This is a genomic window from Brevibacillus sp., assembly GCF_003521185.1.
GTDB classification, from domain to species: domain Bacteria; phylum Bacillota; class Bacilli; order Brevibacillales; family Brevibacillaceae; genus Brevibacillus; species Brevibacillus parabrevis.
In genome coordinates this window covers 1-44255 of the sequence record NZ_DOTK01000003.1, presented here as the reverse complement: position 1 = coordinate 44255, position 44255 = coordinate 1, and the positions used below count along the sequence as shown (strand labels likewise).

The window sequence follows — 44255 nt, the reverse complement described above, 5'->3', positions numbered from 1 at the left end:
CCATGCGTGGCGCACCAAAAAAACAGGCAAACATTTGTTTACCTGTTTTTTCTGTACGCTATTTGCTTATTTTTCGTGAACGCTGGGCAAAGTAAGAAGCTTTTGAGCGCGGCTCGCCAAAGATGAGCGCCCACTTCATCCCTTCCCGCGGATCGAGAGGAGCAGCAGACTGCGGCTTGACGCGCTGCGCCGCCGACATTTGTCTGGTCGCGCTCGATGTACGGATCGTAGAACCTGTCGAAGCGCGTACAGGCTCGGAAAATGCCCACTCCTGCTCCACTCCGACGCCTTCCATCGACTCCGCTCTCGATTCCAGCGGCTCGTATTTGGCCGTGGCCCGTACCGTTTTTCGCTCTTGCTGCGCATCTGGCGCAGGCTCGGCTGTCCAAGGTGTATCCACAGGTGTCAGGGGCTTGTTTGGCAATCCTTGCGACATCCGCTTTCCTTTGGCTTTTTCTTTTCCCAGCAGCTTGTAGCCGATGTAACCCAAAATAACGAACCAGAACTTTCCTAGCAGAGGCAGAATCCAGTCAATCAGGTCAAGGAAAAGATCAAAGAGATCTTCCATGGCAATCGCCCTTATTCTTTCTGATCAGGCGAAGCAGGGTCCTGTTTGTCACCTGAGTGCCCGAACGATTCGCGCATTTGTGTATCGGCTGCGATGTTCTGCAGGTTGTAGTAATCCATGACGCCCATTTTGCCGCTGGTCAACGCTTCTGCCAATGCAAGTGGAACTTGTGCTTCCGCCTCGACTACTTTTGCTTTCATTTCTTGTACGCGGGCGATCATTTCTTGTTCCTGGGCAACCGCCATCGCACGACGCTCCTCGGCTTTTGCCTGCGCAATGCGCTTGTCGGCTTCCGCTTGGTCCGTTTGCAGCTGTGCCCCGATGTTTTTACCGACATCTACGTCCGCGATATCAATGGAGAGAATTTCAAACGCTGTACCAGCGTCCAGACCTTTGTTCAAAACGGTTTTGGAGATGAGATCCGGGTTTTCCAATACGTCTTTGTGGCTGTTGGAAGAACCGATCGTGGAGACTATCCCTTCACCGACACGGGCGATGATCGTTTCTTCACCAGCACCACCGACCAGACGGTCAATATTGGCGCGAACGGTTACTTTCGCTTTCGTGCGCAGCTCGATACCGTCTTTTGCCATTGCTGCTACGACAGGAGTTTCAATCACTTTCGGGTTAACGCTCATTTGCACGGCTTCCAATACATCGCGCCCTGCCAAGTCAATCGCTGCGGCGCGTTCAAAGCCGAGCGGAATATCTGCACGTTGCGCTGCTACGAGGGCGTCGACAACGCGGTCAACGTTACCGCCTGCAAGATAGTGGCTTTCCAGCTGGTTTGTGTCCAACTGCAAGCCTGCTTTGCGAGCTTTAATCAACGGGTTCACGATGCGGGATGGAACGACCCGGCGCAAACGCATCGCCACAAGTGTAATAATCCCGATGTTCACGCCCGACGCGAGGGCGGAAATCCAGAGCATGACTGGTACAAACGAGAAGAAAATCGAAAGGGCCACGATGGCTACAGCCACCATAAAAATTAGGGGAATCAATCCGCTTTCCAACATAATGCTGTCACTCCTTTATTCTTGTTCAGACACGACGACACGCGTCCCTTCTACTTGCACGACGACAATCGCCGTTCCGGCTGCGATGAAGCCTCCGGCAGATACCGCATCGACACGCTTGCCTTCCACTTTTACGACACCAGCAGGGCGCAAAGGCGTCAGGGCAATGCCGGACTTGCCCGTGAGATCACGCTGATCTTTCGGGGCCACATAGCCTTCCTCGTTGTGCTGTGCGTCACCGAGGACGAACTTGCCAAAAAGTCCTTTGATGCCGTAACGCTTGACGAGCAGAAACGTTACAACAAGTGTAACTACAGCCGCAATTCCCAGCGAGGCGAGTCCTTGCTGCGTATCGTAGGCAGCCATCACCAGGCCAGTCACGATACTGATAAAGCCGATAGCTCCGACGATGCCGCCTGGCAGGAAAATTTCTAGAATCATGAGTAAAATTCCGATGACAAACAGACCGATGTGCAGCCAGTTTGCAAAGCCTGCGACATAATGCCCGAAGAAATACAAGCCGAACGAAACTAGCGAAATCGTTCCGGCGACGCCAAAGCCTGGTGCAAACAGTTCAACGACAATCCCGACCAAACCGATGACCAGAAGCAAGCTCATGACGTACGGGCTGGTTACCCAGCGCGCAACCTTTTCCCCGCCAGTCGGCTCGATCACATGCAGAGAGTCGCTGGAAATTCCCAGGCTGGCAAGCAGCTCCTCTTTTCCAGAAACGACGTGATCTGCGTAGCCGAGCGTTTTCGCTTGCTGCGCGTCGAGCGAAAGCACGGTTCCTTTTGGCTTCAGTCCCGGAAACTCCGTATCGATTTCGACCATTGCTCGCGCCACGTCCGGATTGCGTTGGTTCAGACTGGCGGCAGCGGTCATTTTTTTGCTCCATCCCGAGATGAACTTGATGTCTGCTGCATTGCCCGCCAGATCAATCGGTGTAGCCGCTCCCATGCTGCTTCCTGGCGTCATAATGATTTCGTTGGCGTTCAAAGCGATGTATGTTCCCGCTGAGAAAGCCTGGTTATCAATATAGGCGATGGTATGCATGGGTGATTGGCGAATCAACTGGCCAATCTGATCAGCAGCGTCCACTTCGCCACCCGGCGTATTAATATGCAAAATGACAAGGTCTGCTTTTTCTTCCTGTGCATCTGCGAAAGCCCTTGCAAGGAAACTCTCCAAGCCACGCTCGATTGTGTTGTCTACCGGAATCCAGACCGCTTTCTGATAAGACTGGGCCTGAATGCCTGGCGTAAACAAAAACATCGAGAAGCCCGTGATCAGGCAAAGAAGAGACAGTAGCAATCGCATCCGCCGCAACGCTAACCTCGTTGCAGTCATGACATTTACCTCCTTCCTCGTATCAGCTTCAACTTATGCCCAATAAGGTATACGAACAAAGGAGGAGATTGTTTCAGATTTTTGTCAGCTTTTGGGGAAACAAAGAAAAAACCCAACCGTCATCCGGCTGGGCTTTTCCATTCGTATCTATATGAGGTGTTGCTTATCTACGATGGTAGTTCCTCAGATACAATCTTTTGCACGAGGTTTCCGTCTGCTCTGCCTTTCACTTTCGGCATAAGTGCTCCCATCACTTTGCCCATCTCCTTCTTGGAGGTGGCATTGGTGGCAGCAATAGCTTCCCGAACGATATCGCGAATCTCATCTTCGCTGAGCTGAGCGGGTAAGTAAGCGGAGAGCACATCGATCTCTTCGCGCGATTTTAAGGCAAGTTCTTCACGGCCTGCCTTCTCAAATTCGTGGAGGGATTCACGGCGTTGTTTTAACTCACGAGTCAAGATGGTCAGCACTTCGTCTTCAGACAAAGTTCTGCCTTTGTTAATCTCTTCATTCTTTAAAGCGGCTTTCACCATGCGAATAACAGAGAGTTTTAGAGCAGCTTTGTCTCTCATTGCTTGCTTCATATCTTGATCGAGTCGCTCCATTACACTCATGATGGGCCCTCCGTCCATTAAAACTTACGCTTACGAGCTGCTTCGGATTTCTTTTTACGCTTAATGCTAGGCTTCTCAAAGTGGCGACGTTTACGCAGTTCCGCCATCACCCCGGATTTGGCGCTCTCACGCTTGAAGCGGCGAAGTGCGCTATCCAAAGACTCGTTTTTCTTGACTCGAATTTCTGCCATTTGTCTTCCCTCCCTCCGCTAAAACCGTGGGACGCCTGAATCGTCGTACGAACAGACTGTCACACTTCATTATAGGATAGATGACTAATGAAGGTCAACCTTTAGTTCATTTTTATTCGTGAAATCCTGCCAAGAGGTGGTAATGAATATGGAAAACTTCTTGTCCGCCTTCTTTTCCGCAGTTATTAATCAGGCGAAATCCTGGCAGCTCCAGCTTTTTCGCCAATGTCTGCGCTACTTGATGAATATGGCCGATCAGCGGCAAATCTTCCGCTGTTACATCCATTAATGTCGCAATCGGCTTGCGCGGGATGATCAGCAGGTGGACGCGTGCCTTTGGCGCGATGTCGTGAATCACGATGACGTGTTCGTCTTCATATTCTACGCGGGCTGGAATTTCGCCCTCCATAATCCGGGTAAAAATGCTTTTCTCCATGTGGGAAACCCCTTTCAGCTATATAGATGGCTTCGATGTTTTGCAAAGCACAGATAGTTTCATGATAGCGGACAGCACGAAGCAAATGCAACGGCTTGTCCCGCACTTTTGTCTTGCGGCCTTCCCGGGCGCATGGTAGCATGACTTCGAGGATTCACGAGTTCGTGACCGGATGACTTCGCGATTTCACGTGCGCGTGGTCAGCTTCGAGGTTGGAGATGGATCATATAGAAAAAAGGAGTTCGTGCACATGAAACCACTTGCACTGGAACAGGCGACAATCAATGCAGAAGGACTCTTGCTGGCAGGCTCCCCGCACCTTGTCTTGTCATCGGTTCACTTTGATACCCGCCAACTGAAAGCGGGTTCTTTATTCGTGGCGCTGACAGGCGGCGCTCGCGATGGGCACGATTTTTTGCTGCAAGCAGCCGAACAAGGAGCGGTAGCCGCACTCGTATCCAATCAGGAAAAAATTCCGGCTGGCTTGCCCGAGGAGTTCGGGCTGATTCTCGTCAACGATACGCTGCGCGGTTTTCAAAAGCTGGCAGCTGCCTATCGGAAAGACTTTGCGATCCCGCATATCGCGATTACGGGCAGCATCGGGAAAACGACGGTGAAGGACATCGTAGCTCACGTATTGGAAGCGCGATCCCCTGTCTACAAGACATATAAAAACTTGAACAATCATTTGGGCGTGCCGCTTTCCTTGCTGCAAATGGAGCCGCAACACCAGGCTGCCGTGCTGGAGCTGGGGATGAATCACGCCGGAGAGATCGACTTATTGGCTTCGCTCGTCAAGCCGGAGATCAGCGTCATTACGTATATCGGCGAGTCGCATCTGGAGTTTTTCGGCACGCGGGAAAAGCTTGCGCTCGCCAAAGCCGAGCTGCTCCCCCACACCGCCCCTGACGGCCTGGTTCTTCTCAACAAGGACTCGGAGTATTTGCCGCGAGTGGCCCATCTGTATGCCGGGGAGATCATGTACTATTCCGTGCTGGAGCCTTGTGACATCTGGGCGGAACATATTCAGCCGAATGATAATGGAACACAGTTTGACGTCTGCTTCGCGAATGGCGAACGCTTCTCCGCCTTTCTCCCGCTTCACGGCAAGCATAGCGTGCTGAACGCGCTTCCTGCGATTGCGATTGCGAAAAGACTGGGGATGGACACAGAACAAATCGTGCAAGCGCTCTCCACGGTCAAGCTCTCTGCCATGCGGTTTGAACAGGTGCATTCCAGACACGGCTCCCTGTATATCAGCGATGCATACAACGCCAGTCCGTCTTCCATGGAAGCTGCTGCCCGGACGTTCGCCGAGCTGTTTCCTGGCCGCAAAAAAGTGCTCGTCTTGGGCGACATGTACGAGATGGGCGAGCAAAGCGCTCACATGCACGCAGGAGTCGGCGAAGCGCTCAACGATATTGTCGAGCACATCGAGCTGCTCGTCACCGTTGGCGAGGATACGCAACATCTTCATCGCGCCTATAACGGCAACAAGCTGCATGTGGCAAGCAAACCGGAGGCGCTCGCCGCCCTTCTGCCATTGCGCGATGCCAGCCATGCCTTTTTGTTCAAAGCGTCGCGCGGGATGGAGCTGTGGACGCTTTTGACTGATCTGGAACAGCACGAATAGAAAAAAAGAAAGCCGCCTCTCGGATCAGTTGAGAGACGGCTTTTTTGCGTTTGCTTGTAGGTCGTAAAATTCAGATTGCTATTCCAGCCCTTCGGCTTCCACGATGTTGCGCTGCTTATCGGCATGGCGCTCTATCGCCAGCTGCACCAGGCGGTCGATCAGTTCGCTGTAGCCCACACCCGCTGCCTGGAAAAGCATCGGGTACATGCTGAACGGGGTAAAGCCTGGCATCGTGTTTACTTCGTTAATGTACAGTTGGTCGTTTTTCTCATCCCAGAAAAAGTCGACGCGGGAAAGCCCTGAGCCGTCCAGCGCCTGAAATGCCTTTTTCGCGATATCGGAGATGCCTTCTGCGACATGCGCAGGAACGACCGCAGGAATGGACAGCTCTGTGCCCGCTCCCTTGTACTTGGCTTCGTAGTCATAAAATTCTTTGGCCGCGATAATTTCGCCGACGACAGACGTGACCAGCTCCTCGTTGCCAAGCACGCCGATCTCCAGCTCGCGCACCGAAACAAACTCCTCCACGATCAGCCTGCGGTCAAAACGGGCAGCCAGATTGATCGCGGTCACCAGTTCTGCGCGGTTCTTCGCCTTGCTGATTCCGACGCTGGAGCCCATGTTCGCTGGCTTGACAAAGCATGGGTAGCCAAGTTCACGCTCGATTGTTTCCGCCACTTCCTCGGGACCTTTTTCCCACTGGGAGCGCAAAAACCCTACGTACTTAACCTGCGGCAAGCCCGCTTGGGCAAAAACCGTCTTCATCATCCACTTGTCCATCCCGACAGCGGAAGCCATCACGCCTGTTCCCACATATGGCAGGTTGACCAGCTCCAGCAGTCCTTGAATCGTGCCATCTTCCCCGTTCGGCCCATGCACGACAGGAAAAATCACATCGACTTGCTGCGCGATATCGAACAAGGAGTCAGATTTTTTTGCCGGATCGCCGGAAGCGAGGCGCAGTGTGTCGATGTTTTGCGGCACCTGCTCAGCGAAAGCGTCTCCTTTTACCCAAGTTCCGTCCAACTGAACGTAAATGGGCGTTACCTCGTATTTATTTGCATCGACAGCCTTCATGATCGACAAGGCCGTACGCAATGAAACCTCGTGCTCCGAGGATTTTCCTCCATAAATAATTCCTAGACGGATCTTATCGTTTCCCATCCGTGCCATGCTCCTTTCCTCTGTGGCAGGCAAAGAGTCTACCCTTGAGTTTCATCTCTCTCCTATGCTATGCAAGCGCCCAGCATCTGCTCTTTGTACCGGGCAAAGCCCGTCATTTAGCATACACAAACCGACTGCCAAATACAAGAGAAGCAAGTATCACCCACGCATGAACTTTGTCATATCATGGGTAGTAAAAACACTGTCATGGAGCTATTTTGCTGGAGGGATGTCCATGAGAGACTACTTGCTTTATTGTACGTATTGCTCCACGTACACGTTGTTGCACAGCTTCGATAAAGACGCCGGAACTTTTTTGGGGGAATACTCGCTCCTGCACAATGATTACACGCGCGACAACATCGTTTTGAACAAATTTTTGCTCGCTCACCTCGGCCACACCATCCGGCCTATTCCCTCCCAGACGGATGACTATCGCCAAATTATTGGCAACGCCTCGCATTTTCTCGAAGACGACATCGATAAATACGTGGAGGAAAGCCAGCAACGGGCGAAGTTTCGGGAGCGGGATCGCAAAAGCGAGCGGGAAATCGGCCAGGTCCAGCTCTATCTCATCGAGCATTTGCTTGTTCACGAGTTGCATACGCTCAGCCAGGCGCGCGCCGCTACCCCCGCAGAAGGACAAGTCTTGCTGGGAAAAGAGCTTGGCTTCAAAAAGGCTCTCGACCTCGTCCGGCAGGTGAAAAACGACAAGCAGTTTGCGCAGTAAGCCTGACTTCGCCTAGCGGACGGGACGCTTGAATATCTGCCAGCTTGTTTGGGCAGCGGACTGGTCGCTCGAATGTCTGCCAGCTTGCCCGGGCAGCAGCTTAGCCCTGTGCGTCCCATCCTTTTCACGAAAACGCAAAAACAGCGCCAGATACGCTCCGGCGCTGTTCTCTTTTTCTACTTGCGATCGCGCACTTCAAAGATCGCGAATTTCAGGTAATGCGCTTCGTCAGCGCCGCTGATTTGCGGGTGGTCTTTGCCTGCCCCGCGCCACTCGATCAGGCGCAATATTTTTTTCGCGTCCACAGCCGCTTCCTGGATCGTTTCCAGGAACAGTTCCGGAGACATGTGGTACGAGCATGAGGCGGTGACCAAAAAACCGCCAGGACGAACGAGCTTCATCCCGTTCAGGTTGATATCTTTGTAGCCGCGGCATGCGCCTTTGACCGCGCCGCGCGATTTGGCGAAGGCGGGCGGATCGAGAATGACGACATCCCAGCTCTTTCCTGCCTCGACATTTTCCCGCAAGTAATCAAACGCGTTTGCCACGACAAAATCGACGCGATGCAAAAAGCCGTTCAAGGTGATGTTGCGCTTTGCGGTTTCGATCGCATGCTCGGAAATGTCGAGCGCGGTTACTTTTTTCGCGCCGTGCTTGCAAGCGTTCAGCGTGAAGGAGCCGGTATGGGTGAAGCATTCCAGCACTTCTGCTCCGTCCCAGAACGGATTTTTGATCGCTTTTCCCCGCTTGTCGACTGGCATGAGCTTTTGCTCGCCGTCCACCTCGATGGTTTGCAGCGTAATGCCGTGCTTCTCGCCCCAGCCTTTCATCAATGGCGCAATCGAAGCGCGGTTCTCACGCTGGTCGTAGAAAAATCCTGTCTTTTGTCCTTCGACGATATCCACGTAATACTTCAAGCCGTTTTCCTCAATCAACACCTCGCGCGGACACTCTCCGTACAGCACTTCTTTACCTTCCGCCAAGCCTTCCAGCTTGCGCACGGGAACGTCGTTGCGCAAGTAGATGCCAGCAGGCGCAAACACTTCCACAAGCGCATCGCGAATCCACTCCATCCGCTTTTCCATGCCCAAAGACAATACCTGCACGACCAGGATGTCCTCGTAGCGATCCACGATCAGGCCAGGCAAAAAGTCTGCTTCGCCGTAAATGACGCGGCATGCGCGCGGATTGTCCACAAACCGAGTGCGAAACTCCGCCGCCTGCCTGATTTTGCGCAGGAAGAACGAATAGTCGATGTCTTCTTTTGGATCGTAGCTCAAAATGCGCACGATCATTTGCGATGCCGGATTGATGTAGCCTTTTGCCAAAAAGTGTCCTTTGTGATTCGTCACCTCAACGATTTCACCCGGTACAACCTCGCCCTGGATTTCCAATACTTCCGATTGGAAAATCCACGGATGCCCCGCTTCCAGTCGCTTTTTCCGATGCTGATTCAGTAAGACTTTTGCCATGCGGTTGATTCTCTCCTTGTCATGCTTGCCCTCGTACAGGCATAGCGTTATAGTAACTTCCTTTACGGTTGGCCCGGCGTTCTACGGCCAGCCTCGCTTGCCATTGTAACCAAGAAGGAGGAACCCAACTTGTGATTGTCTCCATCCTCGCCCCGTTTACGATCGGGCTCTGTTTTTTTCTGTTCGGTATGTACGCCATGCGGACCGGATTTCAAAATTTGGCGGGCAAAAAAATGGAACAATGGATGGCCCGCTTTACACGCACGCCATACCACAGCTTCTGGATCGGGTTGATTGCGACTTTCGTCCTGCAAAGCTCCAGTGCCGTCACCGTCTTGACGATCGGCTTGACCAATGCGGGGATTATCCAGTTCGCGCAAACCGTCGGGATCATTCTCGGCACCAACCTGGGAACGACCGTCACGACGGAGCTGGTCGCACTCAAACTGGAGTCGTTCGCCATCCCGATGTTGCTCGTCGGCGTCGCCCTCTGGCTGATGCCGCGGCCAACTGTTCGCTGCACCGGACTGGTCATCGCCGGATTCGGGCTGATTTTCCTCGGGATTGATACACTCAAGCTGATGGCCAAGCCGCTGGAACAATCCGAAACGTTTCGGTCGCTTTTTCTGGAGAGCAGTCATTCCATCTGGATCGGGCTGATCACAGGCGTCATTTTCACTGCGCTCATCCATAGCGGCTCTGCAACGACCGTCATCACGATGGGGTTGCTCAGCCATCAAATCCTGTCCATGGAGACGGCGCTTGCCATCGTCCTCGGCGCCAATGTCGGCACATGCTTCACCGCTGTCATAGCCGCCATCGGCACGAATACGGCCTCCAAGCAGGTCGCCTGGTGCCATACGCTCTTTAATGTAGCAGGGGCTGTCGTGTTTTTGCCTTTTCTTTCCCAGCTTGCCCTGGTAAGCGCCTTTTTAACGAGCAGCCCCTCCATGCAAATCGCCCATTCGCAAACGATTTTCAATCTGATTTGCTCCATGGTCGCCCTGCCATTCGTTCCGCAGATCGCCCGGTTTATCCAATGGCTCATTCCAGACAAGCGCAAACCGCCTACACCGACTGCTGTATGGATTAAAAAGAAAACGGGATGAGGTACAGCGAGGTGACGACCCCGGCCACGATCATCGCCACACTCGATGCAGCCGTCTGCACGGGCGAGATGCGGTTCAAACTGGCTGTCCCGATCGCATGCGCACTCGTCCCTACGGCAATCCCGATCGCCCAGTCGTCCGTAATTCGCCCCCATTTGAGCACAGGGCGCGCGATCAGCACCCCAACCATTCCTGTGAGGGCGGTAAAAAAGGCTGCCAAAGCAGGCACTCCGCCTATCGAGGCAGTCAGTTCCAAAGCGATTGGCGTCGTCACCGATTTGCTCAGCATGCTTCTGAGCAAGATGTCATCCGATCCGAAGCACCAATGAATCGCGTACACCGACACGATAGCCACGGCGCACCCTGCACTGACGCCGAGCAAAACGCCGCGCCAGATGTGGGCGAATTGCCTGATCTGTTTGGCCAAAGGAACAGCCAATGCCACTGTCGCCGGACCGAGCCAGAACGAAATCCACTGTCCTCCCGCAGAAAAAGCTTCCCAATCATCGCTCACCGCCCACCAGATCACCCAGACGAGCACGACCGCCACAAGCAGCGGCTGCACGCGGGGAAAGCGGGCGTTGACCGTCGTTGCTCCTTTGTAGCCGACAAGCGTAACGAGGATCGCCAGCCATTGACTAAGCATCGAGCGTCCTCCTCTCTGGTGCGGCAGAAGCGGGTGTCTCTTGCTTCTTCTGTCTGTTCAAGTAAGCTTGTACCACGCGGCCTGTCACGAACATGACCAGCATCGGAGCCACAATCATCGACAGCGCGATCGGCCATGGCGCTTGGGCAAACCATTTGAAGTAGGAGACGACGCCCACAATAATCGGCACGAAAAACAGCATCATGTGCCGGATGAGAAACGAACTCGCCCGGTCTACCCACTCCATCCGAATCCAGCCAGTCACAAGCCCCAGTGTCAGCAAAAGCATCCCGACCAGGTTGCCGGGCAAAGGGATGTGCAGCCATGTACTCGCAAGCACTCCCACTCCGTAAAAAGCCAGAAGAATAGCCACTCCCGTGATCATTTTCACCTGCCACACCCCTCTCCCGCTTTCTCTTTGCCTAATCTCTATCGAAAATGCTTGAAAAAGAAGGAAAAGCCCGGCCTTCCCTTGGCCAGGCTTTCTTTCGTTCCAGTCGTTCTAGTATCCGCTGCCTGTCGTTTTCGCTCCAGTCACAATCGAGATGCCAGAGCTTGTACCGATCCGGCTCGCTCCCGCCTCGATCATGGCGAGTGCTGCTTCACCGCCGCGCACGCCGCCAGATGCCTTCACCCCAATGTCAGGACCAACTGTTTTACGCATCAAAGCGATATCTTCTACCGTCGCGCCGCCCGGGCCGAAGCCAGTGGACGTTTTTACGTAATCGGCACCTGCTTCCACGCAGAGCTTGCACGCGATTTCTTTTTCCTGATCAGTCAAAAGACCTGTTTCAAGAATGACTTTCAAAAGAATGTCTCCAGCTGCATCCTTCACAGCTGCCACGTCTTGCTTCACGGTTTCCAGATCGCCGGATTTCAGGGCACCTACGTTCAGCACCATGTCGACTTCTGTTGCGCCGTTTGCAATCGCATCGCGAGTTTCTGCCACTTTTGCCGCTGTCGTATTCGCTCCCAGAGGGAAGCCGATTACGGTGCACACTTTCACATCTGTACCCGCCAACAGCTCAGCAGAACGCTTCACCCAGTAAGGGTTGACGCACACAGACATAAAATCGTGTTCTTTCGCTTCCGCGCAGAGCTTGTCGATCATCTCTTGCGTCGCTTCTGGCTTCAACAGGGTATGGTCAATAAATTTGTTCAATTGCATAAACTACACCTCAATCCCGAGTTTTTGGAAGGCCAGACGAAAAATCTCATCGTTGTTTCGGTAGCCTCTCTGGAGTTGCAGCTCCCAAGCCTCTTTTGCCGGATGCCAATGAACGTCATTGATTTCTTCCAGCTGTACCGTTATTTCTGTGTTGTAAGCCTCGACCAGATAGTAGTGGACTTCTTTGTCGACCGACTCGCCCGTCACCGGATGCGTGTAGACGTAAGTGATCCGGTCAAGCTTGGCGCCGAGACGCCCCGCCACTCCCGTCTCTTCAAGCACTTCACGCAAAGCGGTTTCTTCGATAGTCTCGCCGATCTCCTGCTTGCCTTTTGCCAAAGTCACTTTGCCATAACGGTCTTCGATCAAGAGAAGCATGTACTCTCCGTCTTGCAGCTGATAGACTACGCCTCCTGCCGAAATCTCCTTCATATGGCTCGCTCCTTCAAATAAGGCAGCATCTCAGTCTCCACAACGCGGACAAAAGTTCCCTGGCAATATTCGGAGCCTGGTTGTTCCAGCTTCACCTTGCAAATTTTCCCGATCATGCTTTCGTCTCCCGGGAAAACAACGTTCAGGTAGTTATCGGAATATCCCATCAACAGGCCGCTTTCCGGCGCATCCTTGAACGGACGCTCTGGAATGACTTCCAGCACGTCGCCGACAAACTGCTTGGAGTAAGCCATGGTCAGCTCCCGATTCAGCTCCAACAATTTCGTCACGCGCTCGTGTTTTTCCTCTTCGGGAATCTGGTCGGTCATCCGCGCAGCCGGTGTGCCTGTGCGCATCGAGTACGGGAAAACGTGCAGCTCGGCGAAGCCGATTTCTTTGATGAAGTTGTAGCCGTTCATGAATTGCTCCTCGGTTTCACCCGGGAAGCCGACAATGACGTCCGTCGTGATCGCCGCGCCTGGCAGCGCTTTGCGTACTTTCACCATTTTTTCATAAAACTCGGCTGTCGTGTATTTGCGGCGCATGCGCTTCAACACTTCATCATCGCCCGCCTGGAGCGGTACGTGCAGGTGGCGTACGACACGGTCGGAGTTGTTGATGACCTCGATGACTTCATCCGTGATCTGGCTCGCTTCGATGGAGCTGATGCGAATGCGTTTCAGTCCATCTACTTCGTGCAAATCAAGCAGCAGCTTCGCCAGGTTGTAATCTTCCAGGTCTTCTCCGTATCCTCCGGTGTGAATCCCCGTCAGAACGATTTCCAGATAGCCTGCTTCCACCAGCTTTTTCGCCTGTTCCACGACGCTTTCCGGCTTGCGCGAGCGCATGAGACCACGCGCCCACGGAATGATGCAGAACGTGCAGAAGTTGTTGCAGCCTTCCTGAATTTTCAGGGAAGCGCGGGTTCTGTCTGTAAAGTTGGGAACATCCAGCTCCTCGAAATCACGGGCTTTCATGATGTTTCCGACCGCATTGATCGGTTGGCGCTCAGCGCGGATTTGCTTGACGTAATCGGTCAGCTTCTCGCGGCCTTGCGTGCCCACTACGATATCCACCCCAGGAATTTGTGCAATCTCGCTTGGAGAAGTTTGCGCATAGCAGCCTGTCACAGCGACGATCGCTTCCGGGTTGCGGCGAATCGCCCGGCGGATGACCTGGCGGCTCTTTTTATCACCTGTATTCGTAACGGTACAAGTATTGATCACGTAAACATCGGCGTCGTCCTGTTCAAAGTCGACTCGCTCGTAGCCATCTGCCTTGAACAATTGCCAAATCGCCTCAGTCTCATAACTGTTCACTTTGCAGCCTAATGTATGAAAAGCAACGGTAGACATTGCCATTCCTCCTTTCGCTTGCGCTTATCCTTTGCGATGTATGGAAGCTTTTCGTTCAAACTGATAGGAAGCCGCGGCAAGTACATACTGGCTGGCCGTTTCGGTGCGCAAAATACGCGGCCCGAGCGAAACAGGCAAAAATCCCTTGCTCTCTGCTTGCGCCACTTCTTCCGGGGTGAAGCCCCCTTCAGGCCCAATCAGAACGAGCAGGGAGTCTCCACTTGCCATCTGTTCCAGCACTTCATGAACAGTCGTGCTTCCTTCCTTTTCATAGGCGATAGCCAGCTGCGTATAGGCTTGACCTGCCGCAAGCGCCTCGCGAAACGAGACAGGGGCAAGCAGCTCAGGCAAAACGGCCCGGTGCGACTGCTCGGCAGCCTCCTTGACGATTTTGCGCCAGCGCTCCAGCTTTTTCGCCTCTTTCTTAGCGTCCAGTTTGACGATGGTTCTCTCGGAAGAAAACGGAAAAAAGGAGTACGCTCCGAGTTCCGTCCCCTTTTGCAAGATCCACTCCATCTTTTCGCCTTTTGGCATTCCTTGCCCAATGGTCACGCGGATCGGCAGCTCACGCTCTTCCTGGAGCATCTCGATCACCTCTGCCTGGACTTCCTTGGCAGAAAGGCTGACGAGCTTGGCTCGCGCCGATCTCCCTGCTCCGTCCGAGACGAGAATTTCATCGCCTGCCCGCGCTCGCATCACGTTTACGATATGATGAACATCGTCTCCGATAATCGTTAGCTCATGCTCATGAAAGAGATGTGGCTCGACAAAATATCGTTGCATCTCGCCAACCTCACTATTCTATCGTTTTTTTGCGGTAATTGCTACCCAGTCATCGATGAAAATCGTTTCCACGATCTCAAGCCCGGAAGCGACCAGAGCGGCTTTCACATCCGCTTCCCGCGCCGCAATAATGCCGGATGCGATGAAGGTGCCGCCTGGCAGAAGCAAGCGGAACACATCGTCTGTAAAGCGCAAAATGACTTCCGCCAAAATATTGGCGACGATCACTTCGACTTGCTCCTCGATGCCATCCAGCAAGTTGTTTTGTCTGACGACGATATGCTCATGCACGCCGTTCAGCTCGGTGTTCGCCTGTGCGGAGCGGACTGCCACCTCGTCCAAATCCATCGCGAGCACTTCTTTTGCGCCCAGCTTGATGGCGGCAATGCTCAAAATCGCCGTGCCTGTTCCCACATCGTACACGCGATCGCCTTTGGCCAAATGCTTCTCCAGCGCGCGCAGACAGAGAATCGTGGTCGGATGCGTTCCCGTGCCAAAAGCCATTCCCGGGTCCATCTCGATGATGATCTCTCCCGGATGACGCGGCTCATACTCTTCCCAAACCGGCTTGATCGTCATGTTGTCGGAGACGTGAACCGGCTTGTAATACTTTTTCCAGGCGTGGGCCCATTCGTCTTCGTGAACATCGTTTACGGCAATCGCAGCCTTGCCGATGTCCAGACCGTACTCGGTCAACTGCGCCAGCTGTTCTTTCAATTCTTCTACGACATCGATCAGCTCGCTGCTGTCAACAGGCAGGTACGCTTTGACGAATACGCCCTCGGCCGGAAAATCGTCAGGAGAGAGCTGGTAGATTTCGCCAAAGGGGGTATCCCACTCGCGATAGAGCACCTCCGGGTCTTCGATGACGACGCCGTTGGCACCCATTTCATAGAGAAGGCTGGACACCGCCTCCGTAGCCTCCGCTGTTGTATGGATACTGATTTCTGACCATTTCACGAATCTACCACTCCCCACTTTTGCTTTCCTGATGGACTTGTCAACCTGCAAGCGGACAAAACCGCGACCGATTACTCGCCGCGGAATGCCCGTTTCATTTTTTCAAAAAAGCCTTCGTCTTCCGTTCCGTGCTGGCCCGGCTTCTCGCCAGACAGCTCTGCCAGCTCGCGCAGCAGCTCTTTTTGCTTGTCGCTCAGCTTCGTCGGCGTAATGACGCGCACTTTTACATGCTGATCGCCGCGACCGTTGCCGCGCAAGTGCGGCACGCCTTTTCCACGCAAGCGGAAAAACGTCTCGGTCTGTGTGCCTGCCGGAATCTTCAGCTTCACGCGGCCATCGACCGTCGGAACCTCGATTTCATCGCCGAGCGCCGCCTGTGCATACGTAAGCGGTACTTCACAGTAAATGTCGTTGCCTTCGCGCTCGAAAAACTCGTGGCTTTTCACGCGCAGCACAACGTACAGATCGCCTGCTGGTCCGCCGTTGGCACCTGGCTCGCCTTCGCCGGAGACGCGCAATTGCGCACCGTCATCCACACCAGCCGGGATGTTGAGGTGAATTTTGCGGCGTACCTTGACACGTCCGCTGCCTCGGCACGAGGAGCATTTTTCCTTGAACACTTTCCCTTTGCCTTCGCAAGTGGAGCAGACCCGTCGGTTGACGATTCGTCCGAACGGCGTGTTGGCTGCCACTTCCTGCTGACCGGTACCGCTACAAGTTTTGCACGTTTCGACGCCTGTTCCCGGCTTGGCACCAGAGCCGAGGCACGTATCGCACTCTGCCTCTTTCGGGATTTCCACGTCGGTTTCTTTTCCGAAAATCGCGTCGATAAAATCGATGCTCAGGCCAAATTGCAGATCGGCCCCTTTGCGCGGCGCGTTCGGATTCGCGCGTCTGCCGCCACCACCGAAGAACATGTCAAAAATGTCTCCGAAGCCGCCCATGCCCGACGTATCAAAACCGCCGCCGCCAAAGCCCTGATTCGGGTCCTGATGACCGAAACGGTCGTATTGCGCGCGCTTTTGCGGCTCAGACAGGACATCGTAAGCTTCCTTGACTTCCTTGAACTTTTCTTCCGCATCAGCGTCTTTATTTACATCCGGATGGTACTGGCGAGCAAGCTTCCGGTACGCTTTCTTGATTTCGTCCGCGTCGGCTTCCTTGGCTACTCCCAGAACCTCGTAGTAATCGCGTTTCATCTCCTAAATCACTCCCATGACAGTCAACTGTTATCATAGCATGTGACAGACCTGAAAAAAAGTCAAAGTCAGCTTTTGCGTGACTTTGACTTTCATGGGGTCACATCGCGAAAGAGCGAGGGGAGAAAAGCTCTCCCCTGACGCTTTCGTCGTGATTACTTTTTATCGTCTACCACTTCATAGTCAGCATCAACGACATTGTCCTTCTTCGGTTCTTGGCCTTCTGCTGCGCCCCCAGCATTTTGCTGCGCTTGTGCAGCTTGCTCATAGAGCTTCACGGAAATTTGTTGGATGATCTCGGACAGTTCGTCTTTTGCCGCTTTGATTTCCTCGATGTTGCCGCCTTCCAGCGCTTTTTTCACTTTGTCTTTCGCAGCGTTGGCGCGATCGATTTCCGCTTGGTCTACCTTGCCTTCCACTTCTTTCAGTGTTTTCTCGGTAGTGAACACGAGTTGGTCTGCTTCGTTGCGGATTTCTACTTGCTCTTTGCGCTTTTTGTCTTCTTCCGCATTCAGCTCGGCTTCTTTTACCATGCGGTCGATTTCATCGTCAGACAAACCGGAGTTGGACGTGATGGTGATGCGTTGCTCTTTTCCTGTACCCAGGTCTTTTGCACGCACGTTCACGATACCGTTGGCGTCGATGTCGAAGGAAACTTCGATTTGCGGGATACCGCGCGGCGCTGGCGGAATGTCGGACAGCGTAAAGCGGCCCAATGTTTTGTTGTCGCCCGCCATTTGGCGTTCGCCCTGGAGAACGTGGATTTCTACAGAAGTCTGGTTGTCGGCAGCTGTAGAGAACACTTGGGATTTGCTGGTCGGGATTGTCGTGTTGCGGTCGATCAGCTTGGTGAACACGCCGCCCAATGTTTCGATACCGAGCGACAGCGGAGTAACGTCGAGCAGTACGACGTCTTTCACGTCACCAGTCAGTACCCCTGCTTGCACGGCAGCGCCCAGTGCTACTACTTCGTCTGGATTCACGCCTTTGTGCGGCTCTTTTCCAGTAAATTTCTTGATCGCTTCTTGTACAGCCGGAATCCGTGTGGAACCACCCACGAGGATTACGCGGTCGATTTCGCTAGGAGTCAAGCCTGCGTCTTTCAGCGCTTGGCGAGTTGGGCCCATCGTACGCTCAACCAGTTCAGCGGAAAGCTCTTCGAATTTGGCGCGAGTCAGGTTCATCTCCAAGTGTTTTGGACCGGAAGCATCTGCTGTGATAAACGGCAGCGAGATAGTCGTAGTCAGTACGCCGGAGAGGTCTTTTTTCGCTTTTTCAGCCGCGTCTTTCAAACGTTGCTGTGCCATGCGGTCTTTGGACAGGTCAATGCCGTGCTCTTTTTTGAACTCGCTCACGAGGTAGTTCATGATCACATCGTCGAAGTCGTCTCCACCGAGCTTGTTGTCGCCGGAAGTCGCTTTTACTTCGAAGAAACCGTCGGAAAGCTCCAGGATGGAGACGTCAAACGTACCGCCGCCGAGGTCGAATACGAGAACGGTTTGATCTTCTGTCTTTTCCATACCGTATGCAAGTGCTGCTGCGGTTGGTTCGTTCACGATACGCAAAACTTCCAGACCCGCGATTTTACCAGCGTCTTTAGTCGCTTGGCGTTGGGAGTCATTGAAGTAAGCTGGAACGGTAATAACAGCTTGTGTTACTGGCTGGCCCAGGTAAGCTTCTGCATCTGCTTTCAGCTTTTGCAGGATCATGGCAGAGATTTGCTCAGGTGTGTATGGATTTCCTTCCAGTGTTTCCTTGTGGGAAGTACCCATGTGACGCTTGATGGAGATAACCGTGTTGTCAGGGTTGGTGATCGCCTGACGTTTTGCCGCTTCCCCTACGATGCGCTCGCCGTTTTTGAAAGCGACGACGGAAGGAGTGGTGCGGTTTCCTTCTGCGTTGGCAATAACGACTGGCTCGCCGCCTTCCATTACTGCTACGCAAGAGTTGGTTGTTCCAAGGTCAATACCGATTACGCGACTCATACAATATGTCCTCCTAACACTTTCTCATCTGAATGAATGATGGAATCTCGATTTATTCGTTCACTTGCACCATCGCCGGACGAACGACGCGGTCTTTGAACATATATCCTTTTTGCAATTCTGCTACGACGACGCCCGAATCAAATTCAGGGTCTTGCGTCTGCATGACAGCCTGGTGTACATGCGGATCGAACGGAGCGCCTTTTGCCTCGATCGGAGTCAAGCCTTCTTTTTCGAAAACTTGCACCATCTGGCGGTACACCATGTTGACGCCTGTCAAAAGCGACTCGACCGTCATCGATTCCTTGTCAGCAGCCAATGCCCGCTCGAAATTGTCGAGTACCGGCAAAAGCTCTTCCACGATTTTCAGGGAAGCGTACTTCGCCAGGTCTTCCTGCTCCTTGCGCACACGGCGTCTGAGGTTATCCATGTCAGCCATGGCCCGCAGCATGCGGTTTTGATGCTCCTCTGCCTGCGCCTTCCACTGGGCCGCTTCCTGCTCCCAGTTCACTTCGCCCGCGTCTTGCGCGTCGACTGCCTCATTTACTTGCTCGTCTTCCGCAGCCGGGTCTTTGGTCATTTTTTCCTCGCTCAACGTCGATACCTCCTGGGGGCTCTTGCCTGACTTGCCTTCTCGTCAGGGAGCCTTCCTCCATTTATTTCTCAAACTGCGAAGTCAGCATCCGCGATAAGCCTTCTGCCAAATAATTGAGTACGGTAATGACTTTTCCGTATTCCATTCGCGTCGGGCCAAGTATTCCCACCATTCCTACGGGCTTGCCTCCAAGCGAGTAGGATGTCGTAATAATACTGCATTGCTTGATCGCGTCCAGCTGGTTTTCCTGGCCGATGCGCACCGTCAGTCCATCTCCCGGCATCCCGATCAAATGCAGCAGTTGATCGTTTTGCTCCAGCAGTTCCAAAATATCCTTGACCTTGTCGACGTCGCGGAATTCCGGCTGGTTCATGATTTTGGTGGCACCGCGTAAGTATACACGTTCCTCTTCTTGTGTCAGCGACTTGTCGAGAACTTTCAGCATCTCTTCGTACTGCTCCGCATAGCGGCGCATCTCGCCCGATATTTCCTGATAGACCCGCTGTCTCAGTTGCCACAGCGGCACGTCGGTCAGTTTGGCATTCAACAAGTTGACAAGGCGCTCGATTTCGCTTGCGCCGATGCCTTCGGGAAGGTCGATCAGCTTGTTCTCTACTCGTCCGGTATGGGTGACGACAATCGCCACCGCCTGTGTCTCGTTCAGAGGAACGATTTGAATATGTTTTAACCGATGCTCAAAAATTTCCGGTCCCAGGACAATTGCCGTGTAATTCGTCAACTGGGAAAGAATTTGAGCGGTGTATTCCACGACCTGTTCAGAGTGCAGAATACGCTCGGCAAACAACTGCTTCAGTTTGCCCAATTCGGCCTCGTTCAAGAGCTGCGGCTGAATCAGGTTGTCGACGTAAAAACGGTACCCTTTTGTAGAAGGAACTCGCCCGGCCGACGTATGAGGCTGCTCCAAGTATCCCAACTCTTCCAGATCGGACATCTCGTTACGGATGGTTGCCGAAGAAAATCCGATGTCCTCGCGTTTGGAAATGGTTCGGGAACCAACCGGTTCGGCAGAATGAATGTAATTATCGACAATCGCATTCAAAATCAGTTGTTGACGGTCAGATAACATGGATGTCGCTCGCCTCCCCGTTGAGCATAAAAGTGAAAAAAGGTATCGCCCGCAATGTCGGAGCGGTTTTGTTAGCACTCATACCTAACGAGTGCTAAATCTATTTACTAAGGTATCAATAGAAGAAGGATTTGTCAACGGACTTCCACGATATCCGCCGTCAAAATCTCACATATTTCGCCAACTGCTCCCGCTTGTTAGCGGAGAAAACGGGCAAATACCTCATTTCCGAGCGGAAGCCCCCGCTTGGTCAGCTTGAGACAGCCGTTTTGCTCTTCCAGCATGCCTTTGGCAATCTCTTCTTTTATTATCGTCCCAAAAACTTCGTGCGCAGATACGCCAAAGCGCGATGCGAACTGGGCGAGATCGACTCCTTCCCGCAGGCGCAGCCCCAAAATCATCTGTTCTTCCATCGCATCTTCCTGCGGAACGGCAAACTGTTCCACCCGCGGCAAGCCTTCTTTGCATTTTTGCAAATAGATCGCAAGCGGTCCGGCGTTGACATGTCTCTCGCCGCAAACGTAGCCGTGGGCGCCTGCACCCAAACCATAGTATTCACGATTGAGCCAATACGTTTTATTATGTTTGCTCTCAAAGCCCGGCTTGGCGAAATTGCTGATCTCGTACTGCTGATAGCCGCGGCGTTCCATCTCTTCAATCAGCACCATGTACATCGCAAGCTCTGCCTCCTCAGACGGAAGCGGAAGCTGATCCTTTTGATAGAGCGTGTGAAATAACGTATTTTCCTCGACCTTGAGACTGTATGCGGAAAAGTGTTTCGTGCCCAGCTCGAATGCTTTCTCCAGCGTCTGGCGGAAAATCTCCATCGTTTGATCCGGCAAGCCGAACATCAAGTCGATGCTGATGTTAGCGAACCCTGCTGCTTTCGCATTCTCGATGCTGCGGTACACATCGTCGCGGTCGTGAATCCGTCCCAGCCGTTTCAAAAGCGCGTTGTCAAACGACTGCACGCCGAAGCTCAGCCTGTTGACGCCAAGCTCATGCATGATGCGCAGCTTTTCGCTATCTGTCGTACCGGGATTCGCTTCCATGGAAAACTCGATATCCGCTGCCCAATGCTTGCCCAGGTGATTTTGGACCATCTGCAAAAACGCTCGCATTTGGGCATGATCGAGGAACGTAGGGGTGCCGCCGCCGACAAAGATCGTTTTGACCTCCTGCACAGGTCGCTCGCGAAACGTCAGCTCCATTTCTTTATCCAAAGCGTCCAGGTAATCCCAGATCAATTGCGGGTTGTTTGTCACGAACGAGTTGAAATCGCAGTAATAGCATTTATTCGTACAAAAGGGAATGTGGATGTAAACCGATTGCGGCGTCATATCTCTTCCCCTCCTTTTTGTTCAAAATACAGGCGAATGCCTGTCTTCGTTACGCTCCGTTCCAGCGGGCGAATGGAAAAGACCTGACACGAGGTCAGGCCTACTTCTTCTCATCCATGCGTGGTGCAGACATAAACGTTTCTTGCAGACCTAACGTATCCAGTTGTTTTTTGAAACGATGTTTCGCCTTGGACTGTTGGTCTTGCAAGCATTTGTAAGGGCTAAATTATCATAATGTATTTTTTCGACTCTAGTCAAACGTGTTGTGTGTCCCTCAAGAGCGCAGGTACACGGCGGGTAACGAATCTCTTATTCTCTTATTAAGAAGGCAGCCATCCAATAGTAAAAAGCCACGGATGATTGTCTGGGGCTTTTCCACAGCCTGCTCTCCCCTTGGATTTCCTCTTTCCACGGATGAATGCTAGAAACAGTCCGATTGATATTTACAGAAATTAGAAATAAGTTATAATATTTACATAAATCCCTCAAACAAGGAGGTGGATGCTATGAAAAAAGTGATCGCGATTGGCTTTGCTCTGTTTATCGTTCTGTCTCTGTCTACGAGTGCTTTTGCAGGCAATTACGGATGCCCTACCCACTTTTGCTATGATCCACGCTAGTCAAGCGAAGCGCAAACGATCAAGTCGCTCACCCGGGCGGCTTTTTTGTATGTTTTCATGCAAAAGTTTGCTGTAAAGTGAACTGGCACAAGCGGGTTACTAAAAAAAGGGACATAGCAACCATCACAGAAGGTCGCTATGTCCACCTTTTATCGAGAGCATGACCAAAGATGCTGCGAACATCTTTGCTTCATTCGCTCAAGCTCTTACTTCTTCTCATCCATGCGCAATACAGCCATAAACGCTTCTTGTGGAACCTCTACGGAACCGACGGACTTCATGCGCTTCTTTCCTTCTTTTTGCTTTTCGAGCAGCTTGCGTTTCCGCGAGATGTCCCCGCCGTAACATTTGGCAAGAACGTTTTTGCGCAGCGCGCTGATCGTCTCGCGGGCAACGACCTTGTGCCCGATTGTCGCCTGGATCGGCACCTCGAACTGCTGGCGCGGAATCAGTTCCTTCAGCTTTTCGCAAATGACTTTTCCGCGCGCATAAGCGGTATCTTTGTGCACGATAAACGACAGGGCGTCGACCATCTCGCTGTTCAGGAGAATGTCCATCTTCACGAGCTTGGACGGCTTGTAGCCTGCCAGCTCGTAGTCGAAGGACGCATATCCGCGCGTACCCGACTTCAACATGTCGAAAAAGTCGTAGACGATCTCGGAGAGCGGCATGTCGTATTTCAGTTGCACGCGATTTTCGCCCATGTACTGCATGTCGAGAAACTCCCCGCGCTTGCCTTGGCAAAGCTGCATAACGTCCCCGACGTATTCTTTTGGCACCATAATCGTCGCCAGCACGTAAGGCTCCTCGATCATTTCGATCTTTTGCGCTTCCGGCATTTTGGACGGGTTGTCGATCTCGAACACTTCGCCATTCGTCCGCGTGATGCGGTAAATTACGCTCGGTGCAGTCGTGATCAGGTTGATGTTAAATTCGCGCTCGATGCGCTCCTGGATGATCTCCATGTGCAGAAGGCCCAGGAAGCCGCAACGGAACCCGAAGCCGAGCGCTTGCGATGTCTCCGGCTCGAATTGCAGCGATGCGTCGTTCAGCTGGAGCTTTTCGAGTGCTTCGCGCAGATCGTTGTACTCGTTTGTCTCGATCGGGTACAGACCGCAGAAAACCATCGGGTTGATCTTGCGGTAGCCCGGCAACGGTTCAGCAGCAGGACGGGCAGCATCTGTGATCGTATCCCCGACGCTTGTGTCGCCTACTGTTTTGATCGAAGCGGCTACGTATCCTACGTCTCCGACTGTCAATTCTTCCACTTGGGTCTGGCGCGGCGTGGACGTCCCGATTTCCGTTACCTCGAAGGACTTGCCTGTCGCCATCATTTTGATCTTCATGCCTTTTTTCAACGTACCGTTGATGACGCGAATCGAAGCGATAACGCCGCGGTACGCATCAAAGTACGAGTCGAAAATCAAGGCTTGCAGCGGCGCATCCGGATCTCCTTCTGGAGCCGGAACTTTTTGCACGACCGCTTCCAGCACTTCTTTGATCCCGATTCCCGCTTTGGCAGAGGTGAGTACCGCTTCGCTGGCATCCAGCCCGATCACGTCCTCCACCTCTTGCTTCACGCGCTCAGGCTCTGCGCTCGGCAAGTCGATTTTGTTGATAACCGGAATGATCTCCAGATTGCTGTCCAGCGCCAAATAGACGTTGGCAAGCGTCTGGGCTTCGATCCCCTGGGCGGCGTCCACGACGAGAATGGCTCCTTCACAGGCCGCCAAACTGCGGGATACTTCGTACGTAAAGTCTACGTGTCCAGGTGTGTCGATCAGGTGGAGAATGTAGTCCTCTCCGTCATCTGCTTTATAGTTCAAACGCACGGCATTCAGCTTGATTGTAATCCCGCGCTCTTTTTCCAGCTCCATCGTATCCAGAAACTGGGCTTCCATCTCACGTGCGGTAAGCGCTCCTGTCAGCTCCAAAATCCGGTCTGCCAGCGTCGACTTTCCATGGTCAATGTGGGCGATGATGGAAAAATTTCGAATCCTCTTTTGTCTTTCACGGCGATCCATGTGTTGTTCGTTCCCTCCCACGCGAATCCATTCAAACGTACAGATTGCGCCTCGCAAAAATACACTAACGGTAATTATAACAAACGCTTGATACAAAGAGCAACCAAAGAGAATACGGCACTTGCCACGTTTTTTGCTCCCGCCAAAACTTTCTTTATGATAAAGTGGTCTTAAAAAAAGGAGACTGGCATGCGAACAGAGCTTCAACAAGCGGAGCGTTTCGATTGCCTTGGCTGCCGACTGGCCTTATCCGCAGAGCCTGCCCATGTCGTCTATGAGAACGATTGGGTGACCTGCCTCTTGGATATCGATCCTTTTTCCGAGGGCCACATGCTGATTTTGCCCAAGCGGCATCTCGTTGAATGGACAGATTTGGATGCAGTGACCATGCAAAAAGTGACGGAAGCGGCGACCCTCATGTCTCAAACCATTGCAAGTGTGTACAAGCCTGCCGGAATTACGCTCTGTCAAAATGGCGGCGCTTTTAACGATCTGACCCACTTTCATCTGCACGTCATCCCGCGCTTTCCCGACGACGGTTTCGCCTGGAGCGAGCCGCGGCAGGAGCATGGAGCCGGAACGCGTCTGGCCCAAACACGTACACTGTTAGCGGAAGCGGTTAAAAACGGGAAGCAGACGGAGCTTCCTGAACGAAACGGAGACTGATCCCACGTGAAAAGCACGACCCATCGCCTGCATACTTTGTCTGCCGCTGACATTCCCGATCTGATCGCCCTCTCTGACTCAGTAGGCTGGGACTATGATGAAGCGGAAATTCGCACGATTCTGTCTATTGGTACGGTATTCGGACACAAAGATGACAGTGACAGGATCGTTTCTTCTGCGGCCATTATTGAATATGAAGAAGGGCTGGCTACGATCGGCATGGTTATCGTCCACTCCTCATGCCGCGGGCTAGGGTACGGGCGCGACCTGATGGAAGCCTGTATGAAGGCTGTTTCCGGCGATACGGCCATCATGCTGATCGCCACGCCCGATGGAGAACCGCTCTACCAGCGACTCGGTTTTGTGACAGCTACCCACATCCACAAGTTTTTGCGCCGTGGCGATACACCTGTCGTCCCCCCTGCCGCAAAAGCCGTGCCTTATCACATCGCTTCTATGGAAGAGGAAGAGACGGATTTGGAACGCGTGGTTGAACTCGATCAGGGAGCGCTTGGCAGCCGCCGCTCGCTTTTTGTGCAAATGCGCAAAGCCCAGGCGGCTCGTTGTCTGGTTGCCAAAGATGCTAATGGCACCGTTGTCGGCTACGGCTTTGCTGTCCAAGGCCCGATCAACTTGATCGCCGGGCCGATTGTCGCCCGGGACGCGGACATGGCAATCCAGCTGCTCTGTGCACTGATCCAAAACCACGACGGACAGGTGCGAATCGACGTACCGGATGGACCGGAAGCATTCCTGGCCTTTTTGGAGCAAAACGGTTTTCAAAAGGCGTCGCGGCCACCTGTCATGGTCGCAAATGCCAAAAGCTTGCCCCAGCGCAACGGCAGCTACTTCGCCATCGGGGCGCAAATTTACGGCTAGCCGTCTTCGCGCGTGCCATCGAAAAAGCGGACCTGCTCCTGTTCGGGCATGGTCCGCTTCTTTGCAAGAAAAGACATCGGCTTACCGGTTGTTCTCAAGCTGTTCCAGCACTTTTGGCGGAAAAAGCTTTTGCAAGCTGCTCATGTATCGGTTACCGTCCTCAGGCATCTGCATATTTTGCACACGGTACTTTTGCCCGTCGTAAACGATGTGAAAAACCATCGGGGCACTGACGCCAGAAGAGTGCAGCGGATTTTTGCTCAACACGTTCACCCAGGCGTAGACTGTCCGGCGCTCTGCATCCGGCGCATCCACGCCGAGCAGTTCCAGCGTAACTTGCCTGTCCGCCGCCATTATGCCCAACTGCTTGCCTTCTGTCTCCAAATAGTTGCGGATAATTGGTTCCACCAGATCGCGATTGGCTGGCGATATTCCCTTTTTCACCTCGACAAAAACTTGCCCCACGTGTTTTCCCTGAGCCAAAACTTGCAGCTTCCACACGCCCGGATCGGGCAAGGCAATCCCGGTTGGAACATGTCCGGTCGCGTCGTGCAGCGGCCCCATCACCTGGTAGCTGCCAAGCTCTACCCGTTTCCCATCCGTCCTGTAGGCGACGATCTCTACCTGTGACAATCCGCTGCCGTTCAACAGCCAGATGAAGCGTTGCGTCTGCCCTTCGTACAGCTCATTGGGATCGGTCATCGCCCGCACAGGCTTTTCACCAATGTACGAAAAAGTTTGCTCCAGGTAAGTGGCTGAGTGCTGCGGCATCGGCTTCCACAAGTCGGGTGAGGTCAATTGGCCGCCGGGCAATAGTTCAGGCACAGGCTTCCCTGCGCGCTCCCCTTGGCTAGTCGGCCCACTCAGCGAAAAGGACGACCATAGCCAAACGACCAGCAGCAAGCCCGCCACGGGCAGCGCAAACCTTTTCCAGACAATCGGCAGTCTGTCTTTTTGCCTGATCCGCTCGCGCACGCCGTTTTTCATCGCTTCCGTAAAGTGGACGTCGCGCAAAACGGTTTGATCGGCCCTGTCCTTCAAATTTGCGATCCATCGGTTGTCGTCCATTCCCACTCGCTCCCTTCCCCAAGACTCTGCTTCAAGTGTTGCCTCGCCCTGTGCAGACGGGTTCTCGCGGTCCCTTCGGATATGCGAAGGACGTCAGCTACCTCTTTGATCGACAAATCTGCGTAGTAATGCAGGACGATCACCTGACGATACAAGGGCGCAAGCTGCAACACCTCAGCCACGAGCTGATTCCGCTGCTCCTGATGCAGCACGAGGCTTTCGGTGGACAGCTCGCCATCTTTTCTGATCCAGGAGCGAGGGAGGATATGGCGGAATGACCACGACCGCAAATAGCCTTTGCATTCATTGACGGCGATCCGGTATAGCCATGTATGAACGCTGCTCTCCCCGCGAAAACGCGGAAGATGCTGGTACGCCTTCACAAACACTTCTTGGGTAATGTCCTCTGCCAAACTGTGATCCTTGACCAGAAAAGTGACAAGGCGAAGAATCCGCGTCCCGTAGTCTTGCATGATTTGTTCAAAGGCAGCTTCGACAGTCGGCTGCAATTTATCCAAGGGCGCGACCTCCTTCCCGCAAATCCTTTACTGGTTAGATGCAACCGTCCGGATTTTGTTACAGCGAAAGGGCAGAAATTTTTTTGGCAATGATCGTCCAGCGCGTCGCGGCTCCCGGTGCACCTGGCGGTTCCGCAAACGGATAGCCCCCGTGCTGCCAGCGATCCGCCTCGTATTCTTCGGTTTGTTCTGGCAGCTCGCTGTGGTGGCAGACGACATTTTCCATGCTTTGCACGATCTCGTATCCCGCCGCTTCCAAAAGCAGATGCAGCTCTCCCGGCAACAACAGCGCCAGCTCCCGCTCCACTCTGTAGCGCGGCTGTTCCATCTGCTCCAAAAACGTCTCGTACGTCAGCGTGTAACGAAATTTTTGCTCGGCCAAAAGCGTTTCTCCCTCCACCTTTTGGTAAACCATCCGGTCAGGGAAAACGAATTTGCGCTGCATGACGGACCACTTGCTGTTGACGGGCGGAAGCAGCAAGTCAATCGCAACCGTCCCGTTCGCGGTCAAATGCTGTCCGATCACCGCGAGGAACTGTCGCTGCTCCGCTCTACAGGTCGCCTGCTGAAAGATGCCTTCCGGAAGCAGTATGTGCGTGAAGGTGGAATCGAGCTGCAATTCGCGTACATCTTGCTCCACGAGCACGAGCAAATCCTCCTGGTCTTTCAGCATGCGCCGTTTCTTTTTCGTCGCCATCTCCAGCATGTCCGGACTGTTGTCCACGCCGCAGACGGACAGCCCACACCGCGCCAGCTCAATCGCGATCCGCCCCGTGCCTACCCCAAGCTCCAGCACAGACACGGGAGCGAGCTGCGCTTCCTGCATGAGCCAGTTGCGATAAAAGGCGATCCCCGCCTTGCCCGCGAACTGATCGTAGTAAGTGGCTTCCAGCCCGATGTATTTGGCTTCAGGCAGAGGCAGATGCCGCCCTTCTCCCTGCATGCCGCACGTCGTACAGACGGAGCCTGCCAAATGTGAAAAAGGCACCCCCGGTGGGACGCCATTTTTCGTATCGCCTAACCATTCATCGTATCGAAATTTGCATACTTGGCAGCTGTAAACACTCATAACGCTTTGACCTCCTGTCGAGATTGCTCGTTGCGCAATGCTTCGGAAAAGAAATAGACGTGTTTTTTCCCTGTGCGCGGATGAGTGATTACTTCCGTTTCTACCCCGAACACATCCCGAATCAAGCCGGGTTCCAAAACCTCATCAGGGGTGCCGGAAGCGACCAGCTCACCGTCGCGGATGACGTACAGCCGATCACAGTACATCGCGGCGATGTTGAGATCGTGCAGCGATGAAAACACGGTAATTCCGAGTGTTTTGACCAAATCCATGACTTGCAGCTGATACCGGACATCCAGATGGTTGGTCGGCTCGTCGAGAACGAGAAACTCCGCTTGCTGCACCAGCGCCCTGGCAATCAGCACACGCTGCTTTTCCCCGCCTGACAAGGAAAAAAAGCTGCGCTCGGCATAAGCCTGCATCCCCACTCGTTCCAGCGACTCCTCACAAATGCGGCTGTCGGCTGTCGTGTCCGTTTGAAACAGCCGCTTATGCGGTGAGCGGCCCATCATGACTATCTCCATGACCGTAAAGTCAAATTCGACCGAGCTTTCCTGACGAACCACCGCCATGCGCTGTGCATTTTGCCGGGCAGACAGCTGGTACACGTTGTCATCGTCGAGCGAAATCAATCCGCTGTACGGCTTCAGCACGCGATAAATGCTTTTGAGCAAAGTCGACTTCCCGCTGCCATTCGGCCCGATCAGCCCGACGAACTCACCGGAGCGGACCGTCAGACTGACGTTGTGCAAAATCGTTTTGTTTTCCAGCCCGACTGTAATGTTCTCCACATTCAGATTCATCGTCCGCTACCTCCGAAAGAATAAGAACTGCGCAGCATCAGCCAAATAAAGAACGGGCCTCCGCACAACGCCGTGATGATCCCGATAGGAAGCTCCTCCGGGGCAAAAGCAAGCCGGGCAATCACGTCCGCCCAGATCAGAAAAATCGCTCCCAGCAAGGCGCTGACAGGCAAGACGCGTCGGTGATCGGAACCGACGATAACCCGCACGATATGCGGCATCATCAAACCGACAAATCCGATCGCTCCGCTGATCGAGACGATGACTCCCGTGAGCAGGGCCGTAATGACCAACAGCAGCTTGCGAAATTGCACCGTGTTGACCCCAAGCGTCCCGGCAGACTCCTCGCCCATCAGCATCGCATTCAACGAACGATACTGCGCCAGCAGCACGATCAGACAAATGACCACGATCAATGTCGGGATGGTCAAATACTCCCACTTGCCGCCCGCGAGACTGCCGCTCATCCAGAACAACACCGAGCGGATGCCGTGTTCGTTTGGCGCAGAAAAAATGATCAGACTCGTAATCGCCGACAAAATCGCAGAAATGGCAATCCCCGCCATGAGCAAGCGCACGGTCGAGTTTTGCCCGCCGATTCGCGACAAAGTAAAAATAAGCAGGATCGAGACAAGCGCCCCTGTGAAAGCGCCAAACGACAGGGCGAATTGTCCGTACATGCTGAATGCTCCGAACAAAATCACCAAAGTCGCTCCAGCCGATGCTCCCGAGGAAACGCCTAATATGTACGGATCTGCCAGGGAGTTGCGAACGAGAGACTGAATCGCAACCCCCACAACAGATAGACCAGCCCCGACAACTGCCCCCAACAGGACGCGGGGAAACCGAATATCCCAGATAATTGTCTGCTCTCCTTTTGACCAATCCACTTCGATCCACTGATTGGTCAGCGGAAGATTCGATAAGGCAATTTTCCATACTGTCGCTGGTTTGATTTCCACCGAGCCGAGTGTTACCGCAAACGTAATCGAGACGAGCAACCCGATCAGCAGGGCAACGATGATGAAGGGCATCTTGATCTTATGCAGGGCCGTTCCCTCCTTAATTAAGCAGCCGTTCTTTATTTGAATTTATCCGGGTACAGTCCTTCGCCGAGGATTTTCAGCGCGATCGGTGCGCGTACCCCTTCGGAAGCTGCGGACAATGGCAATACAATCAAACGTTTGTTTTGAATCGCTGGCAAGTCAGCCAGTTCCTTTTTGGCGAGCAAAAACTCTTTCTTCTGATCAATCGTTTTGTCGCCGTAATCCACGACAACGATAACGTCAGGCTTGCGGTTCACGACTTCTTCCCAGCTCACGGTTGCCCAGCCTTTTTGAATGTCGTCAAACACGTTTTTGCCGCCTGCCGCCTTGATCAGGGCAGTCATGTAGTTGTTTGCAGCTGTGAACGGCTGATCTTCTCCGCTATCGTACACAAACACGCTGAGCGGCTTGTCCACGGTACCGATTTTGCTTGTCGTTTGTTCCATTTCCGCTTTCATTTTGCCAATCAGTTCGTTCGCCTTGTCTTCCACGCGGAAAATGCGGCCGATGTTTGCAATGTCAGCGAATACGTCGTCAATAGTCGGGCCCGGCTTGTTGGAAGACTCTTGCAGGTACGATTTGACCCCTGCTTTCTCCAACTCCTCCATCGAGCCTACACCTTTATCGCCAAAGGCGCTTTTCCAGCCTGCATACACAAAGTCAGGGTTGGCAGCCATCAGCACTTCTTTCGTCGGGTACTTGTCGGACAGCACAGGCACTCTGTCGTAGTCAGCTTTCAACTCAGGCAAAATTTGATCGTCCAAATACGCAGTCCCGGCCATTTTGTCAGCCAGACCGAGAGCGAGCATAATTTCCGTCACGTGCTGGTTCATGGTGACAGCGCGTTTTGGTGCTTCCGGATAAGTCATTTCGATGCCGTTGTTGACGATTGTCACTGGCTTGTTTTCGCCAGCGGCAGGCTGGGCAGCTTGCTCCGAGCCTGGCTTGGTAGCAGCTTGTTCAGGAGCTGCCGGTGTTGCGGAACCACACGCAGACATGAGCAGCATGATTGCAGTCACAGACGCGAACCAAAATCCTTGCAAGGCCTTCTTTTTCTTAGGTGTTTTATTCATTTGTTTTGTTACCCTCTCTTCTTTTCATGTTCTCTGTACGATGAAAACAATTGCTATGCAAATCGTAATTGTTACGAATTACATCTACACTATACGGAAAGCCGCTCCGTTTGGCAATACAGGAAATGGCATCTCCCCCTCTCCACGTGTTGCTGCCACGATGATACCCATAGAAAAAAGCACCTCCCAGTTTTCCAATCGGGAGGTGCTCGACATACGCAGACATATCTATAGAGCCAGCGTTTGTGGAGCGCCTTTTCTAAAGATTGCTTCTACATCTGTCCCATCCTCGTGGGTCGATTGCAAATGATCTCATGGCAGGTCTCCTGGCTCACGAATCAACATGCCTAGTTCCCTTCCCATTTTTCGTCTCGCGAAAAACAGTGGTTGCTGCGTACTAGGCACTCCTCGTTTACAGTGGCGGGACCGCGCCGGATTTTCACCGGACTTCCCTATTAAGCTGGCGGAACCAAACGATTCCAGCCAGCACCATCAGATTCATATGAAATTGTGTGTTTCGTGATCGTTAGCCAATCACAGTCAATTGTTTCGGGAACTTGCTCAATACTTCCACGCCTGATTCGGTTACGAGCACATCGTCTTCAATGCGCACGCCGCCTACTCCCGGTACGTAAACGCCTGGCTCGATGGTGAACACCATGCCCGGGCGAAGCGTTTCCTGATTTTGACCATGTACGGACGGATATTCGTGCACATCCATGCCCAAACCGTGTCCCAGTCGGTGCATGAAGTATTCGCCATAGCCTCGCGCGGCAATCAAGTCGCGAGCGGTCTTGTCGAGATGGGCAAAAGTCACGCCTGGACGAACCTCTGCAATCGCCGCCTCATTCGCCGCAAGCACTGTCTCGTAAATTTCGCGCAGTTGTTCGCTGACTTCCCCGACGGCAAACGTGCGGGTAATATCCGAAACGTAACCATCAGCTGCTACCCCGATGTCAAACAGCAGCAAATCGCCTTCCTGCACCTGGCGCGAACCTGGCGTTCCATGCGGCAATGCCGATTTTTCGCCTGCCAGTACCATCGTGGAAAAGGATGGGCCATCTGCTCCCAGACGCTTCATCTGAAATTCCAGCTCCGCGACAATCTCCATTTCGGTCTGACCGACTTTGAATTTTTTCAACGTCTCGCCAAGCGTATCTTCGATCAGTTGAACCGCATTTTTCAAACGGGCAACTTCATCTGCCGATTTGATCAGGCGCATTTCACGAAGCGGTTCTTCCACATCGGTGTAGCTCTGCGCACCGACGGCTTGTCCCATGGCTTCGAAGCGTTCTACCGTCATGTGGCTTTTCTCGATGCCCAGCTTGGACAAGCCCGCTGGCAACGCCTGCTTGAGAATCTCGTACGGATTGTCCGTATCCGTATGTGTAAGAATCGTCTGAACAAACGATGCTGCTGCCGCCGCTTCCCGATCAAGGGCAGGCACAATCAGCGAAGGCTCGCCTTGGGCCGGAATGATCAGCCCCATAAAACGCTCGTGCGGATCAGTAAAAAACCCGGTCAAATAGTAAACATGCTTGGGAGAAGTGATCAATACCGCGTCTAACTCATGGTTTGCCAAAAAATCGTGCAGCTTCGAAATACGCTCCTGGAACAACTGCGTCACCTTCTCTTTCGACAATATTCTACCCCTGAGAATACCATTTTCCTGCCTAAAAAAGAAGAGAGAAGCGGAAAATTCTCTCATGAATCCTCCAGCATATGCCCAAAGAAAATAAGCCAGCAGACGCGAAAAAAGGGGCAGCCTGGACGCTTGTGTCCCTACTGCCCTTCGCACTACAACTAATTTTTCATCCGTGGATCAAGCGCATCCCGCAAGCCGTCGCCAATCAGGTTGAAGCCAAGTACGGTCAACATGATCGACAGTCCGGGAAAAATAACCGTCCACGGCGCTTTTTGAATGTATTGACGGGAATCGGAAAGCATTTTCCCCCACTCAGGCTCCGGTGGCTGCGCACCGAGTCCAAGGAAGCCGAGTGCCGCCGCTTCAATGATCGCAGTAGCAATCCCCATCGTCCCTGTCACGATGATCGGAGCCAGGCTGTTCGGCAAAATGTGCTGCATAATGATCCGGGAATCTTTCATCCCGATCGCGCGCGCCGCCATGACGAACTCTTCTTCCTTCAAGCTGAGAACCCGCGAGCGAACCAGACGTCCAAAAGTCGGAATGTTGATAATGGCAATCGCCAACAGCGCGTTTTGCAAAGACGGCCCCAAAATCGCGACAATCGCAATCGCCAACAGGATGCTTGGGAACGCCAGCATAATATCAAAAATGCGGGAGATCAGCGTGTCAATCCATTTGCCGTAAAATCCGGCGAGCAAGCCGAGAATCGTTCCGGCGACGACCGAGCCGATGACGGAAAAGGTGCCTACCCACAAGGAAATGCGCGCCCCGTACACGACGCGGCTGAACACGTCCCGCCCGTTGTAATCCGTTCCAAACCAGTGCTCCCCCGATGGCGGCTTGTTTTTCATGACCAGCTCGCCTTCATCGTAAGGATACGGCGCGATCATCGGAGCAAACACAGCGACCGCCACGAAAAACAGGATAATCGCCAATCCGACCATCGCCAGCTTGTTCTTGCGCAACGCCCTCCACGCTTCCCGCCAAGGAGAGACTACTTCTTCATCTTTTACTTTCCAGGTCACAGTCTGTACGTGAGTTTCTGCCATATCTCCTTTGTCCCTCCTCTAGCGGTATTTAATGCGCGGGTCAATGTAAGCATACAGAAGGTCGACCAAGAGATTGATCAGTACGAAAATCGTAGCGATCACCAAGATGCCGGACTGGATCACCGGATAATCCCGGTTTCCGATGGCTGTGAAAATGTAGCGGCCGACGCCGGGCCAGCCAAAAATCGTTTCGGTCAGCACCGCTCCCCCCAGGAGCAAGCCTGTTTGCAGACCAATCACCGTCAACACGGGAATCATTGCATTTTTCAATGCATGCTTGTACACGACCCAGAACTGCGCCAAGCCTTTTGCCCGGGCTGTTCTGACGTAATCCGCACGCATCACTTCCAGCATGCTCGATCGGGTAATCCGGGCGATAATCGCCATCGGAATCGTTCCGAGAGCCACTCCGGGCAGGATCAAATGCTTGACCACTTCCCACAGCTGATCCCACTGTCCAGCCATAATCGTGTCCAGTATATAGAACTGCGTAATGGCCTCTACAGGATTACGCGAATTGTCGCGACCAACGGATGGCAGCCATTTCAGTTCTTGCGCAAAGAACCATTGCTCCATCAAACCTAGCCAAAAGATTGGCATTGAGACACCGATCAAGGCGATCAACATCGCACAGTAGTCAAACCAGGAGTTTTGCTTCCACGCAGACAAAATTCCTGCGTTCACTCCGATAATCACAGCGAAAAGCATGCTGACGATCGTCAGCTCGGTAGTAGCGGCCAAATACGGCCCGATTTCTTGCGTGATGCTTGCTCCGGAATGCAGGGAAACTCCCAAATCTCCGGTGATGATTTGCTTCAAATAGTCAAAGTATTGAATGTACCACGGATTGTTCAAGCCTAAAACTTCCCGTAAATCTTCAATCGCTTTCGGACTTGCTTTCTCTCCCAATATGGTCAGAGCCGGATCACCTGGGATGGCACGGATGATGGAAAATACGACGATGGACATGCCCAGTAGAACGGGGATGAGCATAAAAATTCTTCGGATGCTGTAGGATAGCAATGCCATCTCCTCGCTTTCCTTACAAAAAGATAATGGCTAGGTGCAAAAAGAAAGGGTAAGAAGAGGTTTTCTCCTCTTACCCTGCTTGGCTTTCACATTCCATCCGGTTTTACTGGAAGTCAACCTTTTCCAGACTCTCGGAGCCTTTTGGATGCGGCTTGTAGTTGATGATGTTCGCTTTGGCAGCCAATGCTGGCGTAGAGTGAGCCAGTGGCACCATCGGTACGTCCTTGAAGATCAGCTCTTGCACTTGCAGGTACAGCTTCTCGCGCTCTTCCTTGGTCGTAGCGGACTGAGCAGCCATCAAGAGCTTGTGCGCATCTTCGTTTGCCCAGCGCGTACGGTTGTTTCCGCCGATGTTGTTTTTATCCAGCAAAGTCGCCAGGAAGTTGTCCGGGTCGCCGTTGTCGCCGGTCCAACCGAGCATGAACATTTCTTGCTCGCCTGCTTTTGTTTTTTCCAGGTAAGTCGCCCATTCCATCGTCACGATTTCAGCTTCTACTCCGATTTTTTTTAGGTCTTGCTGGATTGCCTCGGCAATTTTCACGCCATCAGGCATGTACGGACGAGCAACTGGCATTGCCCAGAACTTGATTTTGAAGCCGTTCGGGAAGCCTGCTTCGGTCAAAAGCTGCTTCGCTTTGTCAATGCTAAATTCACGATCCTTGATGTTGCCGTTGTGGCCCCAGATCGATGGTGGCATTGGGTTCACAGCCGGTTGGCCAAGTCCTGCAAAGAATGCTTCGATGATAGCTGGCTTGTTGATCGCGTATGCGAGTGCTTCACGAACTTTTGGATTGTCGAGTGGCTTTTTCTCCACGTTGAAACCGACGAAGCCGATGTTCATGGATGGACGCAGGATCAGTTGCAGATCCTTGTTGTCTTTTACCGTTTGCGCGTCATCCGGGTTCACACCGTCCATCATGTCGATTTCGCCAGAGGTCAGTGCTGTCAAGCGAGCCGTGTTTTCAGGGATAACCTTGAACACGAGTTTGTCGAGTTTAGGGAAACCAGCGTTCCAGTAGTCAGGGTTTTTCTCCAGCGTAATGGTGTCATTGCGCTTCCACTCTACGAACTTGAACGGCCCGGTTCCTACCGGATTTTCGTTGAATTTCTCAGGTCCCATATCCTGTACCGCTTTTGGCGAGGCAATCGCGAAGCAGGACATGCCCAGGTTTTGAATGAATGGCGCGAGCGGGCGGTTCAGGGTGAACTTCACCGTTTGCGCATCTACCGCTTCTACAGACTTGATGACATGGTTTTCGTCGCCTTTGTAGCCGCCGAACATGTCGTTGTAGTATTCGAAGCCTTCTTTGTTATGTTGCGGATGGCTCTTGTCGCTCCAGCGCTCGAAGTTCCATTTTACGGCTTCTGCATTAAAATCGGTGCCGTCATGGAATTTGACTCCACTGCGCAAATGGAAAGTGTACGTCAAGCCGTCCGGAGAAATTTCCCACTTTTCCGCCAGAGAAGGAACAACTTCTGTGCTTTCTTCGGCGTAACCTACCAGTGTATCGAACACGTTTTCCGTCACCTTGAACGATTCGCCATCGGTTTGAGCGATCGGGTCGAGACCGACTGTATCGCCGCCGCGGCCTACGATCAATTGCTTAGGCCCCGATTTGGCTGGCTCAGGTGCTGGAGTCGCTGCCGGAGTTTCTGTCTTTGGCTGTTCTGCCGGCGCTTGTGTCGTTTGAGAACCGCTGCATCCAGCAAGCAACATGCCCAGAGCCAACAGGCTGGTCATGGCTGCGGAGAGAACTCTCTTCTTCATGAAAACATCCCCCTCTTCTAAAATGAAAGCATGTTACATTAATCCATCATCATCCGTGTCGCTCCTGCCTCGCATCCCCCCTTTAAAAAGGCTTCCTTTTCATCAGGCGGTCATCCTCGTGTGCGGCTTTACTGTTTGTACAGATGACAGGCCACAAAATGTCCATCACCCACGTCCTGAAAAGCGGGACGAGTTGAGCGGCATTCTTCTGTCACGTGGGGGCAGCGAGTATGGAACGTACAGCCGCTCGGCGGATTCGCCGGGCTTGGCACGTCACCTTGCAAGATCACCCGTTCCCGTACATCATCCGGGTCCGGAGTCGGCACCGCAGACAATAGTGCTTTTGTATAAGGGTGGAGCGGGTTCGAGTAAAGCTGTCCGCTCGTCGTCAATTCGACAATTCGGCCGAGGTACATCACACCCACCCGATCGCTGATGTGACGCACCACGCTCAAATCATGGGCGATAAACAAGTAGGTGAGGCCCATTTCCTTTTGCAAATCTTGCATGAGATTGAGCACCTGCGACTGAATGGACACGTCAAGCGCGGACACAGGCTCATCCGCTACAATCAGCTTGGGGTTGAGCATGAGCGCTCTGGCGATGCCGATCCGCTGGCGTTGCCCGCCGCTGAACTGGTGCGGGTAGCGCCTCGCGTGGTAGCTGCTCAGCCCCACGACTTCCAGCATTTCCTGCACTCTTTTTTTGCGCTCGGAACTCGTCCCGATTTTATGTACGACAAGTGGCTCTTCCAGAATCTTCTCAATATTGTGACGAGGATTCAGAGAGGCGAACGGATCTTGAAACACGATCTGCATATCGCGCCGCATTTTGCGCATCTCATCTGTGGAAAGTGCTGTAACGTTGACACCGTCAAACGTGATTTCGCCTGCGGTAGGCTCAATCAGCCGAAGCAGCGAGCGTCCCGTCGTGGACTTGCCACAGCCGCTCTCTCCGACCAATCCGAGCGTCTCCCCGCGCTTGACGGCGAACGAGACATCATCGACGGCCTTCACCACACCTACTTCCCCGCCCAGGACGCCACCTGTGATGGGATAATACTTTTTCAAGTTTTTTACGACGAGTAGTTCTTCTGTCAACGGGCATGCTCCTTTCGGGTTATTCACTCAGCCAGCAGCGGGAAAAATGGTTGTCTCCTACCGCTTTGAGCTGCGGCATTTCGCTGCGGCAAAGGTCTGTCGCCTGATCACAACGAGGTGCAAAGCGGCATCCGACCGTGAGCGAGCCTGGGATCGGCACATTCCCCGGAATCGAGTAGAGCCTTTCCTGCGACTCTTCCAGCTTCGGCAAGGAATTGAGCAGCCCTTTTGTGTACGGATGTTTGGGCTTTTTCAAAATGGTGCGGACATCCCCTTCTTCGATGACATTGCCCGCGTACATGACGACAACTCTGTGGCACATTTCGGCAACCACGCCCAAGTCATGGGTGATGAGCAAAATCGCCGTCTGCGCTTCCCGGTTGAGCTGCCGCATCAAGTCGAGAATTTGCGCCTGAATCGTCACATCGAGAGCCGTCGTCGGCTCGTCCGCAATCAAAAGCTCCGGATTACAGGCCATAGCCATGGCAATCATGACACGCTGTCTCATCCCGCCGGAGAGCTGGTGCGGGTATTCATCGACAATCGCTTCGGCTCGCGGGATTCCCACTTTTTTCAACATGTCGATGGCGCGATCCCGCGACTGTTTTTTGCTAGCCTTTGTATGTAATCGAATGGCCTCGCCGATCTGATTCCCGATCGTGAAAACGGGGTTCAGAGATGTCATCGGCTCCTGGAAAATCATCGCGATTTCATTTCCGCGTATGTCTCTCATCCGCTTTTCATTGGCTGTTACGAGGTCTTCCCCTTTGAACTTGATTGTTCCCCCGACGATTTTTCCCGGCGGATTGGGCACCAGCTTCATGACAGACAGGGAAGTGACACTTTTTCCACAGCCTGACTCGCCGACTATGCCCACTACTTCTCCTTTGTTAACCGTGATCGTCACGCCATCAACGGCAGGGATTTGGCCGCGGTCCGTGAAAAAGTGCGTTTGCAGGTTTTCAATTTGCAGGACAGGATCTGACACGTGGCTCACCTCTCTTACCGATATATTCAGTAGAAAAAGATCTATCAGTAGACATTATGCCATTAATACAATTTTTTGGCAACACAATAAATTCTAACTATTATATTTTTACTGACTATATAGAATATTCTCCTTCACCTTCTCCATTTCCTTCCAGAAAATGTTTTTGAAGCCCACATCTCAGACACAGTCTGCGTTATGCCGTTTGGGACATCTTGTCCGAGCCTGTCCATGCGCACAAAAAAAGCCCGTTTTGGCGGGCCTTTTGTCACTGGGGCTTTGTACACCCCTTCTTTTTGCGCGTAAACAAAATCTATGGCTCGAAAAAACTTCCTACCCAATCGACAAACATTTGCGCACCGTTTTTGATGCTGTCACCCAGTGTCAGTCCCACCCGGCTCACGTAATTGACCATTTTCTCCGGCCCGGCAGTCTGGACCTGCTTGCCCATCACCGCGATTTCCATCTGGCCTTGATCCACTTTTTTGATGTAAAAGGTTTGCGCCTTTTCTTCCGGCACACCGCTTACTTTGGATATGCCCCGCTCCGCCGTTTGCAGCCCAAGCACCACACCGATCAAAAGGACGACCAAAAGCCCCGTCAGCTTCACCGTCACGTTCATGCCCATCACCTCTTCGCAGGCTCTTGCGATTCCGTTTTGCTTACCTTCTCAGCCTGCAAGTAATAAGCGGCAAAAACATCGGCCAGCGCCTCCGCCGTATTCAGGCTTTCCTGCAACGTATTTCCCGTTCCACCTATTTCCATTAACATGCTTCCCGAAGAGATGGACTGATTATACTCGCCGTGATCGGTTTTTCCGCCTTTTTCCATCACTCCGCGTGACAGCTCAGGGTACATTTTCTCCATCAGATTGTGCAGGTCTGTCGCAAACGCTTCGTTCTTCTCGTAGCTTTTGTTGCGCTTGCCGATGACGAACATGACTCTTGCGTATGTTTTGCCTTTGATCGTTACGGTAGTAGTTTCGCGCGGAGCCGTGTCGCGGTGCAGGTCGAAAAAGTAGTGCAGCTCGCGATTTTTTTCCACGGCAGCCTTGACCACCTGCAACGATTGGGCGTATGACAGGGCGTAGTCCATTTTCTTGTTCAACAGTTGCTGGTAAATGTCGTCCTTGCTAACCTCCGAGCCGATCCCCCGCTCGTTCAGTTCTTCGCTCAGACGCTGGCTGACCAAAGAGATGTTTCGCGTAGGATGATCGACAGCCGTTCCTACAGGCTTTGTCTCACTAAACCACGACTCGCGGTTGTGCGAATTGTAGACGAACACGATTTTCTTGCCGCCTGTCGACACCGGCTTTGCTACCGGAGCCGGAGCGGGCTTCTCTTCTTCCTGCTTCGCCGCTTCTTGTGTCGCTGGCTCTACAACCGGAACGAGCTGGGAAGTATCCGCCACTCGCGTTGGGTACTCTACGTAAAAATCAGCCAACGACGCACCTTTTCCCTGAACGACAAAGCGGGCGTCTTCTGTCGTTACCATCCCCGGCAGCTCTCTGCCAAGCAGACTGCGCAAATCTCCGGGTTGAATGTTCGTCGCGAGCTGAAAAAGAAAGCCCGTCACGCTGTTGGATCTGGCATCGCCCGAAGCTTGCACGGTGGCAGACAACGCTGGAATCTCCTGCCCCATCCAGTTGAGTATCGCCAGGCTCGATATATGCGAAGCCGCCTGCTGGATGGCGGAGGAGGTGATTGCGAGGCGATTTCCTCCCAGCGAAAACACACCCGTCATGACGAACAAAAAAGCGGTTATGAATGAAAGAACAGCGAATTGGCGTTGGACTAGGGTCGCCATCAGTCTCACTCCTCTGGCTGTAGCATGGACAAGCACGCATGCTCTCTTTCACGCTTGTCTATGCTTTAGCCTATGAGCCTCATAGAGACGATAGAACCCTTTTCTAGCTCAACTCTCCCAATCTAGTTATTTTCATCCTTCGACCGTCTAGTGAGTGTAGGCGGCGCTATTATCTTCATTCACAGCCTGATGCAGAGATCGATTCAAGCCTGTGGCAATCACATTGGCAACTCCTTCAATGAAGTCATCCACTTCTTTTGGCGTGACGACCAAATCTTGCCCCAGCGGCCGCAGCACCTCGTGGATCAGTTGCCGCTTTTCTTCTTCCGGAAGCGATCCGACCAGCCCCATGAACGTCTTGCGTGATTCCATATCAGGCAGATCATCCTCGGTATACGGTTCCTTGCGTTCGGGAACGGTACTCAGCGACAGCTTGTTGAACGCTCGCTTGCTCTCGACCATGGATTGTCCAAAATGCCCGAGCAAATACGTAATCGCGTCGTTGACGATGGTAGAAGCAAAAACAACGGTCGGCACTCCGACCGCAATGACCGGAATCCCGAGAGTAGCCTGATCAATCGATTTTCGCTTGTTGCCCACGCCTGAGCCGGGGTGTATGCCCGTGTCGGATACTTGAATCGTCGTGTTTACGCGATGCAGAGCGCGAGAGGCCAGCGCATCGATACAGATGACGAAGTCCGGCTTGCTTTTTTCTACGACCCCAAACACGATCTCGCTCGTCTCGATCCCGGTAATGCCCAAAACACCCGGCGACAGGGCACTGACCTCGCGATAGCCTTCACCCACTGTTTCCGGCGCCAGCTTGTACAAGTGGCGTGTAACGAGCAGATTTTCCACCACCATCGGGCCGAGCGCGTCCGGGGTCACATTCCAGTTGCCGAGCCCCACGACGAGCGCTTTCTTGTCTTTCGTGATCCCCATCTGTTCCAGAAAAGCGGCAAACTCCATCGCGAATCGCTTCGCCACTTGCTCTTCTATGGAAGTATCGTTGTCGCGCAGCTTTGGTACTTCCATCGTCAAATAGCGCCCCGGCAGCTTGCCGATTTGCTTGCCTGCCGCTTCGGTCTGCACGTGCAGTCGCGTCACTTTGATATTCGGCTCACTGTCGTCTGCTTGCAGCCAAATGCCTTCGATGTTGCTTTCGTTTTGCTGCTGGGCCAGCTCGTGCGCCTCCACCGCCAGATCGGTTCGAATCGAGTAGCCTGACAAATCAATGTTGTGCGCCATGTTCCATCGACTCCCTTCACGAAGTAAAAACGGCCATGACCGTTTTCTTCCTGCTACTAGGTTGCTTGAATCCTTTATTTTTATTCCGAATCCTTTCTTGCAAATGGTGTTGGCGCATGCTAGAATTACTTTGTTGTATGACTGTATGTCTATGGTCGTCTAAGGAGGTGACACACATGCCAAACATTAAATCCGCGATTAAACGCACCAAAACAATCGAAAAGCGCCGCGCACACCGTGCTTCTCAAAAGTCTGATCTGCGCACTTCCATCAAGAGCTTTGAGAAAGCTGTCGCCGCTTCTGATGTAGCATTGGCGAAATCCACTCTTCTGGTGGCTGTGAAAAAGCTGGACAAGGCCGCTTCGAAAGGTCTCATTCATAAAAACGCAGCAAACCGTCAAAAGTCTCGTTTGATGAAAAAGCTCAACGTTCTGAGCGCTCCTGTAGCGTAAGAGACCAGCCGAAAAAACCCCGCGAACAATTTGTTCATGGGGTTTTTTTATTGGCTGATTGGCCTATTGGCCGTTGGCACTACCCGGTCGTCCGCTGCCGCTCTGCATGCGCCCGCGCAACAAACAGCTCCAAGGCAAGCCGCTTGTCCACTTGTCCGGACTTCATGCGGAAATCTTCTTCCGCCAAAATGTGCAGCAACTTTTTCAACGAGTCCTCGGAAAAATGCCGCGCCTGCTCCATCGCTTTTTTCACCGCGTACGGATGCATCTTGATCATCCCGGCCATTTGCTGTTGCGAGTAACCGCGCGGTGCCAACTGCTTGACATGCAAAAGCATGCGGAACTGTCTGGCCAGCAAGGCAATCAGCTTGATCGGCTCCTCGCCTGTCTTCATGCAGTCGTACATCATGCGCAATGCCCTGTCCAGCTTGCCTGACGCTACTTGCTCAATCAGCCCGAACACATCCTGCTCCAGCGTCCGTGCGCCAAGCATTTCGATTATCTCATCCGTAATGCTTCCCCCGACTCCTACATACAAGGCCAGCTTCTCCACTTCCTTGTCCAGAAGCCGCAATTCTTGCCCTACGCGTTCCACCAGCTTCATCGCCTGCTGACGTCCGATTTTTGCCTGGTACTTATCCGCTTGCCGTTCCACCCAACCGTACAAGTCAGCATCTTTCAGCAACGGAAACGGAATGACTTTTGCTTTTTGCTGCAGCGTTTTGACGAGCTTTTTCCGTTCGTCCAGCTTCTCTGACTCCGTATGTAAAATCAAGGTCGTATACGGAGGCGGATTTTGCAGATACCCCAGCAAGGCATCCGGATCGCTTTCCACTTTTGTCTGCGGCTTGCTCCCCGTCAAAAAATAAGCCTGTCTGGCGATAACCAGCCGATGCTCGCCCAAAAACGGCAACGTCTCCGCGTCTTGCAAAATGTCTGTCAGCCCTGTCTCCGTGCAATCGTATACGCTCATGTTCAGATCGCGAAACTGCGGATCAATCATCTGATTTTTCGCCAGTGTCAAAAATTCTTCGGCCAGAAATGCCTCCGGGCCATACAACACATAGACCGGCGAAAATTGCTTTTGCCTGATTTCCCGAATCGCCGAGAGGAGTGGCATGCCTGTTCCCTCCCTTTCCTTGCTCTTTCCTGCGTAATTATAGCACAAAACGCTCACCGTGGTTTGCTGTTCGTTGCTCCAGGCACAATCAATCGGCCGCCTGCTTTTTGCGAGCCTGCAACCGCGTTCATCGGTGCAGGAGATGGCGAACCAGCCGCAAGCAGCGATTTTGAACAGAAAAAAACCGCTACCTGTTCGGTCGGCAGCGGTTTTTCCATCCGTTGGCACCTCTATGTAAACGTTCAGGGAAAAGCCCCGGGATTCCTCCTCCCCAAACGGTAAGCAGGGGGTGCTTGATAATGTACTTTACGCACGAATCCCCTTAGTGGTGCCAGTCCCGTTTGAAAAACCACGTTTGCATGTGCAAAGCAGGAGAGACCTTTTTATCAATCGTCGTTCTCTTTATTGCTCTCCCGCTCTTCCTGCTTGTTGTCTTTCTTGTTGTCTT

The 44255-nt window shown here is 53.0% G+C and carries 44 protein-coding genes and 1 riboswitch; of the genes, 6 read left to right on the top strand and 38 right to left on the bottom strand.

Annotation, left to right across the window (positions count from 1 at the left end; translation table 11 throughout):
• Positions 1-58: 58 nt before the first annotated feature.
• From DEP07_RS00555 to DEP07_RS00530, 6 genes are all read right to left on the bottom strand, one after another.
• A complete protein-coding gene (locus DEP07_RS00555; protein WP_122964090.1) occupies positions 59-568 on the bottom strand; it encodes a hypothetical protein in 510 nt (169 codons plus the stop codon).
• Between the two features lie 11 nt (positions 569-579).
• Complete coding sequence (floA, locus tag DEP07_RS00550; RefSeq protein WP_122964091.1) at positions 580-1584, bottom strand: flotillin-like protein FloA; 1005 nt, start codon at positions 1582-1584, stop codon at positions 580-582.
• Positions 1585-1599: 15 nt separating this feature from the next.
• On the bottom strand, positions 1600-2934 hold the full coding sequence (locus DEP07_RS00545; protein WP_122964092.1) for an NfeD family protein: 1335 nt from the start codon (positions 2932-2934) through the stop codon (positions 1600-1602).
• A gap of 167 nt (positions 2935-3101) precedes the next feature.
• Complete coding sequence (locus DEP07_RS00540; protein WP_063231398.1) at positions 3102-3548, bottom strand: GatB/YqeY domain-containing protein; 447 nt, start codon at positions 3546-3548, stop codon at positions 3102-3104.
• Between the two features lie 17 nt (positions 3549-3565).
• The gene (gene rpsU / locus DEP07_RS00535; protein ID WP_007727630.1) at positions 3566-3739 is read right to left on the bottom strand and encodes a 30S ribosomal protein S21; all 174 of its coding nucleotides are present in this window, start codon (positions 3737-3739) and stop codon (positions 3566-3568) included.
• 112 nt (positions 3740-3851) lie between these two features.
• Positions 3852-4175: a histidine triad nucleotide-binding protein gene (locus DEP07_RS00530; RefSeq protein WP_122964093.1), complete on the bottom strand. Its 324-nt coding sequence runs from the start codon at positions 4173-4175 to the stop codon at positions 3852-3854.
• A 250-nt stretch (positions 4176-4425) separates the two neighbouring features.
• On the opposite strand from DEP07_RS00530, the gene DEP07_RS00525 reads away from it, so the two are divergent.
• Positions 4426-5808, top strand: coding sequence for a UDP-N-acetylmuramoyl-tripeptide--D-alanyl-D-alanine ligase (locus tag DEP07_RS00525; protein WP_122964094.1), 1383 nt, complete (start codon positions 4426-4428; stop codon positions 5806-5808).
• Between the two features lie 78 nt (positions 5809-5886).
• On the opposite strand, the gene DEP07_RS00520 is transcribed toward DEP07_RS00525, so the two are convergent.
• Positions 5887-6972 (bottom strand): D-alanine--D-alanine ligase, encoded by a 1086-nt coding sequence (locus DEP07_RS00520; protein WP_122964095.1) that lies wholly within the window; start codon positions 6970-6972, stop codon positions 5887-5889.
• A 235-nt stretch (positions 6973-7207) separates the two neighbouring features.
• Here DEP07_RS00520 and DEP07_RS00515 point away from each other — a divergent pair, with 235 nt between their 5' ends.
• Positions 7208-7702: a hypothetical protein gene (locus DEP07_RS00515; RefSeq protein WP_122964096.1), complete on the top strand. Its 495-nt coding sequence runs from the start codon at positions 7208-7210 to the stop codon at positions 7700-7702.
• Between the two features lie 176 nt (positions 7703-7878).
• Here the strand turns inward: DEP07_RS00515 and DEP07_RS00510 are convergent, their stop codons facing one another.
• Positions 7879-9174 (bottom strand): class I SAM-dependent rRNA methyltransferase, encoded by a 1296-nt coding sequence (locus DEP07_RS00510; protein ID WP_122964097.1) that lies wholly within the window; start codon positions 9172-9174, stop codon positions 7879-7881.
• 131 nt (positions 9175-9305) lie between these two features.
• Here DEP07_RS00510 and DEP07_RS00505 point away from each other — a divergent pair, with 131 nt between their 5' ends.
• Entirely contained in the window at positions 9306-10283 is a 978-nt protein-coding gene (locus DEP07_RS00505) for a Na/Pi cotransporter family protein (RefSeq protein ID WP_122964098.1), read from the top strand.
• Here the strand turns inward: DEP07_RS00505 and DEP07_RS00500 are convergent.
• The 13 genes from DEP07_RS00500 to lepA all read right to left on the bottom strand — a co-directional run bounded on the left by DEP07_RS00500 (position 10264) and on the right by lepA (position 24477).
• Positions 10264-10929, bottom strand: a complete 666-nt coding sequence (locus DEP07_RS00500; RefSeq protein WP_122964099.1) for an LrgB family protein — start codon at positions 10927-10929, stop codon at positions 10264-10266. The two genes, DEP07_RS00505 and DEP07_RS00500, sit on opposite strands and share 20 nt — an antisense overlap.
• Positions 10922-11314 (bottom strand): CidA/LrgA family protein, encoded by a 393-nt coding sequence (locus tag DEP07_RS00495; RefSeq protein WP_217365248.1) that lies wholly within the window; start codon positions 11312-11314, stop codon positions 10922-10924. Before DEP07_RS00495 ends, DEP07_RS00500 begins: the two co-directional genes overlap by 8 nt.
• A gap of 117 nt (positions 11315-11431) precedes the next feature.
• Entirely contained in the window at positions 11432-12097 is a 666-nt protein-coding gene (gene deoC / locus DEP07_RS00490; protein WP_063231389.1) for a deoxyribose-phosphate aldolase, read from the bottom strand.
• Positions 12098-12100: 3 nt separating this feature from the next.
• Positions 12101-12529, bottom strand: a complete 429-nt coding sequence (locus DEP07_RS00485) for an NUDIX hydrolase (RefSeq protein WP_122964101.1) — start codon at positions 12527-12529, stop codon at positions 12101-12103.
• On the bottom strand, positions 12526-13884 hold the full coding sequence (gene mtaB / locus DEP07_RS00480) for a tRNA (N(6)-L-threonylcarbamoyladenosine(37)-C(2))-methylthiotransferase MtaB (RefSeq protein WP_122964102.1): 1359 nt from the start codon (positions 13882-13884) through the stop codon (positions 12526-12528). Before mtaB ends, DEP07_RS00485 begins: the two co-directional genes overlap by 4 nt.
• A gap of 24 nt (positions 13885-13908) precedes the next feature.
• Positions 13909-14667: a 16S rRNA (uracil(1498)-N(3))-methyltransferase gene (locus DEP07_RS00475; protein ID WP_063231386.1), complete on the bottom strand. Its 759-nt coding sequence runs from the start codon at positions 14665-14667 to the stop codon at positions 13909-13911.
• An 18-nt stretch (positions 14668-14685) separates the two neighbouring features.
• Positions 14686-15627: a 50S ribosomal protein L11 methyltransferase gene (gene prmA / locus DEP07_RS00470; protein WP_122964103.1), complete on the bottom strand. Its 942-nt coding sequence runs from the start codon at positions 15625-15627 to the stop codon at positions 14686-14688.
• A 71-nt stretch (positions 15628-15698) separates the two neighbouring features.
• Positions 15699-16826 (bottom strand): molecular chaperone DnaJ, encoded by a 1128-nt coding sequence (gene dnaJ, locus DEP07_RS00465; RefSeq protein WP_122964104.1) that lies wholly within the window; start codon positions 16824-16826, stop codon positions 15699-15701.
• 155 nt (positions 16827-16981) lie between these two features.
• Complete coding sequence (gene dnaK / locus DEP07_RS00460) at positions 16982-18811, bottom strand: molecular chaperone DnaK (protein WP_122964105.1); 1830 nt, start codon at positions 18809-18811, stop codon at positions 16982-16984.
• Between the two features lie 52 nt (positions 18812-18863).
• The gene (gene grpE / locus DEP07_RS00455; protein WP_229049944.1) at positions 18864-19391 is read right to left on the bottom strand and encodes a nucleotide exchange factor GrpE; all 528 of its coding nucleotides are present in this window, start codon (positions 19389-19391) and stop codon (positions 18864-18866) included.
• Between the two features lie 76 nt (positions 19392-19467).
• Positions 19468-20493: a heat-inducible transcriptional repressor HrcA gene (gene hrcA / locus DEP07_RS00450; RefSeq protein WP_063231382.1), complete on the bottom strand. Its 1026-nt coding sequence runs from the start codon at positions 20491-20493 to the stop codon at positions 19468-19470.
• Positions 20494-20690: 197 nt separating this feature from the next.
• Positions 20691-21833 (bottom strand): radical SAM family heme chaperone HemW, encoded by a 1143-nt coding sequence (hemW, locus tag DEP07_RS00445; RefSeq protein WP_173597413.1) that lies wholly within the window; start codon positions 21831-21833, stop codon positions 20691-20693.
• Between the two features lie 826 nt (positions 21834-22659).
• On the bottom strand, positions 22660-24477 hold the full coding sequence (gene lepA, locus DEP07_RS00440; protein WP_063231378.1) for a translation elongation factor 4: 1818 nt from the start codon (positions 24475-24477) through the stop codon (positions 22660-22662).
• Between the two features lie 189 nt (positions 24478-24666).
• Between lepA and DEP07_RS00435 the strand changes: the two genes are divergently transcribed.
• Both DEP07_RS00435 and DEP07_RS00430 read left to right on the top strand, forming a co-directional pair.
• Positions 24667-25143: an HIT family protein gene (locus tag DEP07_RS00435; RefSeq protein ID WP_122964108.1), complete on the top strand. Its 477-nt coding sequence runs from the start codon at positions 24667-24669 to the stop codon at positions 25141-25143.
• Between the two features lie 6 nt (positions 25144-25149).
• Complete coding sequence (locus DEP07_RS00430) at positions 25150-26022, top strand: GNAT family N-acetyltransferase (RefSeq protein ID WP_122964109.1); 873 nt, start codon at positions 25150-25152, stop codon at positions 26020-26022.
• Positions 26023-26103: 81 nt separating this feature from the next.
• On the opposite strand, the gene DEP07_RS00425 is transcribed toward DEP07_RS00430, so the two are convergent.
• The 15 genes from DEP07_RS00425 to gpr form a co-directional block, all read right to left on the bottom strand.
• Positions 26104-27090, bottom strand: coding sequence for a hypothetical protein (locus DEP07_RS00425; RefSeq protein WP_122964110.1), 987 nt, complete (start codon positions 27088-27090; stop codon positions 26104-26106).
• A complete protein-coding gene (locus DEP07_RS00420) occupies positions 27060-27608 on the bottom strand; it encodes a sigma-70 family RNA polymerase sigma factor (protein ID WP_122964111.1) in 549 nt (182 codons plus the stop codon). Before DEP07_RS00420 ends, DEP07_RS00425 begins: the two co-directional genes overlap by 31 nt.
• A gap of 58 nt (positions 27609-27666) precedes the next feature.
• On the bottom strand, positions 27667-28677 hold the full coding sequence (locus tag DEP07_RS00415) for a methyltransferase domain-containing protein (protein ID WP_122964112.1): 1011 nt from the start codon (positions 28675-28677) through the stop codon (positions 27667-27669).
• The gene (locus DEP07_RS00410) at positions 28674-29480 is read right to left on the bottom strand and encodes a heme ABC transporter ATP-binding protein (RefSeq protein WP_122964113.1); all 807 of its coding nucleotides are present in this window, start codon (positions 29478-29480) and stop codon (positions 28674-28676) included. The genes DEP07_RS00415 and DEP07_RS00410 overlap by 4 nt, the downstream gene beginning before the upstream one ends.
• Positions 29477-30514, bottom strand: coding sequence for a FecCD family ABC transporter permease (locus tag DEP07_RS00405; RefSeq protein WP_063231372.1), 1038 nt, complete (start codon positions 30512-30514; stop codon positions 29477-29479). The genes DEP07_RS00410 and DEP07_RS00405 overlap by 4 nt, the downstream gene beginning before the upstream one ends.
• 47 nt (positions 30515-30561) lie before the next feature.
• Positions 30562-31599 (bottom strand): ABC transporter substrate-binding protein, encoded by a 1038-nt coding sequence (locus DEP07_RS00400; protein ID WP_173598589.1) that lies wholly within the window; start codon positions 31597-31599, stop codon positions 30562-30564.
• A gap of 299 nt (positions 31600-31898) precedes the next feature.
• Positions 31899-32108: riboswitch (cobalamin riboswitch) on the bottom strand.
• Positions 32109-32125: 17 nt separating this feature from the next.
• Complete coding sequence (locus DEP07_RS00395) at positions 32126-33217, bottom strand: M24 family metallopeptidase (protein ID WP_338076128.1); 1092 nt, start codon at positions 33215-33217, stop codon at positions 32126-32128.
• A gap of 185 nt (positions 33218-33402) precedes the next feature.
• The gene (locus tag DEP07_RS00390) at positions 33403-34296 is read right to left on the bottom strand and encodes an ABC transporter permease (protein ID WP_122964116.1); all 894 of its coding nucleotides are present in this window, start codon (positions 34294-34296) and stop codon (positions 33403-33405) included.
• Between the two features lie 18 nt (positions 34297-34314).
• Positions 34315-35325: an ABC transporter permease gene (locus DEP07_RS00385; RefSeq protein ID WP_122964117.1), complete on the bottom strand. Its 1011-nt coding sequence runs from the start codon at positions 35323-35325 to the stop codon at positions 34315-34317.
• A gap of 103 nt (positions 35326-35428) precedes the next feature.
• Positions 35429-37093, bottom strand: coding sequence for an ABC transporter substrate-binding protein (locus DEP07_RS00380; RefSeq protein WP_122964118.1), 1665 nt, complete (start codon positions 37091-37093; stop codon positions 35429-35431).
• Between the two features lie 128 nt (positions 37094-37221).
• Positions 37222-38193 carry an ABC transporter ATP-binding protein gene (locus DEP07_RS00375; RefSeq protein ID WP_122964119.1) on the bottom strand — a complete coding sequence of 324 codons (972 nt, stop codon included), beginning with the start codon at positions 38191-38193 and terminating at the stop codon, positions 37222-37224.
• Positions 38194-38212: 19 nt separating this feature from the next.
• Positions 38213-39181: an ABC transporter ATP-binding protein gene (locus DEP07_RS00370; protein WP_122964120.1), complete on the bottom strand. Its 969-nt coding sequence runs from the start codon at positions 39179-39181 to the stop codon at positions 38213-38215.
• Between the two features lie 313 nt (positions 39182-39494).
• Complete coding sequence (locus DEP07_RS00365; protein ID WP_063231364.1) at positions 39495-39803, bottom strand: DUF3679 domain-containing protein; 309 nt, start codon at positions 39801-39803, stop codon at positions 39495-39497.
• 5 nt (positions 39804-39808) lie between these two features.
• Positions 39809-40987, bottom strand: coding sequence for a stage II sporulation protein P (locus tag DEP07_RS00360; protein ID WP_122964121.1), 1179 nt, complete (start codon positions 40985-40987; stop codon positions 39809-39811).
• Positions 40988-41134: 147 nt separating this feature from the next.
• Positions 41135-42235, bottom strand: coding sequence for a GPR endopeptidase (gene gpr, locus DEP07_RS00355; protein WP_122964122.1), 1101 nt, complete (start codon positions 42233-42235; stop codon positions 41135-41137).
• Positions 42236-42411: 176 nt separating this feature from the next.
• On the opposite strand from gpr, the gene rpsT reads away from it, so the two are divergent.
• Positions 42412-42687 carry a 30S ribosomal protein S20 gene (gene rpsT / locus DEP07_RS00350; protein ID WP_005833151.1) on the top strand — a complete coding sequence of 92 codons (276 nt, stop codon included), beginning with the start codon at positions 42412-42414 and terminating at the stop codon, positions 42685-42687.
• Between the two features lie 79 nt (positions 42688-42766).
• On the opposite strand, the gene holA is transcribed toward rpsT, so the two are convergent.
• The gene (gene holA / locus DEP07_RS00345) at positions 42767-43807 is read right to left on the bottom strand and encodes a DNA polymerase III subunit delta (RefSeq protein ID WP_217022443.1); all 1041 of its coding nucleotides are present in this window, start codon (positions 43805-43807) and stop codon (positions 42767-42769) included.
• A gap of 53 nt (positions 43808-43860) precedes the next feature.
• Entirely contained in the window at positions 43861-44025 is a 165-nt protein-coding gene (locus DEP07_RS00340) for a hypothetical protein (RefSeq protein WP_173597418.1), read from the bottom strand.
• Between the last annotated feature and the right edge of the window lie 230 nt (positions 44026-44255).

Excerpts from the sequence above, each read along its gene's own strand:
- DEP07_RS00400 (WP_173598589.1), bottom strand. The coding sequence starts at position 31,599 with ATGAATAAAACACCTAAGAAAAAGAAGGCCTTGCAAGGATTTTGGTTC.
- DEP07_RS00475 (WP_063231386.1), bottom strand. The coding sequence starts at position 14,667 with ATGCAACGATATTTTGTCGAGCCACATCTCTTTCATGAGCATGAGCTA.
- DEP07_RS00360 (WP_122964121.1), bottom strand. The coding sequence starts at position 40,987 with ATGGCGACCCTAGTCCAACGCCAATTCGCTGTTCTTTCATTCATAACC.
- DEP07_RS00530 (WP_122964093.1), bottom strand. The coding sequence starts at position 4,175 with ATGGAGAAAAGCATTTTTACCCGGATTATGGAGGGCGAAATTCCAGCC.
- lepA (WP_063231378.1), bottom strand. The coding sequence starts at position 24,477 with ATGGATCGCCGTGAAAGACAAAAGAGGATTCGAAATTTTTCCATCATC.
- DEP07_RS00410 (WP_122964113.1), bottom strand. The coding sequence starts at position 29,480 with ATGAATCTGAATGTGGAGAACATTACAGTCGGGCTGGAAAACAAAACG.
- DEP07_RS00555 (WP_122964090.1), bottom strand. The coding sequence starts at position 568 with ATGGAAGATCTCTTTGATCTTTTCCTTGACCTGATTGACTGGATTCTG.
- DEP07_RS00545 (WP_122964092.1), bottom strand. The coding sequence starts at position 2,934 with ATGACTGCAACGAGGTTAGCGTTGCGGCGGATGCGATTGCTACTGTCT.
- rpsU (WP_007727630.1), bottom strand. The coding sequence starts at position 3,739 with ATGGCAGAAATTCGAGTCAAGAAAAACGAGTCTTTGGATAGCGCACTT.
- DEP07_RS00485 (WP_122964101.1), bottom strand. The coding sequence starts at position 12,529 with ATGAAGGAGATTTCGGCAGGAGGCGTAGTCTATCAGCTGCAAGACGGA.
- DEP07_RS00520 (WP_122964095.1), bottom strand. The coding sequence starts at position 6,972 with ATGGGAAACGATAAGATCCGTCTAGGAATTATTTATGGAGGAAAATCC.
- DEP07_RS00405 (WP_063231372.1), bottom strand. The coding sequence starts at position 30,514 with ATGCCCTTCATCATCGTTGCCCTGCTGATCGGGTTGCTCGTCTCGATT.
- DEP07_RS00340 (WP_173597418.1), bottom strand. The coding sequence starts at position 44,025 with ATGGAAAAACCGCTGCCGACCGAACAGGTAGCGGTTTTTTTCTGTTCA.
- rpsT (WP_005833151.1), top strand. The coding sequence starts at position 42,412 with ATGCCAAACATTAAATCCGCGATTAAACGCACCAAAACAATCGAAAAG.
- hemW (WP_173597413.1), bottom strand. The coding sequence starts at position 21,833 with ATGACGCCGCAATCGGTTTACATCCACATTCCCTTTTGTACGAATAAA.
- gpr (WP_122964122.1), bottom strand. The coding sequence starts at position 42,235 with ATGGCGCACAACATTGATTTGTCAGGCTACTCGATTCGAACCGATCTG.
- DEP07_RS00385 (WP_122964117.1), bottom strand. The coding sequence starts at position 35,325 with ATGGCATTGCTATCCTACAGCATCCGAAGAATTTTTATGCTCATCCCC.
- DEP07_RS00365 (WP_063231364.1), bottom strand. The coding sequence starts at position 39,803 with ATGAACGTGACGGTGAAGCTGACGGGGCTTTTGGTCGTCCTTTTGATC.
- DEP07_RS00540 (WP_063231398.1), bottom strand. The coding sequence starts at position 3,548 with ATGAGTGTAATGGAGCGACTCGATCAAGATATGAAGCAAGCAATGAGA.
- DEP07_RS00380 (WP_122964118.1), bottom strand. The coding sequence starts at position 37,093 with ATGAAGAAGAGAGTTCTCTCCGCAGCCATGACCAGCCTGTTGGCTCTG.
- DEP07_RS00425 (WP_122964110.1), bottom strand. The coding sequence starts at position 27,090 with ATGGACGACAACCGATGGATCGCAAATTTGAAGGACAGGGCCGATCAA.
- DEP07_RS00435 (WP_122964108.1), top strand. The coding sequence starts at position 24,667 with ATGCGAACAGAGCTTCAACAAGCGGAGCGTTTCGATTGCCTTGGCTGC.
- DEP07_RS00415 (WP_122964112.1), bottom strand. The coding sequence starts at position 28,677 with ATGAGTGTTTACAGCTGCCAAGTATGCAAATTTCGATACGATGAATGG.
- DEP07_RS00390 (WP_122964116.1), bottom strand. The coding sequence starts at position 34,296 with ATGGCAGAAACTCACGTACAGACTGTGACCTGGAAAGTAAAAGATGAA.
- deoC (WP_063231389.1), bottom strand. The coding sequence starts at position 12,097 with ATGCAATTGAACAAATTTATTGACCATACCCTGTTGAAGCCAGAAGCG.
- mtaB (WP_122964102.1), bottom strand. The coding sequence starts at position 13,884 with ATGTCTACCGTTGCTTTTCATACATTAGGCTGCAAAGTGAACAGTTAT.
- DEP07_RS00525 (WP_122964094.1), top strand. The coding sequence starts at position 4,426 with ATGAAACCACTTGCACTGGAACAGGCGACAATCAATGCAGAAGGACTC.
- floA (WP_122964091.1), bottom strand. The coding sequence starts at position 1,584 with ATGTTGGAAAGCGGATTGATTCCCCTAATTTTTATGGTGGCTGTAGCC.
- grpE (WP_229049944.1), bottom strand. The coding sequence starts at position 19,391 with ATGACCAAAGACCCGGCTGCGGAAGACGAGCAAGTAAATGAGGCAGTC.
- DEP07_RS00500 (WP_122964099.1), bottom strand. The coding sequence starts at position 10,929 with ATGCTTAGTCAATGGCTGGCGATCCTCGTTACGCTTGTCGGCTACAAA.
- DEP07_RS00510 (WP_122964097.1), bottom strand. The coding sequence starts at position 9,174 with ATGGCAAAAGTCTTACTGAATCAGCATCGGAAAAAGCGACTGGAAGCG.
- DEP07_RS00495 (WP_217365248.1), bottom strand. The coding sequence starts at position 11,314 with ATGATCACGGGAGTGGCTATTCTTCTGGCTTTTTACGGAGTGGGAGTG.
- DEP07_RS00515 (WP_122964096.1), top strand. The coding sequence starts at position 7,208 with ATGAGAGACTACTTGCTTTATTGTACGTATTGCTCCACGTACACGTTG.
- dnaJ (WP_122964104.1), bottom strand. The coding sequence starts at position 16,826 with ATGAAACGCGATTACTACGAGGTTCTGGGAGTAGCCAAGGAAGCCGAC.
- hrcA (WP_063231382.1), bottom strand. The coding sequence starts at position 20,493 with ATGTTATCTGACCGTCAACAACTGATTTTGAATGCGATTGTCGATAAT.
- dnaK (WP_122964105.1), bottom strand. The coding sequence starts at position 18,811 with ATGAGTCGCGTAATCGGTATTGACCTTGGAACAACCAACTCTTGCGTA.
- holA (WP_217022443.1), bottom strand. The coding sequence starts at position 43,807 with ATGCCACTCCTCTCGGCGATTCGGGAAATCAGGCAAAAGCAATTTTCG.